Consider the following 57,671-nt stretch of genomic DNA (forward strand, 5'->3'; position numbering starts at 1 on the left):
GTCCACGTCTCGGTCACCCCGGTGAACGACCTCCCGGTCATCGGCACGGTGACCGCCGATGAGCAAGCGATCTCCGGGGATGCCTATGACTCCTCTTTTGCGGTCGTCTCCGATGCCGATGGCGACATTGTGAGTTTCACCAAAACCTCCGGCCCGGCGTGGCTGGTCGTTAGTTCGCAAGGGGGAGCATTGTCGGGCAGTCCCGCTGAAGCCGATGAAGGGACGTCGATTGTGGTCGTCCGCGCCACGGATCCCGGGGGCGCGTGGGCCGAGGCGAGCTTCGACCTCACGGTCATCGTCCGCCGCAGCCTCGCGGTCAATTTCTGGAATACGGCCGTTGCCACCACCGGGGTCGCGATCGGACAGAATACTAATGCGCTGAACACGGCCGTCGCCGTTAGCGGGCCTGTTGTGTGGAATAACCAAGCGATCAACGACGCGGGCAACGGGGCTCTGGCGAACGGACGCGGCACCGGCACCTACTCGGGCGTCACGGTGAATTCGTTCTCGTCCGTCCCATACCAGCAGGGATCGTCATCGCTCGCGGGTAACGATGCCTCTCAGGCGGTCTTCCGCTACTACCTGGACGACAGCGACGGTGAGGGAAGCTATGCAGGCGGAGATTCGACCGGCGCGTCGATCCACCTGACCGGGCTCGGCCAGTTCCTCGACGCGAATGCGGCAACCACCTACACCCTGACGCTGCTTTTCAATGCCGACACCACCAGCACAACGGCACCCTTCCGCACGGCGACCGTCCGCAGCGGGGTGCCTGCCGCGCCATCGGCGGGTGCGATCGGCAACTTGAGCTTCCTCGGCACCATCGCGCCGACGCTGCTCGGCGATGGCAAGCAACCGCTACCGGCCGTGGGCACAAGCACCACCGGCAAGCGTGGCTGGGGAAGGCTGACCGGACTCAGCGCCGGCAGCATCACCATCGCGATACCGGCCCGCTCCGGGTCCACGCGGGGCTCCGTCTCCGGCTTCATCCTGACGCCCACCGGCGGCTCGCTGCCGCTCACCCAGGACGGCTATCTCCAGTGGGCCGCCACGCGATTTGGCGAAGCGGCCGGCGATCCGGATACCGGTGGCGAAGAGGCCGATCCGAATGGCGATGGCGTGGCCAACCTGCTCGCCTACGCCATGGGCATCGACCCGCTCGGGACAGTTGCACCGGGCGCGACGGCGGCGCAACGCGGACGCATCGAACTCGGGAAGGGAAGCGGAACCTTCCACTTCGACTATCAACGCGACATGAACGCAACCGGAGTCAACCTTGCGATCGAGCAAAGCGCCGACCTCGCCGAAACCACTGCGTGGGTGCCGGCCGAAGTGGTGGAAGAAATCCTCTCGGAGGCAGTCGGCATCCGCACGATCCGCGCGACCTACACGCCGACTTCAGGAGACACCCTCCGATTCTTCCGGCTCCGTGCAAGCCGTTGAAATGGCCCCGAGAACCAACTCTGACTTTTAAACCCGATTGCCCGTGAAAACGTCTTCCTTCCGCACTCTGGCTCCGGCGCTCGCCTTGTCGCTCGCCGTGATCCCGGGCACATCCGCCGCCCCGGCGGGTCAGCTCCATCATTGGAACTTCGACGAGGGTCCCGACTGGCACGACAGCGCCTTCCAGTCCGTTCACGCGGGCACCACGGCCTACGACAGCCAGGGCGTCGCGCACGCCACCTTGCAAAACATGGTCGCGGCCAACCGGGTATCCGGCCGCCAGTTCACCGGGCTCGAGTTCAACGGGACCAACCAGTATCTGTCCGTCACGGGTGGGCTTGCCACCGGTCTTGGAGGGTCCGCCACGCTTTCTTTCTTCCTTCGCACCAGCCAGACCGGAACCGCCACCGCAGCCACGGCACCCGGGGTCACCGGCGTGGCGGGCTCAGGCGGGGCGCAGTGGGGTTGGCTCGATGATGCCGGCCGCATCGGCTTGTCGCTCGACAACACCCTCGTGGCCCGCTCGTCCGTGGCGGTCAACGATGGCAAGTGGCACCACGTCGTCATCTCGCGCGATGCCTCCACCGGCCTCGTCCAGATCTACGTGGATGGCACCCTATCCGCCTCCGCCACCGGCCCGACCGGCGCTCGCTCCAATACCTTCGCCAGTCTCGGCCGGATCGAGGGTGCGGGCTATTTCGCCGGTCGTCTCGACCAGGTCACCGTCTTCAACCGCGCCATCACCGCCGGCGAGGTGGCGACCCAGCGGAGCAACCATGCCCCGAAGTCCTGGGACATCAGTTCGGACGGCGTCAACGACCGCCCCTTCACCACGCCGAGCGTCCTGTTCCGCGCGTTCGATCCGGAGCGCGACGTTCTTTCCGTCAAAAGCTGGACCGCTCCGGCGCACGGCGCGGTCGCCCACAATGGTGACGGATCTTTCACTTTCACTCCCGTCGCGGGCTACGTTGGAAGCGACTCCTTCGAGGTCACCATCGAGGACGGCCAAGGCGGTTTTCACCGTTCCAAGATCACCTTGAGAATCATCACCGAACCGGTGAGCGACACCAATCTCCCGGTCATCCAGTTCAGCAATTTCGCGGCACTCCAGGCCGGCGGCGCGGACATTTCCCACAGCGGCATGCGCGTCCCCCGCGCGGTGGATTGGAATGTCGATGGTAGGAAGGACATCCTGATCGGCGCGGGGGGCTACGTCTGGCGCTACCTCAACACCGGCACCGTCGCAGCACCCGCCTTTTCCGCGGGGGTCAAGGTTCAGGCGAACGGCGCGGATATCTACTCCGGAACCACGTCCAACAGCCCGATCACGCTGGCCGACATGACCGGCGACGGCGTTGCCGATCTCGTCATGGCGGACTCCACCTCCAAGCTCCGCCTTTACCGCAACACCGCCGCTGCCGGGGCCAGCCCGGTCTATGCCGCAGCCACGGTCATCAAGAGGGCGGACGGAGCCACCGACTTTGTCCTCCCTGACAAGCGCTTCGACCTCGGCGATTGGAACGCCGACGGCAAGTCCGACCTCATCGTCGGTACCTTCGGTGGCGACGTGAGGATTTATTTAAACACGAACACCGCCGCCGCCCCGCGGTTCGAGACCGCCACCGTCCTCTTCAGCGAGTCCTACAATGCCTACCCGCGCTTCTGCGACCTCGGCCTCAACGGCCAGACCGACCTCGTCCGCGGCATCAACTGGGGTAATGTGAAATTCTGGCCCGATGTCCCGGCGAAGGGCCTTTCCGGCACCCAGTATCTCTCGATCAAGGACTCCACCGGAACGGTACCCGCGTTCCCAAGTCTCACTGATGGCGTCATCCCCGACTTCGCGGATTTCAACGGCGACGGCAAGACCGACATCGTCATTGGCGGCCATGCTTCCAACAAGCTCTACCTCGCCTACGGGACCCGCAAAAGCGCCGCGCAAAGCATCGCGGAGATCGAAGCCATCTACGACGCAAACCTTGCCAATCTCGGCGCGGCCCTGAGTGCCAACGGCGACGCCCTGCTCGGCCAGGTGAACGACGCCAACCTCAATCTGATCAATCACCTGAGGAGCGGTAGCCTCGGCACCCGCGAGGCCTTTTCCACCGCTTTCGCTGCCCACATCAACAAGTATCCTTTCCTCAATTATCAGCAACTCGACACCGCGATCTACCACCACGTTCCGAGCATCGTCGCGCAAAATTGGATTATGCTCGCCCATGCCCTCCCCGACACATCCGCCCGCCGCATAGGCGTGGCGGACATCATGGGCCTCACCGGCACCGCCCGCCAGATCTACCTCGAGAACGGCCTGGCGATCGGCGACAACGCGAAGTCCAACCCCGCTGCCTATGGCACCATCCGGGACTTCATGCGCCGCTACCCTCGCGAGGCGTTCCCCGACGCCATCCTCACGATCGACCAATTCTACGGTGACCAGCCGGGCGGCTTTGTCTGGACGCCGAACAGCGCCAAAAACACCTTCGGCCAATGGGCTCTTGGAAACGCCAACGAATGGGACGGCGACCTCACCACGGCCATTGAGAGCACGCTCGGAACCGGCTCCGCCAGTGGCGATTATTTCACCTTCGTGATGGGCCACGAGGTGGTCCACTCCCTTGACAACTACGTCACCACCCGTACCAACGCCGACCTCCGCCGCCGCTGGGGACAGTGGATGGTTCACGCCGCCGGGCCCGACGTCCGCGCCGGTGCCGATGGTTGGTTCAGTCAATCCGCCACCCAGGCGAACTTCCAGACCGCGGGATTCTACACACCCGCCACCCAGACGTGGATCCAAGCGTGGGACGCCTACTGGGCGACCGGACCTGGAGCCCTCTTCAACGATCTTTCCACCATGAGGATCGACATCAAGTTCTTCCTCGACGCGCCGCAAGAGTCCCTCGCCAGCCAGGCCAACCACCATTTCGCCAACGGCCCGGGCCGCATCATCGGCGCGCTTGACCGTTTCCGCCGCGCGGAAGCCCAGGGCATCGAACCGATGAAAGCCAACATGACCGAGGTCGTGGACTTCATCGACTTCATTTCCTCCGGCATGAACCGGGTGAACCTGGTGGAAACCAAGAACCCGGCAGGCACCGTCGTTTACTACGACCACCTCGCGGAGCTCGAGCGGGACGACAACGGCCGCATCACGCGCATCGCCGTGGATGGCCGGAGCTATCAACTCACGCTCTCGCCGACCGGCATCGTGACTCAGGTGGCTAGCACCGCCTACGATCCCGGCTTGCGTGCCTGGTGGAAGTTCGACGAAGGCACCGGCACCGTGGCCGACGACTCCACCGGCCGCCCGCAGGACGGCGCGGTCACCGGCGCGACCTGGACCGCCGGGATCGCGGGAAATGCCCTCGCTTTCAACGGCGTGGACAACGGTGTCCTGATGGGTACCGCGCCGGCGATCACCGGGACCGGCGATTTCACCGTCTCCGCATGGGTCAAGCTCGCTCCGGGCTCCAGCGGCGGCACCATCATCCAGCAGCGCGAGCCGGGAGCGGCCGGCTATCAGGGCGAATACATGCTGAACGTGAAAGCAGACGGGAAAGTCGAGTTCTTCGTTTACGGAACCTCGGCCTACCAGTTCAACCTCACCACCACCACCGCCATCAACGACAACCTGTGGCACCTCGTCTCCGGCGTCCGTTCAGGCTCCGGCGGCACGGTGTTCATCGATGGAATTTCCGCCGCCACGGGCTCCGGCCCCGTGCAGCTGCTGAACTCCCTAGCGGTGTCCGTCGGCTATGACTACCGCGACAACAACAAGCGCTTCAACGGACTGATCGACGATGTCCGCATCTATGAACGCGCCCTGAGTGCCGCCGAACTCGACGCCCTTCACGACAGTTTAAATCGCGCGCCGGTCTTCGATCCGGTGGCGGTGGCCGCTTTCCAGGCCGCCGAGGGCGAGGCGATCGCGGGCGAGGCCTACGACGCTACCTTTTCCGGCACCGCCTTTGATCCTGATGGCGACAGCCTGACCTTCACCAAGCAAGCCGGCCCCGCGTGGCTAACGGTCGGCGCGAACGGCGTCCTGTCGGGCACTCCGGCCGCCGCGGACGAGGGGAGCCAGTCCGTCACGATCCGCGCCACGGACCCTGCCGGCGCGTCGGCTTCCGCGGTCTTCGACCTCACGGTCATCGTCCGCCGCAGCCTCGCGGTGAACTTCTCGAACTCCTCAGCCGCCAGCACCGGGGTGCAGGCCACGGAGAATACCAACGCGCTGAACACCGCCGTCGCCGTCGCCGGACCCGTGGTTTGGAACAATCAGCCGATCAACGACTCGGGCAACGGCGCTCTTTCGAACGGCCGCGGCACCGGCACCTACTCCGGCGTCACGGTGAATTCCTTCTCCTCCGCTCCCGCGCAGATCGGCTCCGAAAGCCTTTCCGGCAGCGATGCCTCGCAGCGGGTGTTCCGCTATTTCCTGAACGACGGCGAAGGCGGTTCCAGCTACTTCAATGGCGACAGCGTGGGTGCCTCGATCCACCTCACCGGGCTCGCACAATTCCTCACCGCGAACCGGGCGACGACCTACACGCTGACGCTGCTTTTCAATGCCGACAGCACCAGCACCACCGCACCTTTCCGCACCGCGACCGTTCGTAGCGGGGTGCCAGCCGCGCCATCGGTGAATGCCATCGGCAACCTCAGCTTTCTCGGCACGATCGCCCCGACGCTGCTCGGCGATGGCAAGCAACCGCTGCCCGCCGTTGGTAACAGCACCACCGGCAAGCGCGGCTGGGGCCGGCTGACCGGACTCAGCGCCGGCAACATTACCATCGCCGTGCCGATCCGCTCCGGAAGCGCCCGCGGCTCCATCTCCGGCTTCATCCTCACGCCCACCAGCGGTCCGCTGCCGCTCATCCAGGACGGCTATCTCCAGTGGGCCGACACCCGCTTCGGCAGCGCGTCGGAAGATCCGGAGACCGCCGGTGAAAGCGCCGATCCGAACGGCGACGGCGTGCCGAACCTGCTCGCCTACGCCATGGGCATCGATCCGCTCGCGCCGCCCGCCCCCGGAGCCACCGCCGCGCAGCGCGGACGCATCGAACTCGCGAAAGGAAGCGGCACCTTCCACTTCGACTACCAGCGAGATACGACCACGACCGGCGTCGGTCTCGTCATCGAAGACAGTACCGACCTCGGCGACACCAGCGAGTGGGCACCGGCCGACGTGGTGGAAGAAGTCCTTTCCGACGAAGCCGGCATCCAAACCCTCCGTGCGACCTTCACACCGCCTCCGGGTGACGCCCGCCGGTTCTTCCGGCTGCGCGTCTCACGCTGAGCCCGGCGCGGCTGCGATGTCGATTGCTCGGCACCGCAGTCAGCAGCGGCATCCAAAGAGTTACGAGAAGCACGACTTGGTCGTCAGATTCCGATGGGATGATGCTATTTCAGCATGGTCGGCCCCGCCCTGAATTCTATCGACATTCCTTTCATCCCATCCGAAGCGAACAGAACACCATGAGGTCCAAACTCTTCCTGCTTGTCATTGCACTGGTCTGCCCAGCCGGTCTCCGCGCTCAGGCCGAGCCGTTGGATAACTTCAGCCAAATCTTGTCCGACGGGGTCGCCAACATCATCGTAGATTTCACCCGGGTGAGCATGCGTAGCGACAACTTCGGAGTTATGCTCCAAGATTCCGCAGGAAAATTCACGGCTTTTCAACCCGGTGCCCACCGCACTTACTTCGGAACCTGCATCAGCCATCCAGGAGCCTCTGCCCTCGCCTTAAGAAAGGCAAATGGCACCCTGATATGGCGCATCATTTTCGAAGACGGCTCGAACTGGACCTCCACGGGAAGTGGTGTTGTTGTCCGCAAGGTGCCAACCTGGACTCCCAGATGGCCCAGCAATGCCCTGTCGATCAACGGAGGGGCGGGAGCTGATGTTCGCGCCATTGAAATCGCCATCGATCTATCCTACAGGGAATTTGCCGCCACTAACTCGAATGCCGCAGACGCCATCGACATGGCCGAATTCTCGGTCCTGAGCACGAATGCGATCTTCCTGAGAGATTGCGCCATCCTGCATCGGATTGGCAAGATAGTCATCCGTACCAGCACCGTCACCGACCCCTACGAGGCCATGACGGCAAATACCTCCAACATGCTGCTTGCTGAAGCCAGTCGCCAGTGGAACGGGCCAGGCGCGGTCCTTCGTTCCGTAGTGGGAGCGACCTATCAGCAGGCGTGCGTTGTCACCCCTGCCGTTCAGGGAGGATTGACGACGATAGGCCCGTTCAATGGCAACCAGAGTACAACCGCCAATGGCGCTGAAGCCAACGGTGATTTTTTCAATGTCTGGAGACATGAGTCGGGGCATGCCTGGGGCGCGACTCACGAGGAAGGAGGGCCGGATCAACCGGAAGGTCCAACCATCATGTCCGGCAACAGCATGGCACGTTTCTCAAGCCCGGACATCGCAGCTTTCATTGCCTTTGGAAACGCACAACTCTCCGGTATCACCCGGATGGGGCCCTACCCGCTTTCCCTGCCACCGCGCGCCAATGCCGACCGGGTGCGCCTTTCCGGTCAGGGCGAGCCGGTCTTGGTGGATGTGATCGCCAACGATTCCGACTCGAATGGTCAGCCGCTGAAGCTCACCTCTCCAGACGAACAAGGACGATTCTCACAGCTCGGCGGTTCCGTAACCCTTTCGGTGGGCACCGGCCCCGGCGGACGAGACCAAATCCTCTATACGCCACCGCCGTTCACAACCACCGGAACCGACTCGTTCTTCTATCAAATTCAGGATCCTGATAAGAGAACCGCCACGGGCTACGTGGTCCTCAAACCCTATTACGACAACGAACTGGTCGGCCAATGGAGCTTTGACGAGAATTCAGGTGACGTGACCGCCGACTCTTCCTCCGGGCAGCTCAACGGAGACATCCAGACCTCGAAGTGGCTCGAGAACGGCCGCTTTGGTCCGGGACTCTCCTTTGACGGAGAATCCACCAGCGCAATCCTCACACCTCCGCCTGACTTCGTCTCCAACACGATCACCTTCGCCGGCTGGATTCGTCGCAAAGGGCTACAGGTCGAAAGTGCTGGAATCGCAGTCGAATATGTCGGTTTGACTTTCGGTGCAAACAACAGCTTACGGGGGATATGGCATGCCGACAATCAGCGCTATAGTTTAAACTCCACCTTGGTCCCTCCAGATGACACCTGGACGTTTGTCGCGCTCACCGTCTCTCCCACAAAGGCAACGCTGTATATGAAGCCGCAGGGTGGCATCCTTCAAAAGGCATCTTCTCCTACACGAGATTTCCTGCCACGAGCGTTCGAACGCAAGATTGTCTTTGGCGGTGACTACGGCCGGAATACCTGGCGGTTCCGCGGCGACCTGGATCACTTTCTCCTGTATAAACGCACGCTCACCGAACCTGAAGTCGGTGCTCTCGCCCTTGGCAACGGCCCGGCGCGGGTTCTTTCTCCCTCTGCCAATGAAGAAATCAAGGCCGGAGCCGCATTCAACCTGACCTGGGCCGGCACCGGCCCAAGCACCTATCGGGTCTATCTGGGCGGGGATTTTGCGACCGTGCGCGATGCCCTGCCCGGCTCCCCTTCGGATCTTGGAACCTTCCTCGCAACCTCACTCACCAATCCGGGACTCCACTCAGGAAGCTGGTTCTGGCGCGTTGACTCCACCGATCCGCAGGGAATCGTTTTCAAAGGTGCAACCATACCCTTCATCGCCACTGAAGATCCGCTCGGGATGGTCGGTTGGTGGAAAATGAACGCCACCTCGGGTGACCTTGCGGACGACTCCACCGGTCGCGGCGGCCACGGCAGCGTGACCGGAGGTACCTGGACACCCGGACGCCGGGCGGGCGCCCTTTCATTCGATGGTTCGGGCGGGGTTTCTTGCGGCACCCGTGCCTCCATCAGTGGACCCGGTGCATTCTCCGTAGGTGCCTGGGTTCGTATCCCCACCAGTCATGCCAACCAGGCAGTCATCGTTCAGCAGCGGTCTCCGAATCTTTTCAATGGACAATACGCGCTCCGCGTGGATGGCGACGGGAAGCCATCTTTCTGGGTTTATGGGGACAATGCCGAGCAGTTCAATTTCAAGGCGGTTAGTTCCATCAAAGACAACCAGTGGCACCACGTGATGGCGGTCCGCGAGGGAAACATGGGCCACATTTACATCGATGGAACGCTCTCTAACAGTGCCAGCGGCATCGCCAGAAGCCTGAACCCCGCCATCGCGGTTTTCATGGGCTACGACGCGCGCGACCGAAACCGGTATCTCACCGGCGCGATTGACGACGTCCGGATTTTTAACCGCGCCCTCGGCGCGGACGAGATCAACACCCTCATCAACCGGGCACCCGCGTTCAGCCCGGCTTCGCTAACATTCAGCGCGACCGAGGACATGGGTTTCTCCGGCCAACTCTCCGCCAACGACCTCGATATCCGCTCAGGTGAAGTTCTAAACTTCGTCAAAATTTCTGGCCCCCCCTGGCTCACCATCTCGCCTAACGGATTGCTCGTCGGCACTCCGGTGAATTCCAACGTGGGACCGAACCACTTCATCGTGCGGGTGACCGACACGGCGGGGCAGTTCGCGGAAGCAACGCTCACCCTCACGGTGCTGAATGTGAATGACGCCCCGGTCTTCGACGCTGCGGCTGCCAGGGCCTTCCAAGCGTCGAATGGAAAGGTCGTCGCAGGAGAGTCCTACTCCGCCGTTTTCTCAGCCACCGCCTCCGATGCCGATGGAGACAACCTCACCTACCTCAAGCAATCGGGGCCCGAGTGGCTGAAAGTCGGCGATAGCGGTACCTTGTCCGGCACTCCAGCGATCACCGATGAAGGAACGACAGCCGTCACCATCCTCGCCAAGGATTTCAGTGGCGAGTGGGCAGAGACCACTTTTGACATCACCGTCATCGTCCGTCGCGGTCTCGCGGTGGGCTTCTCGAATTCCACCGAGGCCAACACCGCAGTGCTGGCCACGGAGAACACCAACGCTCTGAAAGCGGCCATCGCCGTCAATGGACTTATCGTCTGGAACAACCAATCGATTGACGACGCAGGCAACGGAACCTTGGCGAACGGACACGGCACCGGAACCTATTTCGGAGTTACGGTGAATTCGTTCTCTTCCGTCCCCTATCAGCGCGGCTCGTCATCTCTCTCGGTCAGCGATGCTTCCCAACGGGTGTTCCGCTACTACCTCGACGATGGCGACAGTGGTGGCTACTTCGACGGCGACTCGATCGGTGCATCCATCCACCTCACCGGACTCGGCCAGCTCCTCAGCGCAAACCGGGCCACGAACTACACGCTCACCCTACTCTTCAACGCCGACAGCACCTCCGGCACGCCTTTCCATCCGGCGACTGTCCGCGACGGCGTACCCTCCACGCCATCCTTCACAGCGATCCGCAGCCTGCCGCTTCTCGGAACTATTAACCCGACGCTTCTCGGCGATGGCAAGCAACCACTGCCGTCCGTAGGCACCGATATCGGCGGCCAGCGCGGCTGGGGCAGGTTCACCGGCCTCACGGCGAACAACCTCACCATCTCGCTGCCCGCTAGGTCCGGAAACACGCGGGGCTCAATTGCAGGATTCATCATCACCCCGAACACTGACATTCTTCCGCAGGCAAACGCCGGCGAGCAGGACGGCTATGCTCAATGGCTCAACAGTCACTTTGGTGCCGCCGAGGGAAATCCGCAGACAGCAGGTGAAACCGCAGATCCCAACGCAGACGGCGTGCAGAACCTGCTGGCCTACGCAATGGGTATCGACCCGCTCGCGCCAGCCGCAGCCGGGGCAACGGCGGCCCAGCGTGGTCACCTCGAACTGTCGAAAGGAAGCGGGACCTTCCATTTCGACTACCAGCGCGACCTGACCGCTTCCGGCGTCAGCCTCATCATCGAGGGATGCGCCGATCTCGGTAATCCCGTCGCATGGGAACCGGCCAATGTGGTGGAAGAAATCGTGTCGGAGGAAGCCGGCATCCGCACGATCCGTGCGACCTACACGCCGCCTTCGGGCGACCACCGCAGATTCTTCCGCTTGCGCGCCAGCCGCTGACACGTCGGGGAGGGCGTTCCGCCGGCTCGGGCGCATCGGCCGCGGTGACGGGCTTCCCGTGGCCGCGGCCCTTCAGTCTCAATCTTCACCCTACCCACTTCCTGCTAATCGGCATGTCAGACTACTCCTCATCCACCAGATCACCCGCATCTTATCCTCACCTCGCCTCTTCCGCTTTGCTCGCCCTCACCGGCATCTTCCTCGGCGCGGACCACGGCTTTGCCGAAGCTCCCACGGCCGCCCAAGAAGCGCCCGCAACCATGCCCGCGACGCCGGGGCTGGAGGTCAAGATCTTCCCCATCCGAGAGAAGAATCTGAGCAGTCTCATCTATGTTCCCGAGGGCTATGAAACCCCGGGGAAGAAATGGCCGCTGATCATTTTCTTGCACGGAGCGGGACAGAAGGGAACGGACACCGAGAAGCTCAAGCGCAACGGCCCCATCTCGCGGGTGCTTCAAGGGAAGAAGTTTCCCTTCGTGATTCTCGCCCCCCAATGTCCCGAGAATGGGTATTGGTCCAAACCCGAGCAAGTCGGCCAGCTCAATGAGATTCTCGATACCACCCTCAAGGAATACCACATCGACGAGACACGGGTTTATCTCACGGGGCTGAGCATGGGCGCCCATGGCGTCTGGAATTTCGCGGCCGCCCATCCTGAACGATTCGCTGCGATCGCGCCCATCGCCGGTGGCGCTGGTACGGAAGGCGGCAAGGTCGGAGAAGCGGCACGCCGGCTGGTCAAAATGCCCATCTGGGTCTTTCATGGCGACGCGGATGACCGGGTCGAGTTCAAACAATCCCAAATCATCGTGGATGCCCTCAAGGAAGCGGGCGCCGGCGACAACCTCCAGTTCACCATTTATCCCGGCGTGAAGCACGATTCATGGACGGCCACTTACAATAACGACGGGCTCTACACTTGGTTTTTGTCGCATCGGAAACAGCCCCCCTCGAATCCTTCCGGCAACTAAAGAAAGCTGGCCGAAGCCCTCGACATTGCTGGCGGTTTCGCACGGACAATTCCGCGAGCGACCGGTATTTAAACCAACACACCTTTTCACCCGAACCACTCATGACCATCCGCCGACTTTCGCTAGTCGTCTTCGTGCTAATCCTGCTTTACCTCGGATTTTCCCTCGGGGGATTCTTCCGGCGGGAAAGCCCGGCCGCGGAACGACCTGCGTCCCGAGGGGCGGCCGCCTTGAAGGAGATCCTTTCCGGAGCGGAGCTTGAGCCGGCCAAATTCCCCACCAAGACGGGTCCTCGTCCAGGAAACGGGAGTCCAAAGCGAAAGGTGGTGACTTCGGACATCGATACGGTGTTGCAGCCGGGCCAGATGCTGGTCACCGGCGGCTACCCGACGCGGGCCGGCCGCCGGGAGTTCATCATGATCGCCGCCGAACGCCATCCCGAGCCCGGCTACCCGGATCAGATCAAATTGACGGCCCGCGTCATGGACCTTGATCCCGCGGCGATGGGAGCCGCCGGCTTGGAGGACCTTGAATCCGACCGTGCCAGCACCCGGCAACACGGCCAGATCTGGGAGCCGGAGGAGGCGAAGGGAACGCTCGAGGCCCTCACCTCGCATTCCGGGGCGACTACTCTCAACCGCCCAACCCTAATGACCAAGCCCGGCTTGCCCGCCTCCATCACGATGGGACATGACGGCAATGATGATGAATTCCTGCTCGAGACCATGGTCGGTTTCGCGGCAGACGGCAGCGGTATTACCTTGGAGCTCGAAGTGAAGAGCATCACCAGCAAGGCGGCCGGAAACTGACTTCTCCGCAACGGGTTCGACGGCTTTCCGCGAAAGGAGATCCATTCGTCTGCCATCGGGAATCCGCCGGGGCGAAAGTCGTGCGGCGGTAGTCATCCCATCGGAAAGCCGGGCGGCGGTCGGGTTCCATGGGGAAAGCCGGCTTTCCGCGCTAGATCGATCGCCATCGACCGTCCGGCCGGCATTTTTTTTGCGGACGTCGGGAAATATTTTGTCCGGAATCCGGGGCGACCGGGTGTTCCTTGTTGAACCCGATGAGAACCGACGACGCCAACCTTTTGGGACTGTTCGCCCGCGAGCGGGATGAGTCCGCTTTCTCGGAGCTGGCGCGGCGTCACGGCGATCTCATTTTCCACACCGCGCTGCGCCGCACCGGCAACCATGCCATGGCGGAGGATGTGTCCCAGCAGGTGCTTTGCGCGCTGGCCCGCAAGGCCGCCCAACTCGCGCTCACCACCGGGGAGAGCGGTCTGGCTCCCTGGCTGCACCGCGCGACGATCTTCGAGGCATCAAAAGCCCTGCGCGCGGAGTCCTCCCGGCAGCGTCGCAAAGAACTCCAGCATCCCGACTCCATGCCTGCCACCGGTCCCGAAACCAGCACTTGGGAGGAGGCGATGCCCCATCTCGATCCCGCGCTCGACACTCTGGGGGAAAGCGACCGCGGGGTGCTGATCCTCCATTTCTTCCGCCGCCTGTCCTTCCGCGAGATCGCAACCAGCACGGGCAAATCCGCGGATGCCGTGCAGAAGCAATCCTCGCGTGCTCTGGAAAAGCTTTCCCGGCTCCTCCGCTCGCGCGGGGTGATCCTTCCGGCCGCCGTTCTCGCGGCCGGACTCACGGCGGAGTCAGCCAAGGCGGCCCCGGCCACGCTCGTCGCGACCTTGGCCGGCCACGCCGTTTCCACCACCGCCATCCTCCCGCTCAACCCGCTTCTCCTGATGCTCACCACTAAAACCAAAGTCCTCGTGCCGGTCGTCGTGATCGCGTGCGCGATCCCGCTCGGCTTGCAGCAGGCCGCCATTTCCAGCGGCAAGCGAGATCTCGCCGGGTTGACACAACATCCGACCCACTCCACGGCTACCGCGGATGCCATGGCAGCCCGCAAGCGCCTTTCCCGCCCGCCGGCATTGGACGTAGGTTTGTCCCCCAATCGCGACTGGCAAACGCTGATGGAGGAATGCTTCAGATCGAAGACCTCGACGGAGTTTGACGCATTCAACGCGAAGCTGGGACGCATCCCGCCGGCCGATCTCTCCCGTCTGATAAAGGAGGTGACAGACTCCGAGACTCCCGGGATGACAAAAGCCCTGTTCCTGGGGAACCTCGGCCGGACGCTCGCGGAAACCGATCCGGAGGCGGCCTGTAAGTTGATCATGGATGCCTTCAAGGGGTCTCCGTCATTCGCGCGACTTTTCAACCACGCGAACGGCGAGTTTCTGATCAAGCAGTGGGCCCGGCGGGATCCGGCCGCGGCCCAAACGTGGATCGAGAGTATGAAGCGGGACTTGAAGAATGGGGATTGGGTGCCGGACGCGGGGGTCGGGAAGTTCCAACTCCCGGTCTTCGAGCAGCGTCTCCGGGATGATCCCGAGTCCGCGCGCGCCTGGCTGGGCAGCCAACCCCCGGAGGCAAGATTGGAGCTGATGCGCATGGTGCTTTCCTCCCACGAAGTTTGGCTAGGTGAGCCCAATCCCGCGGAAGCCGCGGCCTATCTCCAGTATGCCAGGGAGACTGCAACTCCCGATGCCCCGCCACATACGATGTTGACCCGCCTGACGGGGCAGTTGATGCGCCATAAGCGGTTTCCGGATGTGAAGTCGTGGTTTTCAAGCGGGCAGCTCGCAGCCGAGGAGAAGCAGGTCGTCGCCGCCGCGGTGGCGCGCCTTTCCGCCAAGGACTCCAGGCAAGCGCCGGCTATTGAGGACTGGCTTCGGACGACCATGCCGAAGGACGCGGATCGTCTCCTACAGCAAGCACACGACAACCTTGAGAAATAGCCCGGCACCGGACGACCCGCCCTCATGAAACGAAAGCTTCTCATTCCCGGCATCCTTGCCTCCTCCACCGTGATCGGCCTGATCCAGTGGTCCAATCTTCAGCACCTCCGCGAGGAAATCGCGCGGGCACCGCAGCAGATCCCTTCCCCGGCGCGAGGCGGCGGGCGACTCGCGGATGGCACGTTCTCCGCCGGCAATCAGGCGCCCGCGGGCGATGCTGATCCGGTGTCGGAACTCAAGAAGCTCCTGGTGATGGGCAGGGGAGATACCTACCCCAACGGCGTCGGCGAGCGGAATGAACGCTACAACGCGTTGTTGAAACAAATGAGCCCCGATGCCCTGGCGCGGGTCCTGATGGAGCTGGAGGCAGGCCCGGATTCCCACCGGGAGTTCCAGATCCTACAGGACTATGTCGTGATTAACCCCCGCGGTGCCGTGGAGGTGGCGCTCGGTCTATCGGAGCGAATCGAGCAGCACCGCGACGATGAACGTCTGAGCCACCTTTTCGACCTGTGGACCCGTCAGGAAGCCGGTGCCGCCCTCGCATGGCTCCGGGCCGAAGAGTCCCGGATTCCCGCGGAGATCCGGGACGGCATGTTCCGCGATGCCTTCATCCAGCAGGCGGCATCCGATCCCCGGCAGGCTCTCGCCGATATTGCCGGCGAGGACCGGATCGCGAACCGGGAGACCGGTGAAACCATGGGCTATGCCTTGCAGGATCCGGAGACCGTTCGGGCCATTTTCAAGGCCATGGACGAGATGGCCGCGGATCCGGCCAAAGCCGCGGATCTCGCTCCGGTTCGCGAGGGATTGGCCGGCGCGCTCCACCACCTTTTCGACACCAACTCCTTTTCGGCGGCGGCGGGTGTGATCGATGAGTGCCTGACGGCGGACGAGAAGGCGGCGTTCGTGAACTCCTGCAACGAAAATGGAGGCGTCTATGAATCCCCGAAGTGGGCCGACTGGTTGATGGGATTCGAGCCTTCCCCGGGCGAAACCCCGCATCCCCTCGTCACGCGGATGCAGTCTTGGGCCAATGAAGATCCGAACTCGGCCGGTGCCTGGCTGGACCAGATGCCGGAAAGTCCGATGAAGGAAGAAACCATCGCCGCCTACGCGGAGGGACTCCGCAAGCGCGACCCGGCCCGCGCCGCCGAATGGGCGGTGCAACTGCCCGAAGACGAACGTCGTGACCAGGTCATCGAAAAGATCGCCGCGGCGTGGGAGAAAGGCGATCCGGACGCCGCCCGGAACTTGAGGCAGACCCACCTGTCCGGACATTGACCCGCCGGAAGAGCATCAACCGGCGGCGAAGACCTCACCGCGAGATCACCGGATCAAGCCAAAGGCCCCAATCGTTGTCGCGGCCGCCTTCGGCTTCGTCGGTGAGGAGGACGAGCGACTTCGCGCCGGTGAGGTCGATGCGGAAAAGTTCGAGCTTGCCGGACCCGATGACGGGGGATTGCCACTGTTGGCGGCCGTCCACTTCTACGGTGAAGCGGACGCTGCCGTCCTTGCCGTCGGCGATGCCGGCGAATCCTTCGAGCGATTTCCAGGAGCCATCGAGCTGCCACTCGTGGCGGGCGGGAGCGTGGGCGTAGAAGCCGTGGGTGAAGAGTTTTCCGCCGCTGATCAGCAGGGGGGAGTCTTCCGGGAGACGGTCGCGTGTCGCTTTCCCGTAGCCGACCTTGGCGTTTGCGGGCGGGAGATCGGAAAGCGCCAGCGAGCGGATGGTCTGGGAAGGCGGGCGACGGACTTCATCGGACTCGATGAGCCGCTTGGCGATGGCCAGGAGTTTGGCATCGTTGCGGAGCGCGGGGCGGGCGAGCAGGGTTTTGGCGAGGGCCTTGTTGTTCTGCTTCAGGGCATCGGCCACCGGAGCGAGGGTGAGGCGGGACTTGATGAGGGAAATGTCCGCGCTTCCGTCGCAGTCCACCGAGTAGGGATAGCGGAACGGAGTGGGGTTGAGGAAGCCGGAGGCGACGCCATTGGCCTGAAGGAAGACGACGCGTAGCTCCGCCTTTTTCCCGGAGGCGAGGGCTTGGCAGTCGAGGGCAAAGCGGCCCTCGGCATCCGGCACGGCGGAGGTGGAGGTCGCATCGTAATCGCCGCCGCCCTCGGGATCCATGTAGGCGACGACGCCATAGACCGGGGGATCCGCGGTGACGGTTCCGGAGAAGACGAAGCCCTCGCCCTCACGGCGGATCGCGAGGTCAGCGGGGATGGCGGTGGCGGGAAGGTCGATGCCTTTGACCGAGCCGCAGAAGACGGGGTGGGAGGCAAGGCGGAGACCATCGGCCAAGGGGAGGAAGGAACCCTTGCCCTCGTCCCGCCGATCCTCGCGGTAGGAGCGGTTGCCGCTGCCCATGAGCGAGGTGCCGAAGTGCTTGTTTTCATCCTCCCGCTCGCGGCAATGGGGGAGCCCGAGCGCGTGGCCGAGCTCATGGCAGATGCCGCCGATGAAGATGGAGTTGTAGCGGCCGACGGAGATTTTCCCGTAATCGCCGTCCTGGACGAGCGGTTCCTTCTTTTCTAACAAGGCGAGATCGAGGATTGGCGAGTCCACCTGCCACGCGGTGCCATTCCGATGGGAGCCGCCAGCGTAGTAGGGGCTGTTTTGGGAGATGGTCGATTGTTTTGGATCCCAGGTGGCCATGTTGCAGAAGATGACGATCGTCTCCCGGTCGGGATCGATGCCCGCGGCGCGGAGCTGGGGCTGGCATTCGCTGCGGATGGCATTGCCGCTGTCGCGCTTGTAGTCGGCATGCGGACCGCGACCGCGGACGAGGTGGATATTGATCAAGCCATCGGCGGCGTGGTCGAAGCGCAGCGTGCGCGGGCCGAAGCCGAGGCGCTTCATTTCACCGGCGTAGAAATCGCGGATATCGAACAAGGCGGCGCTGAGGCGTTCGCGGTGGCGCGGTGCCGGTTCGCGGTCGGCGGGGGTCCAGAGGACGATTTGGAGTTTCCGTTCGGCGCGCTCGGGGTTCTTGGCCTGCCACGCATCGAGGATGGCGCGGGCGGCGGGGACTTGGGTGGCGATCTCTTCCTGCGGCGTGGCGACAAGCGGGAAGGGGAGCAGAGACAAGGAGATGAGAAGGACGTGGCGGGCGAATGAACTTTTCCGGAGCTTCATTGTTTTGAGGGGCCGTTGCCGGGACATGGGTATGAAATGCGGCTTTGCTTCACGACCTGACGAAAAATCGCCAGACCCCGTGATTTCGGATCGCCCGCCGGAGTATGGTGAAGCGCGCCGCGGGAAAGGTCAGGATTTGCCCTCCGCACGCATTCCATCCCAAGCTCTCCGCGCCATCTCCTTCCGTCCATGAAATCCAAAGCCCTGTTCCTCCTCGCCATCACCGCCAGCCTTGCCGCCAACGCCATCGCCGCGGATGCCAAGAAGCTGGTCATCATCGCCGGCAAGCCGAGCCATCCTGCAGGCATGCACGAGTTCCACGCTGGTGCCTTGCTGCTCCAGAAGTGCCTCGCCGATGTGCAGGGGCTGGAAGTTTCCGTGCATCCGAACCACTGGGTGTCGGATGAAAGCGTGTTGGAAACCGCCGATGCGGTGGTCGTCTACGCCGATGGCGGCAACGGTCATCCAATCCTCGAAAAGCCCGGCCGGAAGGAGAAGATCGCCAAGCTGATCGAGCGCGGCGGCGGCTTGATGCTGATGCACTACGCCGTGCAGTGCGCCGATCACGGCAAGGACCAGGGCGAATCCGGCGAGGTCTTCCGCGACTGGGTCGGCGGCGCGTATGAAGCCGGCTTTTCCTGCAACCCGATCTGGGAAGCGGACATCAAGAAGTACCCCGACCACCCGATCTGCAGCGGGTTGAAGCCGTTCAAGATCGCCGACGAGTGGTACTTCTCGATCCGTTTCCGCGAGGGAAACGAGGGCGTGAAATCCGTACTCGTCGCGACGCCGACCGATGAGACCCGCGACGGTCCCTACGTTCATCCCAAGGGCCCGTATCCGCATATCCAAGATAAGAAGGGCGAGGCGGAGACCATGATGTGGTGCGTCGAGCGCAAGGACGGCGGCCGCGGCGTCGGCTTCACCGGCGGCCACTTTCACAAGAACTGGGGTGACGATGAGTTCCGCAAGGTGGTGCTGAACGCGATGCTCTGGGTGTCGAGGGTCGAGGTTCCGAAGAGCGGTGTCGCCTCCAAGGTCCGTGCCGAAGAACTCGGCGCGAATCTGGACAAAAAATAGCCCCTTGCCGCACCGGTTCTAACAAAGGTCTCAATCCGTCTCCGATGAAAGCCACAGCCAAAACATCCGTCGCGCTCGCGCTCCTGGTCGCCGCCACCGCCCTGTCCATGCGCAAGTAGCCGGAGGGAAGCGGCGGTGAAGCGTTGTCAGCTTCCGGAAGCCGCGGAGAAGCGGTATTTCGGGCACGAAAGCGCCAGCTGAAGCGGCGGCGGAACGACCCTCGAAAGGTGGGGGAAGTCCTTCTTTGATGGACCGGAAGGATCCGCTTTCAAACGGAGAGCGGATCAGCCGTCTGGTTTCCGGCGCGGAGTCGGGTGACCGGTGCGTCTGCGAGGAAAGCATCCGGGAGTTGATCGCGTTGATCGATCATTTGAGCCCCGGCGAATTCAGGGAATCGACTGATCAGTTGCGGCCGTTCTTCGACAACGGCATGACAAATGCGAACCGCTAGGTGTTCTTCGCGGCGTGGGCGAAAGGCGATGGTGAGAGTGCGGTGGATTATGCGGAAACGGAACCGGCCGACTTGAACGAGCGGAAGTCGGCGTTGCGCGCCGCCTTCGGGTCGTATGCTTCGGCCAACGAGGGAGGCGCAATCCAGCGGGCGAAGTCGGTCGCCATCAACCGTCCGGCCGACATTTTTCGCGGACGTCGAAAAATATTTTGTCCGGAATCCGAGGCGACCGGGTGTTCCTTGTTGAACCCGATGAGAACCGACGACGCCAACCTTTTGGGACTGTTCGCCCGCGAGCGGGATGAGTCCGCTTTCTCGGAGCTGGCGCGTCGTCACGGCGGTCTCATTTTCCACACCGCGCTGCGCCGCACCGGCAACCATGCCATGGCGGAGGATGTGTCCCAGCAGGTGCTTTGCGCGCTGGCCCGCAAGGCCGCCCAACTCGCGCTCACCACCGCGGGGTGCTGATCCTCCACTTCTTCCGCCACCTGTCTTTCCCCGATTGCCGTCAGCACCGGCAAATCCGCCCGATTCCCGACGCATTTGATTCCCAACACCCATCATGAAACGAACCGCCATCATTCTTGCCGCTCCCGTGCTGCTTGTCACCGGGGTGCTGTGCTACCTGAGCATGGATTCTCCGCCGGCTGAAGAAGCGGCGGCGACGAAATCGCCGGCCCCGCGGGCAAAGGCGATCCCCGCTCCCGGAGCGCCTGCCGTGCCGCGCGGCGAACGGGCGGCAGCCGCCGCACCGGTGCTGGAGATTCCCGAACTGGCCGCTCTGAGCGAATGGCAAGCGCGCTGGCAGAGCGCGGAGCCAGACCGGCGGCCGACGCTGCTGGAAGAAGGGCTGCGGCTCGCGGCGGCGCGCAAGCCGGTGATGGCGGAGCTCATGCGCACCCGACCGGAAGAAGCGCTGCAAGCGGCGCTGACCTGGAGCCAATGGGCGGCGCTGCCGGAAGCGGTGCGCACGCTGACCGAGCGGCCGTTCAGCATGACGGCGAACTACGATGTGCTTTCCGACTGCCGTCCGGCGGAGGAGCGCAACCGGGAGCCGCGTCACCTGACCTGGCTCGGGACGGCGGAGGGCTCGCTCAAGGTGCATCCGTGGAGCGGGTGGAAAGACGTGACGAGCAAGAGCGGACTGCCGGTGCAGGGCATCCGGCTGGAGGACGAGGTGGTGCTTCGTTCCGGGGTATTCCAGTTGCTCGACGCCGCGGATGCGGCGGCCGTCGCCGGGCTGTTGCCGTCGCGGAAGGACGATGCCGGACTTCAGGTCACGGCGCTGGTCGGCGGCGAGCGCGTCACCTTTCCTGATACGAGTTCGGTGAATGTCATCGCCGGCGAACTGACCGCCGCGCTGCTTTTGAACGGGCCGCATACCGTGGAAGCAGGGCTGGCGATCGCCTTCTCCAGTTCGAGCGGGCAGGCCGGCAGCATCATCGGCGGAGCGTCCGCCGCGTCGCTGGCATGGAGCGCCACGCCCAAGCGGGTGCTCGCGCTGCGGCTCGATTTCGCGGATGCCATCGGGGCGGTTTTCACCGAGGCGACGCTGGAGGCCCGGCTGGCCTCGGCCTCGGCTCGCTTGGAAAGCATGTCTTATGGAGTGACCAGACTCAGCACTATGACGGCGACGCCGCAGGTGCTGCGGCTGCCGCGAACCAGGGCGCAATACCAGGCGCTTCCCAGCACCTCCGGCCCGCTGGCGGACGACGCATTGGTCGCTGCGGTCGCGGCAGGCTATGTTCTGGCGGACTACGACATTTTCATTTTCTCGGCGATTCCCACCGGGGACATGACCGGAGCCTTCGCCAACGTCGGAGGCTCTCGGCAGTGGGTCACGGGGCAATCCGACTACGGCACCTTCCTCCACGAACTCGGGCACAACTACGGGCTCAATCACGCGAACGCCTGGGTGGGCAACCAGGCCGGTGGCGACTGGACGGAACGCAACGGCTTCGTCACCCAGTATGGCCCGGCCGCGAACGACGAGTACAACGACGTGTTCGATGCCATGGGGAACCAGCACCGGACCGCCCCCGGCAGCACGTGGGTGACTGACTTCGGGGATTTCTCGATGGATAGCAAGGTGTGCCTCGGCTGGATGCAGCCGGCGGCGGTCGCCGATGCCACGGCGAGCGGCATCTACCGGGTTCACCGCTTCGATCACGCGGATGCGGCCGATGACCCGAACCGGAAGCTGGCACTGAGTTTCCGCACGGCGGATGGCCAGCGGATCTGGGCGGGATTGCGGCGGAACTACGTCAACAACCCGCTGCTGGGTACGAGCGCCTACCTGGTGTGGGCGAACTCGGTGAACGGCCACCGCCAGATCGACTGCACGCCTTTCTCCCGGATCAATGCGATTCCGGGAAACGGCTACGACGCCGGCGATCTCGACCGGGAGGACGCCGGGCTGCCGACGGGAGTGACTTGGACCGCGCCGGACGGCTCGGTGCGCCTGACCAATCTGGGATTCGGCGGGGTGGCACCGAACGAGTATCTCGACCTCCAGGTGGAGCTGCTACCGGCGGCCGCGGCGTATGATCTTTTCACGACGGCGGCGCTGACGACACCCGGCCTCACCGGCAGCTATTTCAACAGCGGCCTCCGCGCCGTCAACCAGTCCGACTGGACCGCGAGCCAAGTAAGCACCGGGACGCGCGTCGATGCTCCGCCTCACTTTCCCTCCGCGGGCTGGGGTTCGCGGGCCGCGGTCGGAGTCACCGGCGGGACCGATGCGGATTGGAACAATTTCTCCGTGCAATGGGACGGCTATGTCCGGATCAACCGGACCACGCGGCTGGCCACGAAGAGCGACGACGGCAGCCGGATGTGGATCGATACCAACGCCAACGACGCGTTCGAAGCGGGCGAGCTCCTCAACAACGGCTGGGGCACCGGCCAGGCGGCCACGGTCGGCCAATACAGTGCCGCGTTGCCGGCCGGCAACTACAAGGTCCGGATCCAGTATGAAGAGGGAGGGGGCGGAAATTCGTTCCAACTGGTCCACCAGGGAGAAGGGGACTTTGAGATCTATCAGGACGAGCAGCTCCAGACTTACGGACTCAACGCGAGCTTCGTGAACGCCAGCCTCCGCAATGTCGCGGCGCAGGCCGACTGGACAACCACCCAGGCGATTTCGGGAAACCGTGCGGACCCGATCCCGCTCTATCTCGACAATGGCATGGGAGTCCGGAACACGGTGGGAATCACCGGTGGCAGCGATGGCGACTGGCGGAATTTCTCCGTTCAATACGACGGCTACCTCAAGGTCCTGCGCCGGACGCGCTTCATCAACTACGGCGCGGGCGGCGCGCGCTTCTGGATCGATACGAATGACGATGGCAATTTCGGGGCGGCGGCACCGGAATACACCCCGAGCAACTGGGGTCAGAACGGGAATGCCCGTTTCGGCGGCTTCTCCGGCTGGGTCGAACCGGGGGACTATCGCGTGCGGGTCCAGCAGGCGGTCGAGCAGGATGGCAACCGCTTCGGCCTGTTGGGGCAGAACGACCGCCAGGTTCATGACGGGCTTGGCCTCAGCTTGAACGGCAATGGCTGGGTCTCCGCGCCGGCCGGTGCCGCCGTCAGCGGCAACTTCACAGTGGAAGCGTGGGTCCGGCCCTCGCAGACCGCCGGGGTGATGACCGTCTTCAGCACCCAGACCGCCGCCGCGGACTTCGGCTTCGCCGGCAAGATCAGCGATGGCAACGAGGTCTCCGGAAGAATCGGCACCGCCAACGCCTGGCTGAACGGGGATGCTTGGATCGGCGTGAACTACCGCGCCAACGAGTGGATGCACGTCGCCTACGCGGTGTCCGGGAACGAGTGCGCGATCTACGTGAACGGCTGGAAGGCCGGCAGCAGAAACTTCAACGGCGTCCCCGTGCTCTTCGATGCGAACCACCCGCCGCTGATCGGCAGGGACGCCAGGAGGGTCAACGAAGGCTTCCGGGGTCAGATGGATGAAGTGCGGGTCTGGAACACCACGCGCAGCGGCGAGCAGATCGCCTCGAACTACCGCCGGCCGGTCGCCGCGAACGCGCCGGGCCTCGTCTCCTGCTGGCGCTTCGACGATGCCGCGGGTGCCGTTCCTTCCGACCTCGTCAATGCCCGCAACGGGGCTCTCAACGGTGATGCCGCGCTGACCGATCTTGAAACGCCGGTGACCCCGACGCCCGCGCTCATCGTGAACTCGCTGGCAGCGTCCGGCACCGGATCGCTGCAGGAAGCTCTGGGCGTCGCCGCGGGCTTGCCCGGTCCCGTGACCATCAACATCACCGTCACGGACGCCGCCACCGCGCTCCAGGCTTACGCGAGAAATCTCAACGGTGGTGCTGCCAACGAGCTCGTCTTCGCCAAGACCTCCGGCCCGGCGTGGCTGAACGTGGCAGCCAACGGCACCATCTCGGGCACCCCGGACGCGGCGAACGCCGGGGCCAATGCTTTCACCTTGAGCGTGACGAATGCCGCCGGCACGACCTTTGTGGTCACGCTTAACATCGACGCCGCATCCGCCGATCTCGCGGCGGACCTGGATGGCGACGGCTTCACCAACGGACTGGAAATCACCCTCGGCACCAATCCGAAACTATCCGCGTCCCAACCGGCGGCGACCTACGCCAACCTCCGCGGCTGGTGGAAATTTGACGAAAACTCCGGCACCGTGGCCGACGACTCCACCGGCCGTATCCAGGACGGTGCCGTCAGCGGTGCCACCTGGACGGCGGGCACAGCCCAAGGCGCACTGTCCTTCGATGGCGCGGACTCGGTTTCGACGCCTTCCAGTCTTCTCAGCAACCGCCCGGCGTTCACCCTCTCGGGCTGCTACAAATCATCCCTGGCCAATGGCGATCGGATCGGGCTTTGGGGCCAGGACGACGCCGTCGAGTTCGGCATCAGCGGGAGGAGTCTTCAAATCTGGACCCCCGGCGGCGGCAGCGCGTCCACCCCGCTTCCGTCGGTCGGCCAGTGGCACCACGTCACCTGCGTCGGCGATGGCACCACGTTGAAAATCTACATCGACGGCGTGCTCGCCACCACCGGCGGCTCGGCCACGTCAAACTACGGATCGTCCGCGTCCCCGTTCCGCATCGGTGGCGGCGGGATCTGGGATCCGACCGGCAATGGTTTCACCGGCGAGATCGACGATGTCCGCATTTACGAACGCGCCCTTTCTGCCGCGGAAGTCCGCGCGCTTCACGGCACGCTGGTGCCGAACCGCGCCCCGGTTTTTACCGTCGGCTCGCTCGTCGCCAACGCGACCGAAGACTTGGCCTTCGTCGGCCAACTCGAGGCGTCTGACTCGGACTACGGCGACACGCGGACCTACGAAAAGGTCGGAGCCGCTGGTTGGCTGCAAGTCGCCGCGAACGGCGCACTCTCCGGCACCCCTGACAACAGCCATGTCGGCCTGAACAACTTCACGGTGCGTGTGAGGGATGCCGGTGGTCTCACCACCGATGCGACCTTGACCGTCACCGTGACGAACGTGAATGACGCGCCGATGCTCTCCGTGGTCGCGGACCAAAGCATCAACGAGGACACCGCCACCTCCGCCATCGCCTTCACGGTTGGCGATGTCGATACGGCCATCGCGTCTCTCACGGTCACAGGCGCCTCGTCCGACACGACCTTGCTGCCTTTGGCAAACGTGGTGCTCGGCGGCAGCGGCGCGAACCGCACCGTCACGCTGACTCCCGCTGCCAATCAATTTGGCGTTTCCAACGTCACCCTAACGGTGAGCGACGGGACCGTCACGGCGACCGATACCTTCGTGCTCACGGTCGTCCCGGTGAACGACCTGCCCCTCGCCGTCAACGATGGCAGCGCCGGCACGCCCTTCGCCACCCTTGCGGAAGATGCCGTATCGTCGCCGCTCGCGGTGCTTGCCAATGACAGTGACTTGGACCTCAACCCGCTCACCGTGACTGCGGCGAACTCACCGAATGGTTTCGTCGTGATCAACTCGGGCACCACCCTGACCTTCACGCCTTCCGCAAACTTCAACGGCGCGGCGACGATCAACTACACGATCTCCGACGGCGAGGGCGGGAGTTCCAACGCCACGGTCGTTGTCACGGTCACGGCGGTCAACGACGCGCCGACAATCTCTTTGGTCGCGGACCAGAGCATCAACGAGGACACCGCCACCTCCGCCATCGCCTTAACGATCGGCGATGTTGAAACCGCCGCCGCGTCTCTCACGGTCACCCGCGCCTCGTCCGACACGACCTTGTTGCCTTTGGCGAACGTGGTACTCGGCGGCAGCGGCGCGAACCGCACCGTCACGCTGACCCCGGCCGCCAATCAATTCGGGACGTCCGCTGTCACTCTTGCGGTGAGCGACGGAACCGCCACCACGACCGCTACCTTTGTGCTGACCGTCACTCCCGTGAACGACCTGCCTCTCGCCGTCAACGATGGCAGCGCCGGCACGCCCTTCGCCACCCTCGCGGAAGATGCCGTATCGTCGCCGCTCGCGGTGCTCGCCAACGACAGTGACGTGGACCTCGATACGCTCACCGTGACCGCCGCGACCTCTTCAAACGGTGCTGTCGCGATCAACTCGGGAACCACCCTGATCTTCACGCCCGACGCCAACTTCAACGGCGCGGCGACGATCAACTACACGATCTCCGACGGCGAGGGCGGGAGTTCCAACGCCACGGTCGTTGTCACGGTCACGCCGGTTAACGACCTGCCGGTCATCGACGCCGTCACGCTCGCCGCCTTCCAGCTCGCCGAGCGGGACGCGATCTCCGGCGAGGACTACGCCACCGCCTTCGCCGGCATCGCCTCCGATCCCGAGGGTGAAAGCCTGACCTTCACGAAACGCTCCGGCCCCGGCTGGCTCACCGTCGCCCCCGGCGGCGCGCTGACCGGCACTCCCGCCGCCAGCGATGAAGCCGCCGCCACCCCCGTCGTCATCCGCGCCACCGATCCCGGCGGGGCGTGGGTGGAGGCGAGCTTCGACCTCACCGTCATCGTCCGCCGCAGCCTGGCGGTGAACTACCGGCAATCCACCAGCGACAACACCGCGGTCGCCGCCGTGGAAAACACCTTCGCGCTGAACACCGCCGCCGCCATCACCGGACCCGTCGTTTGGAACAACCAAGCGATTGACGACGCGGGCAACGGACCTTTGGCGAACGGCCGCGGCACCGGCAGCTACTCCGGCGTCACGGTGAACTCGTTCTCCTCCGTTCCGTACCAGCGGGGATCGAACGCCCTCTCCGGCAGCGATGCCTCCCAGCGCGTCTTCCGCTACTACCTCGACGATAGCGGCGGCGGCGGCAGCTACTCTGCCAGCGACTCGGTCGGCGCGTCCATCCACCTCACCGGGCTCCAGCAGTTCGTCAAAGCCAACCGCGCGACGAGCTACACGCTGACCCTGCTGTTCAATGCGGACAGCACCATCGCCGAGCCCTTCCACGACGCGACCGTCCACAGCGGCGTGCCCTCGGAGCCCTCCGCCGATGCGATCGGCGACCTGCCTCCGCTCGGAACCATCACCGCGGCCCTACTGGGCGATGGGAAGCAACCTTTGCCCGCGGTCGGCACCGTGACCGCCGGCAAGCGCGGCTGGGGCAAGCTCGCCGGCCTGACCGATGATAGCATCACCATCTCCCTGCCCGTCAGCAGCGGCGGCAAGCGCGGCTCCATCGCCGGCTTCATCCTCACCCCGGCCACCGACCCGCAGCCGCAGCCGCAGCCGCAGGCGCAGGCGCAGGACGGCTATGCCCAATGGGCCGGCGCCCGTTTCGGCGAAGCCTCCACCGACCCCGAAACCGCTGGCAAGGAAGCCGATCCGAACCACGACGGTGTGGTGAACCTGCTCGCCTACGCCATGGGCATCGACCCTCTCGCCCCGCCCGCTGTCGGAGCGACACCCGCCCAGCGTGGACACCTTGAGCTGACGAAGAGGAATGGAACCTTCCACTTCGACTACCAGCGCGACCTGACCGTTTCCGGTGTCAGCCTCGTCATCGAAGAAAGCACCGACCTCGGCGATGCCAGCGCTTGGGCACCGGCCAACGTGGTGAAAGAAATCCTCTCCGAAGAAGGCGGGATCCGCACGATCCGCGCGACCTACACGCCACCACCGGGAGACACCCGCCGCTTCTTCCGCTTGCGCGCCAGCCAGTGACGTTATTGGGGTCTCGTTATTGGTTTTTGCGCATCGGCCTCGGTGACGGATCGCCCGTCATCGAGGCCTTGATTCTCACGAAACGAAATCTCGAAATACCCTGAAATCAGCGGCTCTCGATTCACCCGGCAAATCCCATGAACACCCCATAAAGGCCCGGCGGTTGGGGGAAGGCCTTCTGGTTGTCCTCCGTGTCGGCGAGGTTCACCGTCGAGCCCTCGACGGCCTTGAGGGTGAAGCCATGCCAGCGGTCGTCCTCCCATTGGCGTCGTGCAAGCGCCTCGCCGACCCGGTGCGCCACCTAGTCGAGGAAAGCGTCGGAGAGGCGGCACCTGGCCTTGGAGTAGGAACTGGTGTCGCTGGACGAGACCGGCAGCCCCTGGGAACGGCACCAGCTCTGGACGAAGCCGATGGCCTTCGAGCAAGGGGCGTTGCCTTCCAGTATCTGGGCAAGCCAGGCCCAGAACACCGGGACATGGCCGAAATGGCGGTTGCGCCGGGTCGGGTCGATCCTCCCGAGGAAAGCCGATGGAAGGACGTCGCCGAACATCACGGAATAACCGCTGAGGGACTCGCCGGCCAGCGACTCGCGGAGCCTGCGGATCCCGGCTTGAAACCTGCGGCGTGCGGTGGCAAAGACGTGTGACGGAAAGTTGGCCAGGACGGGTTGTTGCTTCACAACTACAACTACCGTACTTCGGCCGGCTTTCCGTCACCCCTGCAGCCCGAAAACGGGCTTAACCCCGTGCCATTCGGGACAGGCACTTTTATCCTATTGGCACTTTTAACCTATTCATAGGTGACAGTGAGCTTCGGACGGTTGGCCGCCGCCGTGTCCTCGCTCGAGCTGAAGTCGAGGCCGTTGGAGTTGTTGACGTAGTCCATGATGATGAAGCCATGGTTGCTCGAGGGGCTGTTGACCCACGATTGCACCTTGGCGACGCCGCTGGCATTGAGCGCGAACGTTTTCAGCCCCGTGGTGGAGCTGCTCATCGTGCCGAGAACGGTGCTCTCGCGATCGGTCGATGTGTTACTGGCTCCGGGGGTTCCCCAGTTCGCGCCGCTGGCGGCGATGTTCCATGTGGCTTGCGATGGGGTCCAATTACGGCGGAGGGCGTAGATCTCATAGGCTTCCGTGGTGACATCGGTGACGTTCACCGTGATGCTGGCCGCGGTGACTGTCTTCCCGGCAGGGATGGAGGACAGATTCCACCGGATGAGGCCGGCGTAGTCCGGACTGCCGTCGATTTCAATCGAGGTGGCGGTGCCGTAGTTGGTGGTCGCCGCGTTGCTGCGGATCTTGGTGTCGGTGGCGCCGCTGTAGCCGTTCGTGCCATTCTGGAGAGAGACGACGGTCGAGCCCGCGCCGGGCACGACGGTGATGCCGACGTTCGCGGAGGTGGTGATAGATCCCTGATTGTCGGTCGCGCGGGCGGTGACGGTGTAACTGCCAGCCGGCACGCTGCTCCACGAGATCGAGTAGGGGCTGGTGCTGTCGGAGCCGATGACGGAACCGTTGGCGAGGAATTCCACGCCGGTCACGCTGCCGTCGGAGTCGGCCGCGTTCGCGCTCACCGTGATGGCCGCGGGGGCCGTGAAGCTGCCGCCGCTGGAAGGCGCGGTGAGAGCCACGGTCGGAGCGACGTTGCCCGGGGTGCCCGCGTCGCGCGGATACATCGTGATCACGCCGCCATTCGAAGGATTCCAGACGTTCAGGCCGGACGGGAGGGCGAAGGGATTCGAATCGGAAACGGAGGCGACCGACGAGACATTCGCGACGTCGATGGTGCGGAGTTCCATGCGGTCCTGGTAGGCGTGGACCCACATCAGGTTGTTGAAGCTTTCGCTGTTGCGGGTGTAGCTTTTGTTGTCGTTGGCGGAGCGCAGCGGGGCTCCCCAGCATCCTTCACCGACATAGACGGTGCCATTGGCATCATCCCGGGTGAAGGCGCTGGCCGAGGAGGTGCTGCCGGTGGGCCGGACGGGCCAGGTGGTTTTCACACAATGGGAGTCGCTCTCCGAGACGAGGCTCATCGCGTGGTCGTAAAAGGGCTGGGCCCAGGCGGAGTAGATCGCGGTGTTCTCTGCTTTCGCCGATTCGTGGGGGAACATCGGCTTGTGATACTGCGCAATCTTCCACTTCGCGGCGGTGTTGGCCGCGAGGTCGTCCGACAGCCAGGTGCCTTGGGTGCCGCCGGCGGTGATCTCGCTGTTGAGGGTGTAAAGCCGCATGAAGCTGCCGCCGACGTTGAGCGCGTAGTAAACGTTCGCGTTGGGGATATCGAACATGTCCACAAGGCTGAGATTATCGTCGTGGTTGCCGCGGGCGGCGATGATGGGATACATCCGGCCGTCGGTTGATTTGGTCTGCTGCCAGTCGGCGAACCAGTCGGCCCACTCGGTGTTGGTGTTGCCGTCGGTGTAGTCGCCGCCGAAAAGAACGAACAGCGGGCGCAGCTTCGAGACCATCTGATTGGCCTGCTGGCGGGGGGTGCGGTTGTTGCGCGAGTCGCCGCCGGTGATGTAGGTGAGATCCTTGGCCACCGTCGGAGCGGTGCGGAACCACATCCGGGCGCTGGTGCCGGAGCTGTCGCGTACGACGAAGTAGTAGGCAGTGTCCGGGGACAACCCGGCTAGGCGGGCGAAGCTGTGCGTCATGCCCTTCGCCGTCGTCGTGCGAGCGGGGGTGGCGCTGAGCGGATAGGACGCGTAATTGGTCCCGTGGTCGGTGGTGCCGTAATGGACGACCGGACTGGAGCCGCCGTTCTGGCGCCAGCCGACGACCATCGTCGACGAGGGGTCGGCCCGCCACGAGAGGCGGAAGTAGTCGGTCGCCGCGGTGGCTTGATCAGGAGTCAAGATGGCGAGCAAGGCGGCCAAGGCCGCGGCGGTGGGCTTCAGGATTGGATTCATGGTTCAACGGGTGTGTTTCTGGTTTCGGCGCCGTGGCTTGGGCCGGCGGCGAGATCGTTTCATCGCGCCGCCGGTCCGGGATCAGGCCGCGCACCAAGAGCCCGAGCACGACGAGTGGCAGCAGCGCGTTCGGGAGGCGGACGAGCATCTCCGGAATCCAGAAGAGCGCGCTTTCGTGGAAATTCTCCGGCGTGACGTTGGCAACAACGCGTGCGGACGCCGTGAGGAGGCCCCACGCGAAAGCATAGGCGGCCGCGGCGACACTCAGCCGGGGGATGAAGATCGTGAGAGCGACCAGGAAATCGAGGACACCCGCGGCGAAAAGGAACGTGACGGCGGCCTGCTCGCCGAGGCGGAGGATGGTCATGGCCATCGTCACCCACTCGCCGGGGAGCGGATAATAGCCGACCGCGTAAAGTCCATGGGCGGCGAAGGTCGCGGCCACCGCCACGGCGAGCCCGTGCCGTAGAAATGATCCGCCAGCTCCGGCCGGCCGGGTGGCGAGCAGCAAGGCGACCGGTGCTGAGATCGCACAGGCGAGTTCAAACAGCTCGCCGACACGCAGGAGCTTGTCGCGATAAACCGCGAAGGCGATAACCGCCAGCACCGTCGTCCCGGAAGCGAGCAGCAGCCGTGACCAGGTCCGCCGGGGCACGGTCACCAGCGCGGCGACCGCACACAAGGCCAGCACCACGCCGATGAACCGCGTGGCGAGCGCCAGATTCGACTCCACCACCGGGCTGGTCGCCCAGGTCGTCCAATCGAGCCCGAACACGGTTCCGACAAAGCCTTCCATCAGCGACTGCGAGAACAGGATAGGCCGGTAGGGAGTGCCTACAAAAAGGTGCTGCCACGCGCGGCCGATGAAGAGCGCGGCGCAGGCCCAGCGCAGGACGAGCGTGGTCGATCCGGCCAGCGCGGAGAGGAAACGTTGAACCCGCGGGATCGGCTGGGAGACCGGTTGAAAGTCGCGGATGTCCGCGGAGGCACGAGACTGCATGGATGGCTTTTTTCTTGATTCGCCCGTCCGCTATCAGCGCGAAACGGTTAGATACATCAACGCTATCTCTCTAAAACCGGGGAAGAGAATGGATGTGAAGGAATCTTCACCTGGCATGCGGAGGATTTGCATCGACACGTGGGGCGCCATCCATGGTTGGAAGTCGTGGTGTGAACCCACGATCCATCCCGCTGCTGCCTGTGCTCGCCGCCGCCCTTCTGCTCGCCGTTCTCGCGGCGGGATGGCTTTTCCACCGTGGGAGCGCGGTGGCCTCGGATGAGGTACCCGGGGGTGGCATCCACTCGCCACGCCGCGCGACCGAGCAGTCTAACAAGACTGTGCGTCTAAAAGGCGCCGGGATCGGGCAGCACCTGGCAACTTTGTCCGCGGAAGAGGCCCTCCTCGAGCTTCAACCCCTGGCGGAACGGGATCGTGCCGCCGCGTTCGAACAGGCTTTGGCGCTGGCGCTTCACCCAGGTAGCGAAGAGTTGGCTCGCGGGGTCTTGCGCGGCCTGATCGGCGCCGATCTGCCAGCTACCATCGCATGGGCCGAGAGCCGCGGGCCGTCGCCGGAGATGGAGCTGTTCTGGGCGGCCGCCATCGATCTCACTGCCGGCCCGGATCCCGCGCGGGCATTCGAGCTGTCGCACCACGTCCACGGTGATCTCCGGCGGTCGCTCCTGGAAGAAATCTTCGCCGAATGGGCCGGCGAAGACCCGGAGTCGGCGAAGCGCGCCGCCGGGAGTCTGGCCTCGGATGAGGAGCGCCTCGCCGCGCTTCGAGTGGTACTGGCGTCGGAGCTGGATCGCGATCTCGAGGCGACGATTGCCTGGATTGAGTCGGTCGGGGATCTCGAACTCCAGGATGGGCTCTACTATCAAGCGGTGCGGCACTGGGCGGCGAGAGACCCCTCGGGCGCGGCGGACTTTGCCGACTCGCTGGTGGAAAGCGACTATAAGACCCATGTCGCCGGCCGCCTGCTCGAGTCATGGGTGAGAAGCGACGCGGATGCGGCGATGGCTTGGGCGTCCCAACTGCCTGACCAGGAATCGCGTGAAGAAGCGATCTCGCGCGGGATCCGGCTGGCATTCGAAGGATCGCCGGAGCAGGCCGCTGACGTGGCGCTGAGGCTGCCGGGCGAGGGCGACCGTGCGGCCGCGCTCGAGCTCGTCGTCAGCGCCTGGGTCGAGCAGGATCCCACTGCCTTGGAAAAGTGGGTGGACGACGTTCCGGATGCCAACGCCCGGGCACGGATACTGCAGATGATCCAAGACCACCTCACTCCCGCGAGGTGATGGCCATGGCATTAAGATGCCTGTCAGTCTGATGCCTGACAATCTCGCTGCCCAGCAAGCCAACCCGGAGCTGGTGATGGAACAGATGATCGCCGGCCGCCGACTGGCCCACCCGGTCTTCATGCAGCCAGGGACGAGGACGCGGCATGAGCCATCCATTTCAATCGCATCGCGCGATCTGCAAATGGCCCCGGGAGACAAACCCCCCAGGGCCATTCGACCTCTATTTCGTACCCAGGAAAACACTCAACAGCCGGGAGGTGCTGCTCCTTGGACATCGGAACCACGGGAACCGGGTCGCCCCCGGTGAAGTTACTGCCCGGAATCGGGTTGAAGGAGTCGAGCGTGGTGGAACTCTCCAGATGATAGAACTGGCCGATCACGATCCCGGATGCGCCACCGATGATCAGATTGCCCCCGGAAACCGAAACGCCGGTGATGGCGAGCGGGGCATCCGGCGGCTGGGGCAATCCGGTGAAACCGGACACCCCCGTGCTGCGGATGATGGCGATCTGGGTAGTGTCCAGGACCTCACGGAAGATCGCCACGTCATCCAGCACGCCTTCGAACAGGAAGTCGGTTCCCAAGCCGCCGCCCCCGGCGAGATGAAGATCATGCAGCAGGTTGCGGCCGACCGGCACACCGGTGCGAGTCGCTACCACGGTGCCGATGACATAGAGGGGGTTAATGGTTTTTTATGGCTTGGGTCTATCGATTTTGGATTAACTTTGGAGCTATTGGTATTTGATGTCTCTGGTGTTGGTTCTCATTTTTCTCGTAGGGAAAGCGGGGCGCAAGAAATGTCCGGGCAAGTGAACCGGACTGGGATAAGGAGGGCGGCGGGATTAATGGAGTTTCAAAGGATTCAGCAAGGAGCCAGCTCTGAACGCTGAGGATGCAAATGGCACCAGCCCTCGAAGCTGACAGGGAAAGTTCAATGATTTGCCGTGTTGGATCGCGATCAAGTGGGCGATACGGGCAGGATACCCGCCTCCCAGGTGCGGCGGGAGAATCCTCGGGGTAGCGGTGGTCGAGGGCACGAACCGCGCGACCGTGCCTTGGGTGCAGCAAGACTGCTTCGCGCTTTAACTCCTCCTGTTGGCGGTGTTCCTTCAGTCAGGCCGGCTGCCGGATGGAGAGCGCGTTATTCGCCGCTATCGAAGACCAGCACCTCGAAAGGCTGGAGTTCCACCTTGATGGGCTCGCGTGCTTCCAAGTTTAGCGCCCTGACACGTTGTTCTTTGTAAGCGGATTTCAACGCATAGCGGGTGGAGGCGTACTCCGGCAGTTCAAAGATCGCCTGCGCGTCGAGTGTGATTGTGCGCGGCTGGTCGTCAGGATTGCGCAGCGCGACGATCGCGCCACCGGGAGTCCAGGAAGCCCAGCCATAGGGCTCCAGCTTGTTAGGATCGCCGCCGATCATGTGGCTATCCACAAGTATCGCGGCCTGCTTGCGCGCCCACTTTGCAGTCTCGGCGAGGTCGTCCCACGCCGCAGCATCCATCAAGTCGGGCGAAAGATAGATTTCCTGCATGCAGGTGCCGGTGGCAAAGAAGGAACGACACTCGTTGCGCAGATTGTTGCCTGCTTCGGCCACGGTTTTTCCCTGATAGTGGTGACCCAATACTATGCCGTGCAGCATCAGGGAGTTGATCGGATACAAGGGGCCGCGCTTCGCATGCTGGTAAGCTGAAGAATCGCGATAGGTGAGCCACTGTTCGCGTTTGTCGCCCCTGCCGATCCAGCCGACATCGGCGCCACCGTGCCAGGTGCAATCGATATGATTCAGCCAGAAGGGTGAAGGCCAGGTGCCGACGGTGACGTTGAGAAACAGACTTGGGTCCGCGGTGTGGAGTTCTTCAGCAATCTTCAACAGGGACATGAAGTGCGGATTCACACCATCGCCTGCCTTGTCCCACTTGAAGTAACCGACCCTGTCGTTCTTCATCAGATCAAGGCACTTGTTGCGATACCAGCTGTAGTATCGCGGCTCTGAAAGGTCGAGGGCGTCGCCATCGACGATGCCTTGCTTGCGGGCATTCGCGATGCGCATTGCCGCTTCGCCATAACCACCGAGCGGCGAGATCCAGATGCCGAGGCGGGACTTCGCACCTTCCGCGGCGGTGCGGACCCTGTCGAGGCCGTTCGGCAGTGCGGACTTCTTCCAATCCCAGAACGTGTTGTTGGCATCGTCCCAACCATCGTCAATGACGAAGCCGTCGAGGGTGACACCCCGTTGATCGCCCAGCTCGCGCTTGTAGGCTTTGATCACGGCAAGCAGGTTCGTCTCGGAAACGTTGGTTCCGGTGTCGTACCAGCCGTTGAAATGCAGGTATTGTTTGGCGGGACGAGCGCGTTCCCGTTCGAGATAATATTGGAACCCCCGCCGCAATTGTCCTTCGGGAACGACCCCTGTCACGGTGGAAAACTTCACGGTGCCGGCACCGTCGAGGCGATAATCGCACGGGAAGCCGCTGGTGAAACCTTGTGAATCGGTCTCGCTGGAGAAAACCGGAATTTCCGCCGCGGAGAAGAGGTTGCCCGAAATCACCGGACTTCCCGGAACGTCGCCAAGTGTCATTGCCTCCGGCATTTGGCGATCGATCAACTGCACGCCGCTCAGAACGACAGGTCCTTTCGGCGAAATGAGCGTGATCTCCTCGCGGATGTAGTTTGATCCATCGCGCAAGATCGCACGCCAAAGTACGGCGAGCCCCGTAGTTTCGTCGCGCAGCTTGGCGACGATGGCTTTGCCCGGTTGTTGGGTAGCAGCACGGGGGTTCTTTGCTTCCGCAGGAAGCTTCACCAATTTCGGCCCTTCGAAAACTTTCAGGCGGGATGCAACCAGGTTGTAGTCCGGCACCGGTTGAAACGGTGAGCCGATCACTTGTTCGTTGCCGTCCGCAGTGACGGAGCACCCGCCGTCCTTGCGGATATTCACGACGATTGCCTTGCCGTCCGGCCAAACAAGCGCGAGCCCTGGCCCCCAGGATTGAGCTTCATCATTGGTGCGGTCTATTTGACACCGCACCTGGCGCGTGTCCTCGGGCAATGATCGTTCCAAGAAAGCGGCGCAGTTGGCTGGCGCCTGGAGGGTGAGCCACCCCTCTGTCACGGCGAGTGAAGCGCCGGTCCTTTGCGGGGCGATTTGCCTCCACCCGGCAAGGGATGCGCTGTCGAAATCTTCCGTGAAGAGCGGTCCCTTATCGCCGAGGACCGCAAGACGATCGAAGCGTGGAGCACCAATTACGCCCGCATCCACATAGTCCGTGGCACCGCCCTTTTTGTCCATCTTGCCGACTCGCAACAATGTGGGGCTTCCCTCCCACCGCTGACGTGGGAGACGTGCGATGGTGCGCCAGCCGTTTCCGTTCGTGGAAGTTTGCGCGAGGATGTGGGTTTCATCCCACGTCAGGCCCATCCACGTTTGCGGCTCCTCCCTCGCTGCGACGACATCCTTTGCCACCGCGAGGCGGAACAGTTCGCGATTTTTCTGTGGAAAGGTTTTGCCGTTGAGTTGGTCCGAGACCTCCGAAGGGCGTAGTTCACCATTGTGCAATGACCAGCTCGCCGAAATCACTTCATTTCGTAGCGTCCACAGTGTCTCCTTGTTTTCGGCAAGAGATAGACCGGGTGCCTTTCCTGGAAAGGGTTGGAGGGCGGTGACCGGCATCAGTAGCGCGCTAAAGATCGTGGTAATCAAAGTCGGCCGGATCGGCATGGGAAGTTTAGCTTGGAGAGAAAATAAAGGCGATGGCTCGCACCATCGCCTTGGGGAAGAAACGGGTGGCGGGAGGTTTTAAGCGCGGCGACGGGGCAGAAGCACCAGCAGACCGAGGCCACCGAGCAATGCGATCGAAGGCTCGGGAATTGCGTCGCCCGTGAAGCGAAGCTCAGCGACGCCAACGCGGTCACCGCCGGGGATGATGCCGTCGTAGAAGTTGTCGGTGATCGTCATGCGGATGTAGCTGCCGTTGGTAGGCGCGAACGTGGTTTCGTCGGCGACGTTCGCCGCTCCGTTGTGGGGCACATTGATATTGGCGAGGGTCGTGTGGTAGGTGGCACCGCCGTCGTTGGAAAATTCCAGGGTGAACGTCTGAGCTTGGTTGGCGTTGAAGCTGCCAAAGTTATAACCCCACTGCACAATGCCATCCACGGTATAGGCACCGCCCAGATCAATGGTGAAGGTTTGGGGCAAGCCCCCGTCTGCAAAGAAGTCGCCCCCGCCGGCTCCCGGATCGGTGGTGACCCAGATGTTGTTAAAGCCATTGTCGCCAGCACTGCCATGGGTGGCGGTGGTATAGTTGGCGAGCGTCGGCGCGGGATCGCTGAGGCCGCTGCCGTTGATCAAGGCGGTCGGATTGCCCAGTGCTTGTTGGCTTCCCTGATAAGTGATCGTGGTCGGGGTGATCAGGGTGGTTGCGGCGGAAACGCTCCCGAAGGGCGCGAGAAACAGGGCCAGGAGGAGCAGGGGTTGTTTTTTCATTTTGATTTTCATTTTCAACAATCGGGATAGGAAATCCCGCCATCTGGAATGAGAAATCTCCCCATCGTTCAGAACCTGACAAAATTCTTAATGGGTCGCCCGAACTGCATTCCGGTAGGGACAGTTGGTGAAGATCAAGGTATCGCGATTCCGTAGCAGGTGGCGTTCGATCACGGCCCTGCCCTCCTCCGTGAAGGAGACCGTCAGTGAGAGGCAACCGGCCGTTACGTCCCAGCTGCCTTTGCTGAATTTTTGGTAGGACCTGCCGTCAATATTGATTTCAGCGCTTCCATCCTCCCGGAAGATGCGTTGGAAGACCTTGCCGTCATGCAGGTATTCCCAAGTGCCGATGAAGTCGGCGGTTGTCGATGCGATGGCCAAACCGTCCTCCACCAACAGGACCCCTCGTGAATCGAGGGGATCCGGAAGATTGCTTTCCCCGCGCACCTTCATGCGCAACGTCCAGCGTCCCCGCTGGTAATTTTCCGGAGGGACTTCGAATTGATAGATATTCCCACTGGTTGCAGTCGTGAAGCCCGCAAAACCTGTATGCGGATCGCTGGTGATCTCCGTGTCATTCCAAAACAGTTCGGCACCTTCGAGTAAGACCCCGTGGAGCCCGTTCATCCATTTGGCGATCACGCGATAGGTGCCGGGTTTCCGGATCAGATGAGTGACATCGTATTCCCATGTGCGGGTTCGGTTGGCCGGCTCCTTCAGTTCCCAAGAGAATTCACGGGAAGGAATATCCCTGGTGAAGCGCGATTGATCGAAGGGCACCGTCACGACATTTCCGCCCGTTGTTTCCACGGCATGATTTTCGATGAGTTTGACGACCCGCTTCTGTCCTTTCGGGTGGTATTCGATTTCACCACGGAATACCCCCATGTGAGCGGTGCCTGGTTGGAGCGGGACATCGAGCGCGAACTCGGTGCCGAGATCCACGATTTCGCCGTTGGCGTACGCGACGCGGAAGCCTTCCGCGCCTTTCGGAACTTCGGCAACCAACTTGCCGTGGTCGAGCCGCATGGCGTTATCGCCGTTCACCCGGAAGGTCGCCGGGCCTTCGATGATCGCACGAGTGCCGGTGGCGAAAGTAAGTTCCAGCAGTCCGGATTCGATGGAGGCGGTGTCCGCGTCTTGATGGAACTCCACCGGATGGCTGGCACCGGTCTGCGGCCATGTCACGCCGAGCATGCCGGTGATTCGCGCTTGCGCGATACCGGCACCCTTGGATTTGGGGACAGGGCGCGTGGCGACTTGGTGCCAGGCCCAACCGCCCATTCCCGTGCCCAGGATGAACATCGCCGCCATTTGCAACCAGCGTCGCCAAGGCTTGCGTCGGACAGGTGTTGCAATCACGGCTCTGGCGGCAGGCGGAAGTGCGGCCTCCAGCTCGGCCATTTCCAGGAAATATTCCTTTGCGTCGGCGTTTTCGAGCAAGCGTTGCTCCAAGCGACTGGCATCCTCGGGCGAGAGGTTCCCATCATACCAGCCATCGACGAGCCGGCGCAGTTCCTTGTCAGGCGTATTCATGGTCATTCGATGCCCTCGTCATGGAGAGTGAGGACTGTGTTTTTCTGAACGCAGTGCCGTAGCGCGAGGCGGATCCGGGAGATCGCTTTATGCAGAGCATGTGCACTGGTGCCGGTGGCTTCGGCGTGAGCGACCAGCGATCGCCCTTCCACATACTTGAGGTGGATGAGCTCCTGCTCCCGCGGGGAAAGTTGTTTGAGGCACGTCTTCAACGCGGCGGTGGGAGGTTCGCGGGTCGTGAAGCGTTGCTCCGCCAGCTCGGCCATTTCGTGGAAGAGGCCATCACCGAAAACCAGTCGATTTTCTCGTCTGCGGTCACGACGCCAGGTTGTCGCCTTGAAATACGCGACGCGGAATGCCCAAGCGATGAAGTTGCTGCCCGGCTCGAAAGTCTCCCGTTTGCGCAGGAGCACGAGGTTGGTCTCCTGGACCAGGTCTTCGACATCCGACCAGCCGCCAAGGATCGACAAAATATAGCCCCGGAGCCGCGGCTGGGCTTTTGCCAGCAAAGCATCAAATTCCTCTACCTGAACCACTGGTTCGGCATCGGAAGAGGGCAACGGAGTGATCATCGGGCAAGAAATAGAGCCATGGGAGGCAATCTCCCCACGCGCTGATCCTGACCGGGAATTTTTTTTCGGCAATCTCACCACGGCAGGAGATCGGGGTCCTTGGTGGGGAAGCATCCCTTGGGCTTGGAAATGGCAAAGGAGAAGTGGGAGCCCGGTGCTGATGGACCGGATTCGCCCCTACATTGTCCTGGAGGGCAGTGAGCCCTTCGCCAGGGCTTCCGAGCCGGCACGTCGCGGGGGGGCTCAGCGACGCCCCCGCGACGATCGCCCCCGGTGGCAGCGCTTACATCGTGGTCGGCTTCAATCCCGAAGCTCAACCCGCAGCTTCATGGTGAGCGGAATACTTTGCAAGCGGGCCGGAGGCCGGCACTCCCGGAGCTACCGCGCTTCCGCAAATGCAACGGTCGATTTTGAGCGAAGATGGTGGTACGAGATAGAACAGGCTGTCGCAGTCCCATGCCGGTTCCAGCGGCGTCGAAATTTTTTTCCGATTTCCCGTCCGCTTTATCCTAACGGTTCCGAATCCTTGATGAAACTAATGAACGATAAGGATCTCATCCGCGACTTCGCCGCCACCCGCTCCGAGCAGGCGTTCCGGCGGTTGGTGGATCGCCATTGCGATTTCGTCTATAGCGTGGCCGGCCGCGTGACCCGCGATGCCGAGCTCGCCCGGGATGTGTCGCAGCAGGTCTTTAGCAAGCTCGCAGCGAAGCCAAACTCCGTTCCTGCGGGGGTGCCGCTGGTGGCATGGCTTCACCGGACCTGTCGCTCGCTTGCGATCGATGTGGTCCGCAGCGAGGAGGCCTGCCGCAAGCGCGAGGCCGCCCTTTTCCACCCTTCCGCGATGAACTCCGAAACCACTCCTGACTGGTCCCGCCTGGAGCCGGTGATCGACTCGCTCATAGACCAACTGCCCGAGCTCGACCGTCGCGCGGTCGTGCTGCGCTTCTATGAGAAGCGCTCCCACGGAGCGATCGGCGCGGCACTCGGCTTGAGCGAAGAGGCCGCCCGCAAGCGCCTCGAGCGGGCGCTTGAGCGACTCCGCGGCCTGCTCGCGAAACGTGGGATCGCCACCACCTATGCGGCCCTCGCCACGATTCTGCCGGCCCATGCGATTTCCCCCGCCCCAACCGGGCTCGCGGCCTCCCTTTCCTCGACGGCACTTTCTACCGCCACCGTCACCACCATTTCAGCCACCACAATCATCGCCATCATCATGAAAAACAAAGCCATTCTCGCCGGAGCGTCGCTGCTCCTCTTCGCCGGGGCAGCCCTCGTTGCCGTGCCGCAAGTTTCCCAGAACAAGCCCGGCGCGGCTCCCGGCGCTGCGTCTTCACCAGAGGACTTCAAGCGGAGCGAAAGCGACCTGCCCGCCGCCTCCGCGGCGATGTACCGGAGGACTGAAGCCAACGAACGCCTGAATGAAAAATACGGAGACTCTCGTACCAAACTGTCCAAGCATCTCGTCGGCGAATTCACCGTCGTGATGGAGGAGGTAACGTCGGCCATGGAGATCATGGCCCGCATGGGGATGGGGAATCGAATGGGAGAAGACCCCGCGGAATTGCTGGGTGATGCCGGCGAGGGGCTCACCCTCACCGAGGAGCAGAAGAAGAAGATTGCGGAGCTTGACGCCGAGCGCATGAAACACAGGAGGGAGTCCATACGTGCCAGGATCGCGGCGATTAAAAAGCAGCCCGCCGAGCTGATAGAAAAGTTCCTTGCCCGGGACGCCGTGAAGCGCGGTGCGATGACCCGTGGCGAATATGATCAACTGACCGAGAGCTTCAAATTGGGCGACCTGGAAGCTTTCGACATCAACGGCAACGCGCTCGATGATCAGCTCTTCGTTAATGGCATGCTGGCGATTCTCGACGAAGAGCAGGCCCGACTCTTCCAAGAAGGCCTGGCCACCCGCAGCCCGGAGGAAGCAAAGGAAGCCGAAGAGAAATTCGTCACGCTCGAGGAATTCGAGGAGAAGGTGAGATCGAGGCGCAAGATGAGCCAAGGCATGCTCCAATTGATTGAAGGGGTTACGGAAGAGGTGACGGAAGAGGAGTAAGATTTAGGAAGATGTCGCCGAAGTGAGGGCGGCGCGACAGAACGTGTTGGGGGCAGCCACCCTAGACAAAGGCTACGACAGCAACGCGATTCGGGAGAGCCTCGCTGAGGATGGCATCGAGCCGAGAACGGGGTGGGCACCGTGGCGGCTTCCGGCACGATTGCGGTCAGCCCGGCGGTGGATACCACCTACACCCTGACGGCCACCTCGCCCGGCGGATCGGTGACGAGCACTTTCGCCACGGAGATCATCAACCCGGCCGTCACCACCATCGACTACGAGAACTTCGATATCGCCGGTGACGAGCAGGCGACGCTCGGCGATGCCGGTGTTGTCAATGACTTCGCCAACATCAGCCTTCCCGGCGACGTCGAACGGCTGCGCCTGACTCCCAACACCGATTCGAAGCAAGGCTTCGCCTGGTTCCGCAAGCGGGTGGACCTTTCGACAGGTTTCCAGAGCCACTTCGACCTGCAGTTCATCAACTTCGGCAACACCGAGGGAGCTGACGGCATCGCTTTCATCATCCAGAATACCCCGGAGGGCACCGGGGCGACCTTCAATGAAGCGGAGAACGGTCTGGCCTCGAACGCGCTCAACATCTCCTTCGTCTCCTATGACAACGATGGGGGCGGGCCGCTTGAACCGAGTTCCACGTTCATCCGGGTGCGGGATGGAGCCACCGTGCTGGCCACCTCGGATCTCTTCCCGCTGCGGGGCATCGCCGATTTCACCCAGAACGCCGGAAGCTCGGCTCCCTGGCGACACGGTTCGGAATTGGGAGAATCCCATCTAACCGGATACGGCCGCCCGCTGCGCTATGCGAGCCCCGTCAGCGTGCCCGTGGCATCCTGGAACTTGTCCGTCTCCACGCCCATCTTCTGGGTGACGGTCAGCAGCACGTTGGAAAGAGGCGGATGTTTTTCAGGATCGTGGGCGAGGTGCTGGCCGTGCTTCAGGCCCCACGCGCTGCCGCCGGCGACGATCAGCGGCAGGTTCTTCGGCGAATGGTCGCCGCGCTCGCCGCTGTTCATGCCGGAGCCGTAGACAATCATGGTGTGGTCGAGCATCGGACGGCCGCCCTCCTCGGTCTCCTTGAGGAAGCTCAGGAAACGGGCGAGCCGTTCGAGGTAGCCGCGGTCCACCTCGGCGAGCTTCTTGAGCATGCCCTCGTCGCCGCCGTGGTGCGACAGCTCGTGGTGGTTCTGGCCGCCGGGACCGTAGCCGCCGGCCTCGCGCGCCCACTCGAAGGTGATGACGCGGGTGGTGTCGGTGAGGAAGGCGAGGTAGCTGATTTCCAGCATCACATCGAGCCACATCGGGCGGTCGTGGGCGTTGCCGGGCTGGCTTTCGAGCTGTAGGCCGGCGGGGTTGACGGCCGGCTTCGGGACATCGATCCAATCGACCTGGCGCTGCACCCGTAGCTCGGTCTCGCGGACGGCGGCAAGGTACTCGCCGAGCTTCGCCTGGTCGGACTTGCCAAGCTTCTTCTCGAGCGACTTCGCTTCGCCTAACACGTCGTCGAGCACGCTGCGTTTCTCGGCGTAGCGCCGCAGCGTGGCCTCGCGCGACGACGCGTCATCGGGGACGAAAAGCCTCTCGAACAAGCGCTGCGGGTTGTTCTCCGCGGGCAGCGGCGTGCCGTTGCGGTCGAAGGCGAGCGTGTGGCTGTGCAGCGCGCCGCCGGTGCCGGACATGTCGCCGATCTCGATCGACGGTAAGCGCGTCTTCGCCCCGATCTGCTCGGCGATGACCTGGTCGATGGAGATCGTGTTGGTGTAATCCTTCCCCGGCACCGCGCGCAGGTCGGCCCCGGTCAGCCAGGTGTCCGCGCCGGAATGGCCGCCGGTGGCCTGCGGGTGGCCGAGGCCGCTGATGACGGAAAAGTTCTCCCGGTGGTCGCGCAGCGCGCCGAGGGTCGGCGAGAGCTCGTAGCCCGCGCCTTTGCCGGCGGGGATCCAGTCCAGGATGTTCACGCCGTTCGGCACGTAGCAGAAGATCGCCCGCGGCGTCGGCGTGGTGCCGGACTTCGCCAGCGGCCGGAACGTCGAGGGTGCCGCGTGAAGCCGCGGCAACATCGCTTCGAGAAAAGGCAGCGCCAGCGTGGCACCGACGCCGCGTAGCACGGCGCGGCGGGAAAGAGGCGTGCGGAAGATCGGGTTCATGAAACTTATTTGGTGGTGAAGAGGTCGGACTGGACGATGTCTAACAAGAGCGCCCGCAGCCGGTGGCCGTCGCGCTTCATCGCGGTGACGGAGGATTTCACCGTGGGGCGATCCGAGAAGCCGAGTTCGCGGCCGAGGGCGTAGGTGTAAAGCTGGCTGGCGAGCGAGTTCAGGAAAAGGTCGTCCTTCTTCAAGAGCTGCTCCTGAAGTCCGGCGACGCCGACAAACTCCGCGCCGTCCGGCATCTTCGCGCTGGCATCGATCAACGGGTCGTTCGGCTCGATGCGGCCCTCGTAGCCGTGGCCCTCGCGGTCGCGCCACTGGCCGGCGGCGTCGAAGTTCTCCAGCGCCAGGCCGAGCGGGTCGATCTTATCGTGGCAGCGCGCGCAGGACGCGGCCTCGCGGTGGATCGCCAGTCGCTGGCGCACGGTGGCCTTGTCGATGCCGGGCACCTTCGACGCGATCTCGCCGACGTTGGCGACCGGCAGGCCGGGATCGCTGCCGAGCAAGGTCTTCAGCACCCAGGTGCCGCGGACCACCGGCGAGGTGCGGGTGCCGTTGGAGGTGATGCTTTGGATCGATGCCTGCGTCACCAGCCCGCCGCGATTTACGCCGGCCGGCACCGGCACGCGGCGCATCGCGTCGCCCTTCACGCCGGGGATGCCGTAGAAGCGGGCGAGGCGTTCGTTGATGGTGACGAAGTTGCTCTTGATGAGGTTCCGCGCGTCGAGGTCGTGGCGCAGGACTTCGGCGAAAAAGGCCTCGGTTTCGCGGACGATGGACAGTTCAAGATGGCGGTCGTATTCCGGGTAGAGGTTCTTGGCCGGCGGGTTGGTGCCGACCTTCCGCAGGCCCAGCCACTGGCCGGCGAAGTTCTTCACGAAGGCCTCGCTCTTCGGATCGGCGATCATGCGGGTGGCCTGGGCGCGCAGCACCGGCGACTCTAACAATCTGCCGTCGGCGGCGAGGCGGAACAGCTCGTCGTCGGGCATCGACGACCACAGGAAATACGACAGCCGCGAGGCGAGTTCGAAGGCATCGAGCGCGCGCGGCGCGTCGGCCGGGGCCTCCGGCTCGACCAGGTAGAGGAAATGCGGCGACGCGAGGACGGCCGCGAGGGGGACCTTGATCGCCTCGACGAACGACGGCTTTTCCGGCCGCAGTTTCTCGAACAGCGCGAGCTTCGCCTCCACCTCGCCGGGCCGCAGCGGGCGGCGGTAGGCGCGGGTCATGAAGCGGGTGAGCACGGCGCGCGCGCTGGCAAGCTCGTCCTTTTTCTCAAGCGCGGCATCGGCCAACACGCGGCGGTGGCTGGGCGGCGGCCAGCTCGCGTGGATCGGACCTTCCAACTCCAGCCAATCGACCAGCAGCGTGGGCCGGGCGAACTCGTCCTTTCCGATGAACTGCCAGTTTTCCAGCGAACGGGTCACCTCGTAGGCCTGCTCCAGGACGATGGAGGCATTCTCGGTACTGAAATGCACCCGCACTTCATAGACGGCTGGCGCGGACTCCGGGGCTGGCACGTCCATCTCGGCGATGGTGCGCGGCGTGCCGCCGAGGGCCTGGGTGATCTTCACCCGCGGTGGGCCGTAGTCGTAGGTGCGCGCGGTCTCGAAGTGCCGCATCTGCTCGTTCATGCTACGCTGGTAATCCGCCGAGCGGCCCGGATTGCGGGCGTCCTCCTCCTGGCGCTGGCGGTCGAGGAAAGGGCGGGCCGACTTGACCACCTCGGCGCGTCCCGGGATGCGGCCGGCCGCGCGGAAGCGCAGGATGTATTCGCCCGCCGTGGGCACCGTGAAGTCGCGGAAGTTGATGCCCTTGTTCCACGCCTCGTGATGCACCACGGTGAAGCCGTTCTCCACCGGATTCTCGCCGCGGTTGAGGATGATGTTCTGGCCGTCCCGCTTCACCCGCGTGCGGTCGCCGCCTTCGGTATCGTCTTCCGGCTCGAAGCGCCATTTGATTGCTGCAGGTTGCTCGCCCTCGACTAATGCGCGGTCGAGGATCTGCCGGGCGGCGGCGTAGTAGAGCTCCACCTGCATCGGCGACATGGTCAGCGCCTGGCCGATGTTGTCGAAGCCGCCGGCCGGCGGGTCTTCGGGGAACTTGTCGGCCGGGTGGAAATCGACGCCGACCAGGTCACGGATCGTGTTGTCGTACTCGGCGCGGTTCATCCGGCGCAGCACCACGCGGGTCGAGCGCTTGGCGATCTCCGCGCGCCCGAGTTCCGCGGCGAGCAGGTCGGCGAACTTGCCCGCGGCTTCATCGGTCGGCTGCGGCTCGTCCTCCGGCGGCATGTCGCGGGCGTTCATCGCGTTGACCACCTCGGTCCACTTTTCCGCGACCAGCGGATCGGTGAAATCCCGTCCGAGCGTGTCCAGCCGCAGCTTGCCCTTCTGCTTGTCGGGCCCGTGGCAGCTCAGGCAGTGCTGCTCCAGAAAGGGCCGCGCGGTTTCGGCAAAGGCATCCATTGATTCCGCGGAGACATGAGACGCCAATGCGAACAGGCCGGAGAGAAAAGCGGAACTGCGGGTGAACAACATCGCAGGCATTCGTCCCCCACGATTCGGTTGGCGGCAAGGACCGGCTGATCCGACTTTCGTCTAGTCGCCGTCCGCTCAGTCCAGCCGGATCACGCCGCGCTCGATCGCCACGGTCACCGCGCGGGTCCGGTCGGGCACCTCGAGCTTTTCCATCACGCTGCTCATGTGCGCCTTCACCGTCGCCTCGGAGATCCCGAGCTCGTCGGCGACCTGCTTGTTGGAAAAGCCCTTCATCACCAGTTTTAGCACGCCGACCTCGCGGCTGCTGAGCGGATTCCGCTTCCGCCGCTGCGCGATCCGCGCGGCGATGCCCGGCGGGAAATAGCGCCCGCCGCGATGCACCCGCCGCGGACGCGCTGCCCTGCCGCGTCCAGCTCGACCACCGCCCGGCCGCCGGCGTGGGACACCCGCAGCACCCGGCCGGTGAGCGCGGTCCATTGGCCGTTGAAGGCGAGATCGGCGACCTTGCCGGGCGGAATGACGAGAGGCTCCGGCAAGAGCCCGCAGCCGATCACCTTCATCTCCGGCGCGGCGTTCTCCGGCCCGTCGATGATCGTCACGCTGCGCCCCGGCGCCGTCACCCCGCGCACCGCCACGGCGTCGCCCTGTTTCAGCCCCGGCGGCGTCGAGTCCACATAGACCCCGCCCGTGTCGTCCGCGATGAATGCGAGGCCTGCGTCATCGGTGAAGGTTACCACCGCGCGCAGTTCGACCGGCAGTCCGGGCAGTGCTTCCTCCGCCGAAAGCTCGCGGATCTGGCGGATCGACGTCAGCGGAAGCTCCGCCCCACTCGCGACGAACGAGCAGCCGAGAACGACGGCACCCGCCAGGGATTGGAAGGCCGAGCACCCAGACGAGTGCGCCGTCGTTGGCGAAGCCGGCCCCGGGCGGCTCGGGCTCGCAGTTGAACTGCCGCGCGTGCAGCCTGGTCCCGGGCGGCAGCGTGAAATGGCTGGTGCAGACGTCTTCGAAGAACCAGTGGCGGTTCTTGCCTGTGGTGACGATGCCTTGCTTCGCGGGTCCCGTGCTGTGGCGCAGGGTGACCGGGCGTTCGTTGGCATGCTCGAGTTTCCCGCCGCCGAAGAAATTGAAGCGTTCGAAGGCGACCGGGTGCCGCGTCCCTTCGAAGCGGAACAAGGTCTTCCCTTCCGCCCCGGTGAACGAGGAACTGAAACCGATCACGCGCCGGACGTTCCCGCGGACCACGACCGTGCCGTTGAGGCGGTAGGACGCCTGCGGAAAATAGATGACGGCCTTGCCCGAATCGATCGCCTTCTGGACAGCGGCGGTGTCGTCCGTGCTGCCGTCGCCCACAGCGCCGAAGGCCTTCACGCTGGCCCAATCGTCCGCTTCGCCCAGGAAGACGGGTAGCGCTTCCAGATCGGCCCCTGGTCGCAGAGTTCGGCCCCGTATTTCCGCGCGATGGACGGCAGGAAATTGTGGTTCATGAATGCGTCCCACTTCCCGCTCTGAATCGGCACCTTTTCAGGATCCGTTTCCTCGGTGAGATCCTCCGCTTTCACGACGTGATCGGTCTGGATCAGGATCTCGGCGCAGGTCCGCTCGCGCGTCCGGCGGATGATGTCCTCGTACTTGTCATGAGCCCCATAGACGTGAAAGACGAGGAGGTCCGGCTGGAACGGATACAGGTCCGACTCGGCTGTCCGCGCCAGCAATTGCGACGCGAAGCCGCCGAGCGCGCGGTTCTCGATCCGGCTACTCGCTCGCTTTCTCGATTCGCAAATCCGTCACGCGCGTGTTCGTCGCGTTGTGCCAGTCCGGCATCAGCGGAACCAGCACCAGCTCGTGGCCGGCGGTGAGATCGACTTTCACGTTGATGTCCACTGCTTCGCCTGAGCGTGGCAAGTCGATCACCGCCTGCTGGGCGGAGCGTTGGGTGTCCTTCTTGAACACGCCGAGCTTGTAGGTCGCCGCCCCGCCTTCCCACGTCTTCGAGGTGGCCTTGCCGGTGATCCGCCAGGTGCCGCTCTCCGGCGCGATGAAGGCGAGCGCCGCGGTGCGTTGTCCCGGCTCGCCGGTCCACGGCGCGCGCACGGAAAACTCGACCGCACCGTCCGCCACGCTCACCGCGGGTTGGCCCCCCGCTTCAAGTTCCTTGGAAAACCAGCGCGTGCCGTCCCATTTCAGCGGGACGTAGTTCGCCACCATCACCGGGTCGTCCGGCCAGATCGCGTCGATGCGCCAGACGGCCTTGCCATTCGCTGTTAGAGGATTGCCGTCCGCGCTGCCGGCCTGCTTGCCTTCCCACGTCATCGGCAGGCGGAAGCCGGGCTTGGCGGCGATTGCTTTCCCGTCGCCGAGGGAGATGGAGAAGTCCCGCAGCACCGCATCGCCGCCGGCGAACATGCCGTCGATCTGCGGCAGCAACGTGAGCTGGTCACCCGCCGCGAGTTCGGCGGACTTGCCTTCGAGCGGGGCTTCTCCGCCGTTGGGTATCGTGACCGCGCCGACTTTCTCCACGCCGGTCGAGGTCCGCTTCAGCAGATGGAGCGTGGTCTTGTTCTCACTGTCCCACATTCGTGAGGTGGCCTTGCCGTGGAGCTGATAGACGCCGGCCTGCGGTGCGACGAAGGTCAGACCCGCGGTGCGCAGGTGGCGGTCATTGTCCGGCCCGTGCGGCGCGCGGGTGCCGAAGAGCAGCGCGCCGTCCTTCAGGTTCGCACCCGGTTGTCCGCCGAAACCGCCTTCCTTCACGTTCCAGTCGGTGCCGGTCCAGACCATCGGCTTGAAGTTCTCCGGCTTCCGCATGTCGGCGGGCCAGAGCTGTTCGAGCTTCCACAGGGGCTTGCCCTCGGCCATCGCGCTGCTGCCCTCGCTGCTGCCGTTCGCCTTGCCTTCCCACGCCGGCGGGAGTGTCCATTTCGGAGCCTCGCCCGCGGCCTGGACGATGAAGCCGGCGTGCTTGCGGTCGAGCGGCTCCAGCTTGGTGAGAAAGACTGTCCCGTCCGTCTTCCTGTCCGTGTAAAGGATCACCGGCCGACCGGTTTTCGAGAGAACCAGCGTCCCCTGCGCGGCGGTCCAGTTGCCCATGATGTCCTCGGCGACAAGCTTCGCGCCGAAGTCCGGCAGCTTCACCGCCACGTCGCTCTTAGTCCCGCGGTCGGCGTAGGCGATCATCACCCCCTTTCCGTTCCGCTCGTCTTGGAAGATCGTGAAGTTCGCGCCCGGCGGCCGCACGAAGCCGACCTCGTCGCTGATGCCGATGTGGTGGTTATAGACGTTCCACATCGCGACCAGCGGCAGGGGAAAGCCGTACCAATCCCACAGCATCGTGCCCGGCCCGCTGTAGTCCCAGAAGCTCTGGCCGTGGACCTCGTAACCGGTGTGGAAAAGAATTGTCTTCTCCTGCCCGGCGATCGTCATCTCGGCCACGCTGCACGCGTGGGCGTTGGTGCTTTCTGCGGCGGTGAGATTGGTGCAGGCGATCGGTTCATCGACCGCGGTGTTAGTGTAAGCCCAGCCCTCGTTGAACCAAAGCTCGACGTGCTTGCCGCCGGCCTCTTCCATGTTCTGCTTCATCCGCTTGATGCCCTGCGCGTCGGTCAGCCAGCCTTCGTGGTAGTCGTGCCAGGAAACGACATCGATGTATTTCAAGCCGCCCGCCTTGAAGAACGCCGCGTTCACCGGGCTCGGCACGCCATAGACGTTGTTCACCATGATCTTCGCCTTGGGATCGGTCGCACGGATCAGCTTCGCGGTGCGGATGGTGAACATCGCATACTCGCCGTGGTGGCTCTCCCACTTGTCGAACTCCGGCTCGTTCTCGATCTCGAAGATCACCGACTTGCCTTTGAAATTCAGCACCGCCGCCTTCACGAACTTGTCCCACGCGGTCTCGATACCGAGGTCGGCCCACCTCGGATCATCGGCCTTCCATTTCATGTCGAGCGGCAGCGGTTGGCCGCTGTGCTCCTTGTCCATCAGCCCCGGCGGCCAGCCGTAGAGCACGACGTGTTGCGAGACGCCATGGCTTTGTGCCAGGTCGAACTCCTTCTCGTACCAGTGGAACGGCGCGCCCTTCTCGGTCTGGAAATTGTGCCACTTGGTCTCGGGATACCAACGAGTCCAGCCGAAGCCGAGCCGCTGGTACTTTTCCAGCATCATCTTCCCGCCGGCGAAGGAACCGCCGAAGCGCTCGCGGTAGTCCGGCTTCGTCGACTTCTTCGGGTAGGGGATGGAAGTCAGCGGGAAGTCCGATTTGTCCAGTAGTTCGCCCTTTTCATCCAGTACGGAAAGCCGGGCGTAGATGAATCCCTGCGGCACCAGCTTCATCGGCTGCGTCGCGCTGTGGGTCTTGCCCGCGGCGAGCGTGATCTTTTTATCCAGCGCCGGGCCGACCATGGTGACGCCCTCGTAATCGACGAACTGCCAGCGCATCGTCAGCTCGCGCGGCTTCGCGCCGGGATTGGAAACGTGCGCGACCATCTGCGCCGTCGCGCCCTTGTCGAAAGCATTGCCCGCCGCGCCGTCCCAGCCGGTTAGATTCACGCACTCCGCCACGGCTTCGATCTCGCGGCGCGGGATATAGTCCGCCGTGCCTTCCTTGCCAACCGTCACCGTCACGCCGTCGATCAGGATCGGCTCGTCGTAGCCGCCGATCTGGAGGAGATAGTGCGGGTTCGGCCAGAAACCGTCCGCCGGGACATCAGCCGGCCAGGTGAAGGAGACGCGCTTCCACTCGGTGCCGATCTCCGCGCTCTGCTCGGCCTCGCGCATCCACAGCCGCTTCGCCTTGGTCCCCGGCTCGCGGGCGCTTGGCGGCATCTGGACACCGACCCGGCCAGGCTTCTCGCCCTTTACGAAAAAGGAAACCGTCATCATTTCCCCGCGTTCGGCGACGAAGGGCGCGCTCATCACGTTTCCCTTCGCGATCCGCAGCGCGTATTCGCCGACCTTCGCGTCCTTCACCAGCGCTTGGTCCGGCGGTGCGACCTGGTGCCAGTAAAGCGTGCCGCCCTCGAAGCTGCCGTTGCGCAAGAGATTGCCCTGAGCAGCGAGCCCGAGCGGAAGCCATGCCGAAAGGATGATCGCGAAGTCGAGGGTCTTCATGGCTCTCCGATACGCCCGCCGATCAACCCTGTTTCACTTGCAGGGAGAATGTCACGCAACCGGGTGGCGAGCCCCGGGCTACCTCATTCTGGTACCGATCAGGGCTTATACTAAACATCCGTTTGGATTAAGCGGGCCGGATGGCTCGCAAGAAGACCCGCAGTGAAGAATATGCCGGTGGTTTCCCCGCTGGCATGGAAGCGTTCCAATCCCTAACAGATCATCGCGACGGCAAGGCCAAGCGCCACTACTTCGGCGGGGTGCTCTTCATTGCCCATGCCGCCATGACCTGCGGCACCCGTGGACAACCGCCCCTGCTCGCAGGCAGCAAGTCGCATTCGAGGCGCTTCACCTCCCGCGTTGCAGCTCTTCCACCAAAGGAATGACTTCCTTTCCGATCAGTCCGATGGAGTTCAGCGCTTGATCGTGAGGCAGCGAGGCGACGCTCATCTGGAATGACATGCGGGAGATGCCGCCGAGCTTGGCATCGTAGGAGAGGATCTTATGCGCGACCGTTTCCGGATCGCCGACCATCAAGGCACCGCCGGGAGACGCCCCGGCGTCGAAGTGAGCCCGTGTGGTAGGACCCCAGCCGCGTTCCTTTCCGATTTCGTTGAAGCTGCGAAGGTAGCCGGGCGAGAAATCTTCGGCTGCCTGTTCGTTGCTCCCCGCTACATAGCCTATCGCGTGAACTCCCACGGTAAGACGCTCGGGTGGGTGACCGGCCTCTGCGCCAGCCTGGCGGTAGAGATCGACCAAGGGTCGGAAGCGCTCCGGGGTTCCGCCAATGATCGCCACCATGAGCGGAAGGCCCAGAGTGCCGGCCCGGATGAATGACTCCGGAGTGCCTCCGACGCCGAGCCAGATCGGTAACGGGTCCTGGATGGGACGCGGATAGATTCCTTGGCCGTTGAGCCGCGGGCGATGCTTGCCGGACCAGTGAACCGTCGGGTTTTCGCGAATCTTGAGTAGCAGTCCCAGCTTCTCTGTGAAGAGCGAGTCGTAGTCTTCGAGTGAGAGGCCGAACAATGGGTAGGCATCGACGAAGGAGCCTCGGCCGACAATCATTTCGGCGCGGCCTTTTGAGACGAGGTCAAGGGTCGCGAAGTCCTGGAACACGCGCACCGGGTCGTGGGCACTGAGGACCGTTACTGCGCTGGTCAGACGGATACGCTGGGTGCGGCCTGCCGCTGCCGCGAGGATCACCGCGGGTGCGGAATCCGCGAAGTCAGGCCGATGATGCTCGCCGATCCCGAACACATGGATTCCCGCTTGGTCCGCGCACTCAATCTCTTCGAGGAGATTGCTCATGCGGTCGGCGGTGCTGAGTCCATCGCCCTCGGGTGCAGCTGGTGAGTTGATGACGAAGCTATCGATACCGATTTCCATGGGTGGAGCGTTGTCCATTTTCTAAGAGGTGCAAGAAGGTGCTGGTGCTTTCATGATCCTAGCGCTCAAACAGCCGTCCAGCATCCCCGGATGGTGTCGTCCGCGTCGCGTTCACCGAACACGACGCGGACAGGTCGCCTGCATCAATCGATCGTGCCAGACTGGTTTCAAAACTGACTGGCAATCGCTCGAAGCGATCTTACTTTTGGGCCTTCTGGGCGCTCGCCAACAGCTGCGTTTCCCATGCAAAGGCGATGCCGGTGGCTCCTGCATGGTCCTCGAGGACGGCGGTGAGTTGACCCGCGGTGTCCTCACGGGCCCAATCGCGCTGCCACTCGCTGAGCACCGTCATCCAGGTCACAGGCACGGCTCCGGCTTGCACCATGCGTCGAACGGCCATGTCGTGTGCCTCCGCGCTCATGCCGCCGGAGGCGTCGGTGACGATGAAGACGTCATATCCTTCGCCCAGTGCATGGATTGTCGGCATGGCCAGGCAAACCTCCGTCCATAGCGCCGCGAGGATGAGCTGCTTGCGTCCGCTCTTCTTCACGATGTCGGTGACGTTCGGATCTTGCCAGGTGTTGATGAACGTGCGGTCGATCGGCTTCTGCTCGGGGAACACCGCTTGTAGTCCCTTGATCAGATAGCCGCCCCGCTCCTCCAGCACCGTGGTGAGAATGGTGGGGACATTGAAGATCTTGGCGCTTTTCGCGAGGGCGATCACGTTGTTCACGATCATGGTTGGGTCGTGGCTGTTCAGATTCGAGAACTGAAAGGCTTGGTGATCGATCAGCACGAGAATGCTGTCTTCCGGGCGGAGCAAGGCCTTAAGGCCGGTCTTGTTGTCACTCATGATGATGGTTCCTTTCGGGTGGGCTGGTTTTGATTTGGATACTTTTCAACTGGTGCGCCCGGGTCCTTCATGACCCCGGTGCAGCAGCGCAGGATACCGGCTCCGCCAAACACAAGGTAAGACTTTGTTGGTTGGGTCGCTCAACCTTTGGGGTGGGGTTGTCGCGTCTTCAGGACTGACACTTCGGCCGACGCTGAAATCAGCTCAATGTGTTTTTACGTGGCTTGCTCATCCTTCTGGATTTGGCTACGGCGTGGCTCATGGAACTCCGCCATCTTCGCTATTTCGTGGCAGTCGCCTCCCACGGCTCGTTCAATCGCGCGGCAGTGATCCTGAACATCACCCAACCACCGCTCAGCAGGCAGGTGAGAGACCTGGAAGAACATCTGGGCGTGCCCCTACTCGTTCGCGGTAACAATTCGGTGAAGCTTACGGAAGCGGGCGAGCTGTTTTATGAAGAAGCTCGCGAGGTGCTTGCACGCGCAGACGATGCGGTCCGCCGCGTGCGTGGCGAGACGGGTAAGGAAATTCTCCGGGTGGGCTACGCTCCTTCGATGACCACGGGCATCATGTCCGCCGCGTTGGCCAGGTTTCAAGCGGCCGTACCGGGCGTGCGGATCGAACTGGCGGACCTGTCATCGAGGGAAATCAACGAGCTGGCGGCCGAGGGGCGACTCGACCTCGTCGTGACTCCCGGGGTTTCGGTGGCGAAAGGAATCCCGGGCTTCCAATTCACCGAACTGCGCCGTCTGGCACTAGTGCTGGTGCTTTCGGAGCGGCATCCGCTGGCCAAGCTGAAGCGGATTCCAGTCGCCCGGATGCATCAACTGCCGCTGGTCGGACTGGCGAAGGATAATTTTCCCGAGTATGTGCCGACGGTGCGGGGCATGTTCAAACCCTTCGGGGTTTCGCTGCGCTTCATTTCATTGGTGAACGACGGCATCTGCACCCTTTTTGAAGAATTGGAAGCGAACAATGCGGCGGCCATCTTCGCCGAGGGGATTTCCGGCATGATGCCACGGACAGTGGTGATGAGGCCGTTCGCGCCGAAGTTACCCGGCGCTCCGGTCCTGATCGGTCTTCCGGCATTGCGCCCAAAGCCACATGCCGAGACGTTCGCCCGCTTGCTGATTGAAGAAGCGCGAACTCGATAGAAGGTCTTTTGGCGATCCCGAACGCCTGAAGGAGGCCTCGGTCTCAAGGTTTTGGGGTTGCATAAAATTACATAATGGGGCGAGTTTGTTCCAACGCGGTTCCCGTTCCGCTTCAAAACTCTCCGCCTTGGTGGTCCGCTTTTATCCCACCGATCCTTCACGCTGCCGACGTATGAAAACCCGGATATTTCGATCTTGTGCCCTAGCGCTCGCGTTTGCCGCCGCTCTCCCGCCTGCCCGGGCCCAAAGTGGTGAAACCGACCCCGCGCCCGGCTACGCGGCTCCACCTGCCATCCTCAATATCGGCGGCAACGCCACCGTGGCCGCTTACTCCCCGCCCCACGAGCAGATCGAAAACCCCGCGGACGATGCCGACGACATCAACGAGAGCCGCACCCGCGAGGCATTCGCCCGGCCCATCCACGTCACTCCGGACAATCTCAATCCCTCTGGCAATCCCATCCGCCCCCTCGCCACCACGGACTGGTGGACCAGCGTCCTCATGAGCGGCGATGGCGGCACCCTCTGGCAGTATCCCATCACTTCCAAATTCGTCGCCGCCGGCATCGAGCTTCAGCACATCCTCGGTCCCGGAAACACTTCACCCGGCACTCCTGCCACCGGCTTCGCCACGGGAGGTGTTCTCCGCGTTGAGGCCTTGGAGAAACCGAATACCTCCGGCCTGCCCGACTATCCGGTCCCCGGTTCGGACTTCGAGGGCAACGGCCCCAACCTCCCTGCCGGTTGGACGATCTCGACCATACCCGGTGCCACCGGTGTGGTCCTCATTACCAATCCCGTGAAGAACATCGCGGAAACTCCGGGGCTGGATCCCACGGGTTTTTCCGGCGAGCGGTTCCTGATCACGAAGAACATCAACCCCGACAACAGCAACACGCCCCGTGGCATGGTGACCAGCCCCGCCTTCACGGTGGATCGTGGCTACCTTCACTATCAGATCGGCGGCCAGGCAAACACCGCCGAGCTCCGCGTCGAGCTGATCGACAGCACCGGCACGGTCCTGGATAGCCAGACGCGTGGCACCACCCCCACGTCGAACACCACGACGCTGATCTGGCAGCGCTTCGACCTCACCGGCCGTACCGGGCAGAGCTTGCGGATCCGCGTGGTGGACAATTCAACCGGCGCTTGGATCGTGGTCGACCAAATGTTGTTGAGCAATGAGCCGCTCTCTCCCGTTACCCGCCCCGGCTCCCGCGTCATCTCCGGCGTCGCCCGCGTCCGTGATTGGTCGGACTGGATGGTAAAGGTCCGCAAGACCGACGCCATCAACCCCAACATGACGATGGATGTCTCGCTCGCCCGCAACATGCCCTTCGCCTGGGTGCAGATGGCCAATGCGAACCCTCGCGTCAGTTTCGATGTTGCCCCCGTCATTCGGAATGCGGCCGGGACCACGCTTTCCAGCGGGGATCTGGGCAGCCATGAGAGATTGTCCGTTGAGGTTTCCGGCCGTTTTTACGGCCTGCACGGCCCGGCCGGCACCTCCTTTGCCTACGATTCCACCACCCGCAGGCTCACCGCCATTCTTCCTGACACGGCGGGTTCCGACTACCTCGTGGTCAGCGCCATGCTTGCGGCCAACCAGCTCGACACCCTGGACACCTATGCCTACGCCCGTCCGGAAAAAACAACCGTCACCTACGCCTACGATCCGGCCAGTCCCACCGGCGGAGCCGTGCAATCGAACTGGAGCTATCAGATCACCCCGCTGAAACCCGGCGCCGACAAGGTTCTCCAGGGCTGGCTGTCACCACACTACCGAGAGACCGGCGCAAACCTCGGCTTCGTGGCGGGTTTGGAATACACCACCCCGCGTGGCCTCTTGCGCTGCGGCGAAGCGGTTGCCACCACCGGCTTCACCATCAACTACGGCTTCAACGGCATCCTCGGGAATTTCGCCAAGCCCACCGTGCTGAACCTGCCGGATGGCTTCGATCCCGCCTACATGGAGACCCTCCTCCGCGAATACGACCGCACCAACAACGGCGTTTGCGATGACACCTATTTCGGCGCCAAGAACCTCGTGAAACATGGCCGGGCCATGCACATGGCCAAGGAACTCGGCCTCACCGACGTCTATGAAAACCTGAAGGCCGAGCTGAAAGCCTCGCTCACCGACTGGTTCACCTACGACGGCACCGAGCAGAACCACTACTTCGCCCACAACGAGCGCTGGGGCCATATCATCGGTCACAACTTCGTGCCGGATTTCAATCTCGCCGGCTTCACCGACGTTCATTTCCACTACGGCTACTACACGCTCGCCTACTCGCTCCTCGCGCAGGAGGACGAGGCATTCCGCGACCAGTTCAAGGACATCGCCGTGGAGCTTGCCCGCGCCTACGCCAACTGGGAGCACCCGACCACGATGCGGAACGCGAAGAACCAGATGCAGTATCCGTGGATGCGCACCTTCGAGCCGATGGTCGGCCACTCCTATGCGGGCGGCAGCGGTGGCAACAACCAGGAATCTTCCTCCGAGTCCATCCAGGCTTGGGC

Annotated in this window: 34 protein-coding genes (2 of these 34 cut by a window edge); 15 read left to right on the top strand and 19 right to left on the bottom strand. The window is 63.5% G+C overall.

From position 1 onward, the window contains the following. The 7 genes from OKA05_RS20755 to OKA05_RS20785 all read left to right on the top strand — a co-directional run. On the top strand, positions 1–1,443 hold the 3' portion of the coding sequence (locus OKA05_RS20755; RefSeq protein WP_264489110.1) for a tandem-95 repeat protein. Its footprint begins 8,259 nt before the window's first position; the window shows 1,443 of its 9,702 coding nt (coding positions 8,260–9,702); its start codon lies beyond the left edge, outside the window; its stop codon occupies positions 1,441–1,443. A gap of 43 nt (positions 1,444–1,486) precedes the next feature. Continuing rightward, entirely contained in the window at positions 1,487–6,745 is a 5,259-nt protein-coding gene (locus OKA05_RS20760) for a LamG-like jellyroll fold domain-containing protein (protein WP_264489111.1), read from the top strand. A gap of 179 nt (positions 6,746–6,924) precedes the next feature. Then, on the top strand, positions 6,925–11,514 hold the full coding sequence (locus OKA05_RS20765; protein ID WP_264489112.1) for a LamG-like jellyroll fold domain-containing protein: 4,590 nt from the start codon (positions 6,925–6,927) through the stop codon (positions 11,512–11,514). A gap of 113 nt (positions 11,515–11,627) precedes the next feature. Further along, positions 11,628–12,485: a carboxylesterase family protein gene (locus OKA05_RS20770; protein ID WP_264489113.1), complete on the top strand. Its 858-nt coding sequence runs from the start codon at positions 11,628–11,630 to the stop codon at positions 12,483–12,485. A gap of 101 nt (positions 12,486–12,586) precedes the next feature. Continuing rightward, entirely contained in the window at positions 12,587–13,294 is a 708-nt protein-coding gene (locus tag OKA05_RS20775; RefSeq protein WP_264489114.1) for a hypothetical protein, read from the top strand. A 254-nt stretch (positions 13,295–13,548) separates the two neighbouring features. After that, on the top strand, positions 13,549–15,291 hold the full coding sequence (locus OKA05_RS20780) for an RNA polymerase sigma factor (protein ID WP_264489115.1): 1,743 nt from the start codon (positions 13,549–13,551) through the stop codon (positions 15,289–15,291). A gap of 24 nt (positions 15,292–15,315) precedes the next feature. After that, the gene (locus OKA05_RS20785; RefSeq protein ID WP_264489116.1) at positions 15,316–16,575 is read left to right on the top strand and encodes a hypothetical protein; all 1,260 of its coding nucleotides are present in this window, start codon (positions 15,316–15,318) and stop codon (positions 16,573–16,575) included. 34 nt (positions 16,576–16,609) lie between these two features. Here the strand turns inward: OKA05_RS20785 and OKA05_RS20790 are convergent, their stop codons facing one another. Beyond that, complete coding sequence (locus tag OKA05_RS20790; protein WP_264489117.1) at positions 16,610–18,427, bottom strand: NPCBM/NEW2 domain-containing protein; 1,818 nt, start codon at positions 18,425–18,427, stop codon at positions 16,610–16,612. A gap of 189 nt (positions 18,428–18,616) precedes the next feature. Here OKA05_RS20790 and OKA05_RS20795 point away from each other — a divergent pair, with 189 nt between their 5' ends. From OKA05_RS20795 to OKA05_RS20805, 3 genes are all read left to right on the top strand, one after another. After that, entirely contained in the window at positions 18,617–19,507 is an 891-nt protein-coding gene (locus OKA05_RS20795; protein ID WP_264489118.1) for a ThuA domain-containing protein, read from the top strand. A 451-nt stretch (positions 19,508–19,958) separates the two neighbouring features. After that, positions 19,959–20,426: an RNA polymerase sigma factor gene (locus tag OKA05_RS20800; RefSeq protein ID WP_264489119.1), complete on the top strand. Its 468-nt coding sequence runs from the start codon at positions 19,959–19,961 to the stop codon at positions 20,424–20,426. 94 nt (positions 20,427–20,520) lie between these two features. Beyond that, entirely contained in the window at positions 20,521–28,110 is a 7,590-nt protein-coding gene (locus OKA05_RS20805; protein WP_264489120.1) for a tandem-95 repeat protein, read from the top strand. Positions 28,111–28,231: 121 nt separating this feature from the next. On the opposite strand, the gene OKA05_RS20810 is transcribed toward OKA05_RS20805, so the two are convergent. From OKA05_RS20810 to OKA05_RS20825, 4 genes are all read right to left on the bottom strand, one after another. Then, on the bottom strand, positions 28,232–28,411 hold the full coding sequence (locus OKA05_RS20810) for a hypothetical protein (RefSeq protein WP_264489121.1): 180 nt from the start codon (positions 28,409–28,411) through the stop codon (positions 28,232–28,234). Then, complete coding sequence (locus OKA05_RS20815; RefSeq protein WP_264489122.1) at positions 28,412–28,789, bottom strand: hypothetical protein; 378 nt, start codon at positions 28,787–28,789, stop codon at positions 28,412–28,414. Positions 28,790–28,899: 110 nt separating this feature from the next. Further along, positions 28,900–31,023, bottom strand: a complete 2,124-nt coding sequence (locus OKA05_RS20820; protein ID WP_264489123.1) for a DNRLRE domain-containing protein — start codon at positions 31,021–31,023, stop codon at positions 28,900–28,902. After that, a complete protein-coding gene (locus OKA05_RS20825) occupies positions 30,959–32,023 on the bottom strand; it encodes a hypothetical protein (RefSeq protein ID WP_264489124.1) in 1,065 nt (354 codons plus the stop codon). Before OKA05_RS20825 ends, OKA05_RS20820 begins: the two co-directional genes overlap by 65 nt. 170 nt (positions 32,024–32,193) lie before the next feature. Here OKA05_RS20825 and OKA05_RS20830 point away from each other — a divergent pair, with 170 nt between their 5' ends. Continuing rightward, positions 32,194–33,318, top strand: coding sequence for a hypothetical protein (locus OKA05_RS20830; protein WP_264489125.1), 1,125 nt, complete (start codon positions 32,194–32,196; stop codon positions 33,316–33,318). 119 nt (positions 33,319–33,437) lie between these two features. Here the strand turns inward: OKA05_RS20830 and OKA05_RS20835 are convergent, their stop codons facing one another. From OKA05_RS20835 to OKA05_RS20855, 5 genes are all read right to left on the bottom strand, one after another. Beyond that, positions 33,438–33,980, bottom strand: a complete 543-nt coding sequence (locus OKA05_RS20835; RefSeq protein WP_264489126.1) for a hypothetical protein — start codon at positions 33,978–33,980, stop codon at positions 33,438–33,440. 482 nt (positions 33,981–34,462) lie between these two features. Next, the gene (locus OKA05_RS20840; protein WP_264489127.1) at positions 34,463–37,039 is read right to left on the bottom strand and encodes an alpha-galactosidase; all 2,577 of its coding nucleotides are present in this window, start codon (positions 37,037–37,039) and stop codon (positions 34,463–34,465) included. 78 nt (positions 37,040–37,117) lie between these two features. After that, complete coding sequence (locus OKA05_RS20845) at positions 37,118–37,804, bottom strand: discoidin domain-containing protein (protein ID WP_264489128.1); 687 nt, start codon at positions 37,802–37,804, stop codon at positions 37,118–37,120. Between the two features lie 87 nt (positions 37,805–37,891). Then, a complete protein-coding gene (locus OKA05_RS20850; RefSeq protein WP_264489129.1) occupies positions 37,892–39,340 on the bottom strand; it encodes a FecR domain-containing protein in 1,449 nt (482 codons plus the stop codon). A 2-nt stretch (positions 39,341–39,342) separates the two neighbouring features. Then, positions 39,343–39,912, bottom strand: a complete 570-nt coding sequence (locus OKA05_RS20855) for a sigma-70 family RNA polymerase sigma factor (RefSeq protein WP_264489130.1) — start codon at positions 39,910–39,912, stop codon at positions 39,343–39,345. Between the two features lie 328 nt (positions 39,913–40,240). On the opposite strand from OKA05_RS20855, the gene OKA05_RS20860 reads away from it, so the two are divergent. Continuing rightward, positions 40,241–41,974: an RNA polymerase sigma factor gene (locus OKA05_RS20860; RefSeq protein ID WP_264489131.1), complete on the top strand. Its 1,734-nt coding sequence runs from the start codon at positions 40,241–40,243 to the stop codon at positions 41,972–41,974. A gap of 818 nt (positions 41,975–42,792) precedes the next feature. On the opposite strand, the gene OKA05_RS20870 is transcribed toward OKA05_RS20860, so the two are convergent. The 7 genes from OKA05_RS20870 to OKA05_RS20900 form a co-directional block, all read right to left on the bottom strand. Continuing rightward, entirely contained in the window at positions 42,793–44,139 is a 1,347-nt protein-coding gene (locus OKA05_RS20870; RefSeq protein ID WP_264489132.1) for a DUF1552 domain-containing protein, read from the bottom strand. Positions 44,140–44,144: 5 nt separating this feature from the next. Beyond that, positions 44,145–46,682, bottom strand: a complete 2,538-nt coding sequence (locus OKA05_RS20875) for a DUF1592 domain-containing protein (RefSeq protein WP_264489133.1) — start codon at positions 46,680–46,682, stop codon at positions 44,145–44,147. A 75-nt stretch (positions 46,683–46,757) separates the two neighbouring features. Continuing rightward, on the bottom strand, positions 46,758–46,916 hold the full coding sequence (locus OKA05_RS20880; RefSeq protein ID WP_264489134.1) for a response regulator transcription factor: 159 nt from the start codon (positions 46,914–46,916) through the stop codon (positions 46,758–46,760). A gap of 8 nt (positions 46,917–46,924) precedes the next feature. Further along, on the bottom strand, positions 46,925–47,380 hold the full coding sequence (locus OKA05_RS20885; protein ID WP_264489135.1) for a hypothetical protein: 456 nt from the start codon (positions 47,378–47,380) through the stop codon (positions 46,925–46,927). Continuing rightward, positions 47,361–48,014, bottom strand: a complete 654-nt coding sequence (locus OKA05_RS29305) for a glycosyl hydrolase family 28-related protein (protein ID WP_319800661.1) — start codon at positions 48,012–48,014, stop codon at positions 47,361–47,363. Before OKA05_RS29305 ends, OKA05_RS20885 begins: the two co-directional genes overlap by 20 nt. After that, the gene (locus tag OKA05_RS20895; protein ID WP_264489136.1) at positions 48,011–48,358 is read right to left on the bottom strand and encodes a hypothetical protein; all 348 of its coding nucleotides are present in this window, start codon (positions 48,356–48,358) and stop codon (positions 48,011–48,013) included. Before OKA05_RS20895 ends, OKA05_RS29305 begins: the two co-directional genes overlap by 4 nt. A 40-nt stretch (positions 48,359–48,398) precedes the next feature. Continuing rightward, positions 48,399–51,752, bottom strand: coding sequence for a carbohydrate binding domain-containing protein (locus OKA05_RS20900; protein WP_264489137.1), 3,354 nt, complete (start codon positions 51,750–51,752; stop codon positions 48,399–48,401). A 140-nt stretch (positions 51,753–51,892) separates the two neighbouring features. Here OKA05_RS20900 and OKA05_RS20905 point away from each other — a divergent pair, with 140 nt between their 5' ends. After that, a complete protein-coding gene (locus tag OKA05_RS20905; RefSeq protein ID WP_264489138.1) occupies positions 51,893–52,138 on the top strand; it encodes a transposase family protein in 246 nt (81 codons plus the stop codon). On the opposite strand, the gene OKA05_RS20910 is transcribed toward OKA05_RS20905, so the two are convergent. Together OKA05_RS20910 and OKA05_RS20915 are read right to left on the bottom strand one after the other, a co-directional pair. Continuing rightward, on the bottom strand, positions 52,101–53,141 hold the full coding sequence (locus tag OKA05_RS20910) for an LLM class flavin-dependent oxidoreductase (RefSeq protein WP_264489139.1): 1,041 nt from the start codon (positions 53,139–53,141) through the stop codon (positions 52,101–52,103). The two genes, OKA05_RS20905 and OKA05_RS20910, sit on opposite strands and share 38 nt — an antisense overlap. A 199-nt stretch (positions 53,142–53,340) precedes the next feature. Next, entirely contained in the window at positions 53,341–53,994 is a 654-nt protein-coding gene (locus tag OKA05_RS20915; RefSeq protein WP_264489140.1) for a hydrolase, read from the bottom strand. 260 nt (positions 53,995–54,254) lie between these two features. Between OKA05_RS20915 and OKA05_RS20920 the strand changes: the two genes are divergently transcribed. Then, the gene (locus tag OKA05_RS20920) at positions 54,255–55,148 is read left to right on the top strand and encodes a LysR family transcriptional regulator (protein WP_264489141.1); all 894 of its coding nucleotides are present in this window, start codon (positions 54,255–54,257) and stop codon (positions 55,146–55,148) included. Positions 55,149–55,320: 172 nt separating this feature from the next. Next, positions 55,321–57,671 carry the 5' end (the start) of a glycosyl hydrolase gene (locus OKA05_RS20925; protein ID WP_264489142.1) on the top strand. Its footprint extends 2,761 nt past the window's final position, so 2,351 of the gene's 5,112 nt are visible here — the first part of the coding sequence; it begins with the start codon at positions 55,321–55,323; the stop codon falls past the right edge of the window.

This window comes from Luteolibacter arcticus, assembly GCF_025950235.1.
GTDB lineage: Bacteria > Verrucomicrobiota > Verrucomicrobiia > Verrucomicrobiales > Akkermansiaceae > Haloferula > Haloferula arctica.

Excerpts from the sequence above, each read along its gene's own strand:
- OKA05_RS20765 (WP_264489112.1), top strand. The coding sequence starts at position 6,925 with ATGAGGTCCAAACTCTTCCTGCTTGTCATTGCACTGGTCTGCCCAGCC.
- OKA05_RS20770 (WP_264489113.1), top strand. The coding sequence starts at position 11,628 with ATGTCAGACTACTCCTCATCCACCAGATCACCCGCATCTTATCCTCAC.
- OKA05_RS20775 (WP_264489114.1), top strand. The coding sequence starts at position 12,587 with ATGACCATCCGCCGACTTTCGCTAGTCGTCTTCGTGCTAATCCTGCTT.
- OKA05_RS20780 (WP_264489115.1), top strand. The coding sequence starts at position 13,549 with ATGAGAACCGACGACGCCAACCTTTTGGGACTGTTCGCCCGCGAGCGG.
- OKA05_RS20785 (WP_264489116.1), top strand. The coding sequence starts at position 15,316 with ATGAAACGAAAGCTTCTCATTCCCGGCATCCTTGCCTCCTCCACCGTG.
- OKA05_RS20790 (WP_264489117.1), bottom strand. The coding sequence starts at position 18,427 with ATGAAGCTCCGGAAAAGTTCATTCGCCCGCCACGTCCTTCTCATCTCC.
- OKA05_RS20795 (WP_264489118.1), top strand. The coding sequence starts at position 18,617 with ATGAAATCCAAAGCCCTGTTCCTCCTCGCCATCACCGCCAGCCTTGCC.
- OKA05_RS20805 (WP_264489120.1), top strand. The coding sequence starts at position 20,521 with ATGAAACGAACCGCCATCATTCTTGCCGCTCCCGTGCTGCTTGTCACC.
- OKA05_RS20820 (WP_264489123.1), bottom strand. The coding sequence starts at position 31,023 with ATGAATCCAATCCTGAAGCCCACCGCCGCGGCCTTGGCCGCCTTGCTC.
- OKA05_RS20825 (WP_264489124.1), bottom strand. The coding sequence starts at position 32,023 with ATGCAGTCTCGTGCCTCCGCGGACATCCGCGACTTTCAACCGGTCTCC.
- OKA05_RS20840 (WP_264489127.1), bottom strand. The coding sequence starts at position 37,039 with ATGCCGATCCGGCCGACTTTGATTACCACGATCTTTAGCGCGCTACTG.
- OKA05_RS20845 (WP_264489128.1), bottom strand. The coding sequence starts at position 37,804 with ATGAAAAAACAACCCCTGCTCCTCCTGGCCCTGTTTCTCGCGCCCTTC.
- OKA05_RS20850 (WP_264489129.1), bottom strand. The coding sequence starts at position 39,340 with ATGAATACGCCTGACAAGGAACTGCGCCGGCTCGTCGATGGCTGGTAT.
- OKA05_RS20855 (WP_264489130.1), bottom strand. The coding sequence starts at position 39,912 with ATGATCACTCCGTTGCCCTCTTCCGATGCCGAACCAGTGGTTCAGGTA.
- OKA05_RS20860 (WP_264489131.1), top strand. The coding sequence starts at position 40,241 with ATGGTGAGCGGAATACTTTGCAAGCGGGCCGGAGGCCGGCACTCCCGG.
- OKA05_RS20870 (WP_264489132.1), bottom strand. The coding sequence starts at position 44,139 with ATGAACCCGATCTTCCGCACGCCTCTTTCCCGCCGCGCCGTGCTACGC.
- OKA05_RS20875 (WP_264489133.1), bottom strand. The coding sequence starts at position 46,682 with ATGTTGTTCACCCGCAGTTCCGCTTTTCTCTCCGGCCTGTTCGCATTG.
- OKA05_RS20880 (WP_264489134.1), bottom strand. The coding sequence starts at position 46,916 with ATGAAGGGCTTTTCCAACAAGCAGGTCGCCGACGAGCTCGGGATCTCC.
- OKA05_RS20900 (WP_264489137.1), bottom strand. The coding sequence starts at position 51,752 with ATGAAGACCCTCGACTTCGCGATCATCCTTTCGGCATGGCTTCCGCTC.
- OKA05_RS20905 (WP_264489138.1), top strand. The coding sequence starts at position 51,893 with ATGGCTCGCAAGAAGACCCGCAGTGAAGAATATGCCGGTGGTTTCCCC.
- OKA05_RS20910 (WP_264489139.1), bottom strand. The coding sequence starts at position 53,141 with ATGGAAATCGGTATCGATAGCTTCGTCATCAACTCACCAGCTGCACCC.
- OKA05_RS20915 (WP_264489140.1), bottom strand. The coding sequence starts at position 53,994 with ATGAGTGACAACAAGACCGGCCTTAAGGCCTTGCTCCGCCCGGAAGAC.
- OKA05_RS20920 (WP_264489141.1), top strand. The coding sequence starts at position 54,255 with ATGGAACTCCGCCATCTTCGCTATTTCGTGGCAGTCGCCTCCCACGGC.